The following is a 56,796-nucleotide window of genomic DNA, read 5'->3' on the forward strand; positions in this document are numbered from 1 at the left end:
ATGTGGCTTAACCTTCTTTGATGTGGTGTCTTCACCGGTTATCTCGCTTTAAACACCTTTTTAGTGCGAAAATGATATGAAAGTTTGTTTCAAGAAAGAAGAGAAGTTCATGCTTATCCTCGTTGTGAACGCGGGTTCCTCATCCCTCAAATACCAGGTGCGCGACACCTCTGCGCCTGAAGCCGAGCAAATGATTACCTCAGGGCTTATCGAAAATATCGGCACTGACGTTCCCGACCACGAAGTCGCTCTGCACATGATGGCTGAGAAACTCGAAGGCGTGCTGCACGGCCGTCAGCTGCAGGCTATCGGTCACCGCGTGGTGCAGGGGGCCGAGAAGTTTACCCACCCCGTGCTGCTCAACGAGCAGGTGATCGACGAGATCGATGCGCTCTCACCGCTTGCGCCTCTGCACAACCCCGCGCACGTGAAGGGTATGCGTGCTGCCTTCCACACTTGGCCAGATTTGCCGCAGGTTGCCGTGTTCGATACCGCGTTCCACTCGACCATGCCCGAGCACGCCTGGCGCTACGCTATTCCTTATGACCTGGCTGATAAGTACAGTATTCGTCGCTACGGCTTCCACGGCACCAGCCATGAATATGTCTCTCATGTTGCCGCAGATATGCTTGGTATTGCCCGCGAGGAATTTAACGGTGTGGTGGCGCACTTGGGCAATGGCGCATCCGTGACTGCCGTGAAGGGCGGCAAGTCCGTGGATACGTCGATGGGCTACACCCCGCTGGCTGGTCTGGTGATGGGTACCCGTTCGGGCGATATTGACCCCTCTGCGCTGACCACGATTCTCACCCGTGACCCCGAGATCGATGCGGAACGCCTGGATACCATTCTCAACAAGGAGTCCGGTCTGCTGGCACTGGCGGGTTCGAACGATATGCGTAAGGTGGTGGAGTCTGCACAGTCGGGCGATGAGCGTGCGCAGCTGGCTCTGGACATGACCGCATACCGTCTGATGAAGTACATCGGCGGCTACAACCTGGTGGTTGGCGGCGCGCAGGCGCTTATTTTCACCGCAGGTATTGGCGAGAATTCCGGTGACTTCCGCAAGCTGGTGCTGGACCGCCTGGCGCCGTTGGGCATTCGCTACAACGAGGAAGAGAACATGAAGCGTTCCCCCGAACCGCGTCTGATCTCAACCGAGGATTCGAGCATTGCCGTGTTCGTCATCCCCACCAACGAGGAGAAGGCGATCGCCGAGGCTACCGAGGAGCTCGTCGCGTAGCACCGTAGTTTCCGTTTCTTCCCTTCGGGGATGCTAAAGGCTCTTGACTGTGAATAAGCGAGATTTTCCGTGCTTTATTCACGCTCAAGAGCCTTTTAGCATGGGCGGGAGGGCGCCGGGCACAAGGCTGGCACGAAGGCACAGACGCGGCTTTGGGCGACAAAAACTCTAGGGGCAGGGCATCAAGAGTAAGCGTAAGGCGAGGAAATGTTGAACTTTATATCTAAATAATATTTGACGCATTATTTTATTTATTATTTAAATTACTTAAAATCATAAAATTTGCTATAGTTGTTTTAGTTCAGAATGCTTTGTGCGGATGAACTAATAGATACAAAGAATAGTGTGCATTCTCTATTCGTGGTTGTGTGGGGAAATGCTGGCATTCTTTGTATCAAAGCTGGCACAGGTATATCACATCTATCACTCACTTAGATGACATATACAACGAGGTGCAGAAAATTGGGGTCGCAGGACTTTGGGCATGTATGTTCGCGGCCTCCGGTGTGAAAAACCCTCGCGGTATGTTCCTCCCATGAAACCTTGTACGTTTCATGAGTATAATTCCGCGGAATAACAGGGGTTTGAGCTTTCTGTAAGCCTTCAGGTTCTTGAAGGGACTCGTTGCACACGAAGGTATCTTATAGGGATTGGTGCCTTCTAAATCCGTGCTAGAACTGTACACATGTGTATAGGGTGTTTTATGTGTATAGTTTGGATGCCGTCATGATTTTTCATGGCGGCATCCTTTTTTCTTTATGATAAAAATAGTGGACTGGTAAATACTTGCTAGGTGCAGTAATATTTATATTTTCTTTGCCTGCGGTGTGTAAATTATTTATAGCGAAAACATTATCAGGATTTTGTGTAAGGAATACGAGGTGTAAATTCTAGGGGAGAGACATACATGGAGCCTTCGTCGGAAATCCAGGACTTCCGTTCACCTGCCCAATCGGTGTTAAGGGTAGTGATCAAAAGATTCCAGTCGACCCCCAGACCAAACGAGCTAACGGATTCAAAAAGTGGTGGGTTGCTGGGCATGCTAGTTCATATCCACTACGGGGAGACCTGCCCACTACAGCAAACGTGGTTGAGTGGCAAAACGCAATTCAGCCCCTAGTTGAAGAGGTTATCTCTGAGATAGGAATGGTCAGCTCCTCCGTTCGGATGTAGACGTTCCTACAAACGGACAATATACAAATGTTTTCCTTACCCCTATATTTAAGGAATGAAAGCTTTTTCATAAGGAAGGTAGGCATCATGAAAACCGAAAAATCGAAAGAAATTTTCTGGAGCATCATCTCAATTCTCGTAGGCGGAGGAGCCTGGCTAACCATGCAGAATATTTCATGGGGTGTAGTAGACCCCGCGAAAGTCGGTCTCGTATTCGCAGTAATCGGCCTCATTTCGCTTATCTGGGCTCTCTTCAGTAAAAACTCCGATAGCTCACGAGCGCACGAGACTATACGTAACGCCAATAGGTCAAAGGAGGATTAAGGAGGGTTATTCATTAGGGGTGTAACACCCCAACCGCCTAACCTCTTGTCCACGTATGATGGTGAAATACCAAAACCGACCCCGTACCCGGGGCACACCACGACACGTTTGCGTACCGGTGGCACGGATTGGACAGATTCTTAGACCCGCACGATACTCTGGCCGATAAGGGCTACCAAGGACTAGACCTGATCACCCCGGTGAAGACACTACCCGGCGGAGAACTCACCGACGACGAGAAACACCTGAACCGGCACATCAATCACCACCGGGTCGTCATCGAACGCGTGATCGCACACTTCAAGTGTTGGCGGGTACTCTCTAGTATCTTCCGCTGACCCCTCACCTCGTACCGGAGAGTGTTCTCGGTGGTGCGGGCACTGTTTTTCTGGATACAAAACCACCCAAATGAATAACCCTCACGAAATAGTTGCTTGGATTCCCCTTGATAAACACCACAGAGGATTCCGGGAGCGATAACTTGCAGCGGGAGCGGGGAACACGCTCCCGCTGCAACTTACCACTCCCGGATTTAGTATGCGTGTATTCACCGCATCAAAGGGCATACGCGGTAGAGTTGAACTAGTACGTACTTAGAGAGATTTGGAGACCGCATGAGTCAGCATACGCCCGGTGCTGAACCTCCACTGCCGAATGACGTGAGCCAGGGGTGGCTGCCCGAGGATAAGCGGCAGACCCCGCAGAGCCCGCTTCCCCAACCGAAATTTTGGGGATACCAATCGTTAATACCCCATAAGATGCTCAACGCCCTGCGCCACCCCGGCGAGATTCCCTGGCTGGTGGCGGCCTATGCGGTAACCCTTGCCGTGTACTTGGGGCTGCTCATCTTCTTTATTGAGACGATCGTAAGCCGTGACCGATATAACGACCTGGAATGGACGTCATCGTCTCGATACTCGACGATGAGCTACGCGGAGCGCGTCTTTAACGACTATGCGGAACAAGCGATTACGCTACTGATTCTGGCACCCCTGGTTATCCTGATCGCCCGTGCCCTCTTCTACGCACAGCAGCGCGTGCGCGGCATTCGTATTTCGCCGACGCAGTTTCCTGAGGCTTACGCCATGGTTGCCGAGGCCGCCTATGCGGCGGGTTTGCGCCGTGTTCCCGATGCCTATGTGGTGAGCGGTAATGGTGTGCTGAACGCCTTTGCCTCCGGGCATGGTTTCCGCCGGTTTATTGCCATCAACTCTGACCTCTTCGAGGTCGGCGGTCAGAGCCGTGACCCTCAGGCGCTTCGCTTTATTATTGGGCATGAGGTCGGGCATATCGCTGCCGGTCACGTGGGGTACTTCCGCCTTCTCTTCACACAAACCTTCATGCGGATTCCCGTGGTGGGGCAGGCCCTTTCACGCGCACAGGAATACACCGCCGATAACTTTGGGTACCGATACTGCCCCGAAGGCGGACCCGGCGCGATCAAGGTGCTCACAGCCGGTAAATACCTGAATCAGCAGGTGAATTTCGACGAATTTGCCGACCGCGCCGTGAACGACCAGGGCTTCGCGATTTGGCTTATCAACCTTATCTCAACCCACCCGGTACTGACCTGGCGCGCCCATGCGCTGCGCAACCGACACGAGCCGGGGCGTCTGTTCTGGCGGCCGCGGTTTAACCCGCCGAGTGCGCCTCCTTCCCTGATACCTTCGCAAGAACCGCCAGCCCAGTGGCCTGACCCGATTCAGGCAACCGGGTTCATGGACGAGCAGAAGCCGGCGTGGGAGGACTACAACCTTAACACCGTTAAGACATATCCGGCCCCGCAGGATGCCCCCAAGATTCAGGGAACGCTCTTTGCCGGTTGGGAGGATGCGCAGGCTCGCGCGGCCCGTGCCGCCTACGCCGCCCGTTGGGAACAGTATGCCGCCAGCCAGGGTGTGCCAGGATATGCGCCAGGGTACGGTTATCCGATGCAGCCAGCGCCCGGTCAGCCGGGATACGGGCAGCCGATGCCGAACCAGCAGGCGCCATGGCAGTCCGGTTCGGGGCAATTTGATGCTGACCAGCCCGCACCTGATCAAGCGAATCAGGGGCAACCTCAACCCCCGCAGCCTGAGCAGCCGCATTCCGGGCCTCCCGAGGACGCCACGAAGCCTGGCGTGGCGCTGAATCATCCGATAAAGCCCGCTGATGACCAGAAGCCCGAGCAAAAATGGTCTAAACAGCAGGATCAGCAGGGGAATAACACCTCTGACTAGCTCCTGACCTTCACCTGCGAGAAGCGGATTTTTCACCGAAAAGGCTGGATTTTCTCACCTTATCGGCAAAAATCCGCTTCTCGCGTTTTAATTAAGAACGTGCTCTCCAAAATCACGAAAAAACGACCCGACGCGCTGATCGTCATGCTCATCTGCGCGGTCATTCTTGCGATTCTCATCCCGGCCCGCGGTACCTTCGCAGATTGGTTCAGTACCGGTACCAAGTTCGCGGTTGCGCTTCTGTTTTACCTCTACGGTGCGCGCCTTTCCACATCCGAAGCGATCGCAGGGCTTAAACACTGGCGGCTGCACGCCCTCATCCTGACCTGTACTTTCGTGATTTTTCCGCTCTTTGGGATGGCGCTTTTCCCCCTAAGGTTTGTGCTCGGCGACGGGCTGTACCTGGGGATTCTTTTCCTCACGCTCGTACCCTCTACCGTGCAGGCGTCCATTGCGTTTACCTCTATCGCGGGCGGCAACGTGGCGGGCGCTATTGTGAGCGCATCGCTGTCAAGCATTGTGGGGGTAGTGGCTACCCCGCTGTTAGCGATGCTCCTAATGCACAGCGACCACATCGAAATTTCGGGCAGCGTCTTTCTCGACATTGCGATTCAGCTGTTTTTACCGTTCGTGCTGGGGCAGCTCACGCGCCGTTGGGTGGGCGAGTTTGCGAAGAAACCCACCACAAAATGGCTCGATAAGTTCTCGGTCATGATGATTGTGTACTCGGCGTTTTCGGCATCCGTGGTGCAGGGGATTTGGACTCGCGTTGCCTGGTGGCAGATCGTGCTGCTGATTGTAGTGACAATTCTGATGGTGGCCCTGATGCTGTGGCTGACCGACTGGCTGGCGGCGCGGCTGAAGTTCAACAGGGCGGACCGCATCACAATTCAGTTCTGCGGGTCGAAAAAATCGCTGGCGGCGGGTCTTCCCATGGCGATCATTATTTTCGGGTCGGGCTCGCTCGGGCTGCTGATGCTGCCGCTCATGGTATTCCACCAGGTGCAGCTCATGATGTGCACGTGGCTCTCCGCCCGCTACGCCGCCTTGGATGTGGTGGGTCGGGCGAGCGTAGAACAGCCATAAGAAACTGCCCCCGGTTACTCGCTCGGGGAAAGAGTCGATGCTTTAAGAAGCTGCGTTCCTTAGGTCATGCGTATTTGAGGTAAATGGAAAAAATAGCGGATTTTTCCATTTACAGGCCTTTGCACAGGGGCATATTGGAAGAAATGGCCGTTTTTTCCAATATGCTGTGTAAAGAGTGCTCTCCGCTCCCGCTTCGGAAGGGCGGTGCGCGGCTCGTCAGATCCGAGTCATTTACCGGCGACACTTTCACCGTTGCCTGGCAGGGCGCACACGGTAAGCTGGTGTACATGAAGATTGCTACCTGGAACGTGAACTCCATTCGCGCCCGTGCCGACCGCATCGAGGACTGGCTCGATAAAACCGAAGTCGATGTACTCGCCCTACAGGAAACCAAAACCAAGGACGAAACCTTCCCCTTCGAGCTCTTTGAATTCCTGGGGTACGAGGTGGCGCATTACGGGCTGAACCAGTGGAATGGGGTAGCAATCGCATCCCGCGTGGGGCTCGACAACGTCGAACGAACCTTCCCGAACCAACCCGCCTTCGGAAAACCCGGAGACCCCGCCGAAATTGAGGCACGGGCCATCGGCGCCACCTGCAACGGCGTGCGTATCTGGAGTCTATACGTGCCGAACGGGCGCGGGCTCACCGACCCGCACATGGAGTACAAAATGGAGTGGATGCGCCAGCTGCGCACCAACGTCAACGGCTGGCTGCGCGCCGACCCCGCCGCACAGTTCGCGCTCGTCGGCGACTGGAATGTGGCGCCCGAAGATAACGACGTGTGGGATATCGACTTTTTCCGTGAGAACGACCTCACCCACGTTTCCGCCCCCGAACGCGAGGCTTTCTATGCCCTGCTCAATGATGAAGGGCTCATCGATCCGGTACGCCCCTACACCCAGGGCGAGTACACCTACTGGGACTACAAAGCCGGGCGGTTCTCGAAGAATGAGGGGATGCGCATCGACTTTCAGCTGTGCTCTCCGGCGCTCGCCGCCCGTGTGGAAAACGCCTGGATCGATAGGGAAGAGCGCGAGGGGGACGGCGCGAGCGACCACACCCCCGTGGTGATTGAGCTTGCTGACTAGAGGCTAAACATGTGATGTGAGGAGACAGTATGAGCCGGAACCTTACCCCTGAACCGGTGGTGACGGGCATCGTAGAAACCCGAATCGGTCAGCTTCGCTGGCGTGAATACGGTGGTTCCCGTGAAGCCGCAGGCGAGAGGACCCTGCTGTTTGTGCACGGGCTGCTGACAAATTCGGATGTCTGGGGCGAAGTGGTGCAGAACCTCTCACAAGATTTTCGGTGTATAACCCTCGATATTCCCTTGGGGAGTCACACTATTCCCGCCCGAGAAGATGCTTCCCTTACCGTTGCCGAGCTGGCGCAGGCCGTGAATGAAGCGGCAGAACAGCTATGCCCGCACGGGTTTACCCTCATTGGCAGCGATACCGGCGGGGTGGTTTCTCAGCTGGCGGCGGTGCGGGAACCCGCAGGGCTCAAGCGCTTGGTGCTGCTCTCGTGCGATACCGAGAAGAATTTCTTGCCCCTGCCGTTACGCTACCTGCAGTATGTGGCGTACATTCCGGGAACCATGCAGGCGCTCCGAGCAGCCCTGCATCTGGGGTGGGTGCGCCGCCTGCCGATTGCCTTTGGGTGGCTAGTGAAACGCGAGCTTGACGCCGCCGAGTGGAATAGCATTATTGCGCCGCTGAAAGATGCCGGAGTTCGCCGTGATTTGGCGAAAGTGCTGAAGGGTATTTCTACGAAATATACGGTGCAGTCCGCGCGGGATTTGGAGCGGTTTGAGCACCCGACCCTGTTTTTGTGGGCCGATACCACGAAGCTGTTCCCGATCGAGAATGCGCGCCGTTTAGCCACCCGCATGCCGGATGCGCACGTGGTTCCCGTGCCGGAAAGCTACGCATTCAGCCAGCTGGATAAGCCCGAATTTGTGGCGAACGCCCTGCGGGAAGAACTGGCTGGGTAACCCGTCTCCCCCCCCCCCGGATTCTGCACCGAAACTTTTTGACGGGCGAACCGTATGCTCCTGTGAGGCCGTGACGAAGAGGCCGACATGCATCGACTGCTCCTTGCTATGGTGAAGTTACTGTTAGTGAGGGAGTGGTACATGAATCAGCTCGATAGGAACCAAGCATTCAGGTATAGAACTATTTTTGTGGTACTTGGGGTACTACTCAGTATTTTTCTCGTGATCGTCTTGTTGGTTGCCCTGGCTTCAGATGATCCTTGGTGGAAAAGCTTTCGAGAAACTATTCGTGACAGTGCTGGTTTTCTGACTCTTATAGGCGCATTGGTAACTGCTGGCATTTTAATCTGGACTAACCGTGCCCGAATGCGTGAAGCAGCGAGTGCGGATTTTCGAGACCAGATGCAGTGGGCGGCAGAACATGTTGGTAATGCAGAAAGACCGTATGAGCAACTTTTTGCGATGTTGCTTATTAACCGATATGGAGAGCAGCCGCCTAAATGGCTTCCTTCAGTCGATCGGGGTATAGCCACTGACCTGCAAGAGGCGGTTCAGAAGACCCTAGAGGTTCCGGAAGACAGCATTGTAATCCCAGCACGTGCATACAACGATACTTCACCAAATACACCTGCATCAGATGAAGTGCATGAATCAGATCAAGAGTATAATAGCTAGAACACCCTTATGCTAGGTAGCATATTACTGGGCAGTGGATGTAAGGAGTTACTTATGACAGTCATAAGTATTCGTAAAGCGGCTGACGGCGGGAACGTCATACGTCCTGTCGAAAACCAAGACGAGATTCTTCGTGGTTATATCGCACAAAATTATCGAGACATTGAACGTCAGGTGAAGGAACGTGAACGCCTTAAAGCTGAACCTAAGAAGGGTTTCTGGAATAGTTTGCTCGGGCGTTTAGGCTCGCGTTCTTCTTCATAAGCTGAAAGTGCTGAGGGAGAAAATTGACGACCGTTTTTTATCGTGGTGAGCGCCGCGACGTTAAGTCGTTTACTCCCGAGGAGCGCAAAGATTTTTTGCAGCGTAACCAACGTGAGATTAATGAAGCCAAAGAAGCCATTGCAGGTATGAAGGCTCGTATTGCCGAGTTAGAGCGCATTCAGGCGATGAACCCAATACGCCGCTGGTTCTATCAGAAGTTCCATATTTAGCGGAATCCCGAATACGTAGACCCGCACGATTGCCCGCTCAAGGACGCATCGTGCGGGTATTTTTATGCGCATAGATTCAGTCAGCAAACTCGCATCTTGGCTCGCTAAACCATAGCCTGAACACCCACACATCGGATAAGGTTCGCCAGGGCGTGTGATTAAACACGTGTAACCTCAGTTGAAAAGTTCGGCAAGGCGAACTATTGTTAAATTACCCTGTTTCGCACCGGTTTATCGAGGAAGATCGACACCTAGGTACGAAGCCTCAATGAGTCGGAGGCGATCCCTACAGGTCAGCAGGGTAATGCATCCGCAGCATAAGAAAGCGAAATCATGACAACCGTATTCACTGCGCACCGTCACGGTGCGAACGCTAACACTGTAAGTACCGCACATCCGCGCCGTTTTCTCATGCTGGGGATAGCCCTGGCCAGTATCCTTGTGCTTCTGCTCAGCGCCTGCACTTCGGCGGGGAAGCAAGAAGAAAAGAAGACTGTGCTCACCACCTTCACCGTGCTGGCGGACATCGCTAAAAACGTTGCGGGTGATCACCTGAATGTCGAATCGCTGACCAAACCCGGCACCGAGATTCACGAGTATGAACCTACTCCCAGCGATATTAAGAAGGCGCATGATGCTGATTTGGTGCTCGACAACGGGCTGAACCTGGAAAGCTGGTTTACCAAGTTTGTGCAGGATTCTAACGCCCCGCACGCCACCGTGAGCGAGGGGGTACAGCCGATCAATATTGCCGAGGACGCTTATGCCGGCAAACCCAATCCACATTCGTGGATGAGCCCCAAGAACGTGCAGATTTACGTGGACAATATGGTGCGCGAATTCAGTAAGCTTGACCCCGCCCATGCCGATGATTACCGCACCAATGGGGAAAACTATAAGAAACAGCTGCAGCAGGTTCAGGATGAGCTGGTGCGCGATGTTAGCGTTCTGCCTGAGAATCAGCGGGCGCTCGTAACCTGCGAAGGTGCTTTCTCATACTTGGCGGCGGATGCCGGTCTCAAGGAAAAATACATTTGGGCGGTGAACTCTGAACAGCAGGCAACCCCCTCGCAGCTAAGCTCGACCATTGATTTTGTGCGCGAGAACCAGGTGCCCGCCGTATTCTGTGAGTCTACCGTTTCGGATGATCCCATGCGTCAGGTCGTGGATGCAACCGGCGCCAAATTCGGCGGCGTGCTTTATGTCGATTCCCTCTCTGAGGCGAATGGTCCAGTCCCTACCTATCTTGATATGATTCGTCACGATGCGCGCACCATTGTCGCGGGGCTGACGGGCAAGCAATCTTAGCCGGTCGGCGGCGGGAGAGTAGGCCGCCGCATACTGCGCCCCCCCGCCGGTTCGTGGTGAGGGGCGCATCCCACCGTCACGGATGACGAGCGGGGCTCAGAAGAAGTACGCGAACGAAATTTTGTCGGATACAAAACCTATGGAAACACTGCTGAAAGTCGAAAATTTGGGCGTCCATTATGGAACCGTGCGCGCCCTGTACGAGACTACTTTCGAGCTTGGTACCGGGAGTATATGCGGACTGATCGGCATGAACGGTTCGGGAAAATCGACCCTCTTCAAAGCCATCATGGGCGTTATCCCCGCGCATACCGGAACCGTGGAGATCGCGGGCAAAGAACCATACCTTGCGCGTAAAAACGGCATTGTCAGCTATGTGCCGCAGAGCGAAGAAATAGACTGGAGCTTTCCCGTCTCGGTGCGTGAGGTTGTGGCGATGGGGCGGTACCGCGGGCTGGGCATCACCCGTCGGCTGCGTGCCACCGATAAGCAGGCGGTCGAGCACGCCCTAGAGCGCGTAGAGCTGACCGAGCTTGCGCATCGTCAAATCGGGGCACTCTCGGGCGGGCAGCGCAAGCGGGCATTCGTGGCGCGGGCGATAGCGCAGGGTGCACGGCTTCTATTACTTGATGAGCCCTTCGCCGGAGTGGATAAAAGGTCAGAATCCATGCTCATTCAGGTGTTGAAACAAATGCGCAGCGAGGGTGCCACCGTGCTGGTTTCAACCCATGATTTGGCGTCCTTACGCGCTTTTGCCGATGATGCTCTGCTGCTGCGTCAAACGATTTTGATGCACGACACCCCGCAGGCGGTGTTAGCCCCCGAAAATTTGGTGCAGGCGTTTGGTATGCAGGTTCAGGCGGGCGCCGATAGCGGCGCATCCGACGAGCAGACCCGGCATGAGAAGGGAGAATAGCATGAGCATTCTGGATTACCTGGTGGAACCGTTCACCCTTCCCTTCATGACGCGCGCCATGGTCGTTACCGTGATTGCCGCCGTGGTCTGCGCGCTGCTTTCCTGCTGGCTCGTGATGCTCGGCTGGTCACTCATGGGCGATGCGATCTCGCACGCGGTACTGCCCGGCGTGGTGCTCGCCTATATTGCGGGAGTCCCCTTTGCCGTAGGGGCTGTGATCGCCGCACTCGTGGCCGTCACCCTAATCGGCGCGGTACAGCGCAGCGGGCGCGTGCGTGAGGACGCCGCTATCGGCATTGTCTTCACAACTCTTTTTGCGCTCGGGCTCGTACTGGTTTCAGTGACACCCTCAAGCACCGACCTGAACCATATTCTTTTCGGGAACGTGCTGGGCGTATCCTGGCCGGATGTCTGGCAGGTAGCTATTCTCGCCGTCATCGTGGCGGGTGTCCTGCTTATTAAACGCCGCGATTTTATTCTGTACGCCTTCGACCGCGGGTTCGCGCACGCTATCGGGCTGCGCCCCAGGGCTCTTGGCGCGCTGCTTCTGGTGATGCTGGCGCTCACGAGCGTGGTGGCGCTGCAGATCGTGGGAGTTGTGCTCGTAGTCGCCATGCTTGTGATTCCTGGATCGACCGCGCGTCTGCTCACCGACCGTTTCACGCCAATGCTCGCGGTATCGGTCGGAGTGTCGATGCTGGGCACACTCGTGGGGCTTTATAGCAGCTACCACCTGGATATTTCCCCCGGCGGTGCCGTGGTCGTTACCCAGGGCATTATTTTCTTGACCGTGTATATATTCGCCCCGCGCTACGGAATTCTGGGACGGATGCGCGCGGCACGCCGCCCGGCAGAACAGGCAGAAGCCTAGGTTTGCGGCAGATTCGCGCGGGATCATGAGTTCACCCGGCGGTCAAGGCTCTCCCGGGCGCAAGCCGCCACCCACTGACCCTTATAAGGCATCCGACACCCGAGCCCCAAGGCAAAATTACCGAGGCAAAGCTATGACGAGCGAGAGACGAAAAGCCCAGCCGCTGCGGCGGTTCCTAAGGGTATAGCGCTCGAATTCGGGTTTTGAGCGGCAGGAGCATCAGAATGATTGGCGTGCGCGAGAACCCGCACATTAACCGCCTCCGAAAAGGGGGCGCCCTCTTCAAGAAGTAAACGCGCGCCGGGAACAAAACCGTGATCCTGCAGATAGCGCAGCAGCTTCGGGTCGGAATCGGTGATCCGCTCCAAAATTACGCGCTCGCCGGGCTCGCACTGGGTAAGCGGAACGGTCTGCGGGAATGAGATACGCCCGGACGCATCCGGAATAGGGTCGCCGTGCGGATCGCGCGTAGGATGGTCCAGAATCGCATCGATACGCTCAATCATGAAATCAGATACCGCATGTTCGAGCACCTCGGCTTCGTCATGCACACGGTCCCAGGTGTAACCCAGAGTTTCCACTAGGAAAGTTTCGATCAGGCGGTGGCGGCGGATCATGGCGACCGCATAGGTGCGCCCCAGCGGGGTGAGTTCGATGGCGCCGTAGCGCTGATGATCGATCAGATCGGCCGCCGCAAGTCGTTTGAGCCCGTCTGAGACCGAGGAAACCCGCAGCCCCATACGTTCGGCTAGAGCGGATGCGGTCGCGGGAGCTTCCGTCCACTCTTCAAGTGACCAGATGGCTTTGAGGTAGTTCTGGGTGCTCACAGATAGTTCTGACAGGGGCATAAGGATAAGTTTACCGAAGTTCGGGTTCGGGTGTGCCTTTTCTGACTGCGAGCAGATAGTATTTCGACGAAAAGATAACGAATTGCTATCTGCTCGCGCGTGGGTAGTCTCGGTTAGGATGGGGTCATGAGCGTTCTTCTGTACGACCCCGATTGCGGTTTCTGCACCGCGAGCGCGAATCTGCTGCGTCGCCTCGAACCGAGGGCGCGTATTTTGCCTGGAACGCCTAAAAATCTTGTGCAGTACCGCGTGGATGCGCGCCGTTTCGCCCACGCCTTGCCGTTCATTAACGATGCTGGGCAGATCATCTACGGTTCGGATGCGATCGCTCTGACCCTGCGCACGTTCTCGGATGCGACGCTGCGTGGCAAGTTCCTGCGTGCCGCCGGGGTTCTCCTGTTGAACCCGCCGATGCGGCCCGTCGCGCACCGAGCGTACCGTTTGGTGGCGGGGCATCGGGCACAGATTTCTCGCCTTACCTCTCGCTTGGGGTATACTTCTTCGTGCGTATGGAAACCTGCCTTTGACCTGTAGCCATATGATTTCTTGATTTTTTATATGCAACTGCTAGATTTTTTGCAATTTCCTGATATTCATTTAGTAGATACTTGGGTGGGTTATTTGCATAGTTATCAATTATTAAAGTAGCGTATCTATATTGTAGTTCATTTTCTCCATTGCTCATGTGGTCTAACGCCCATTGCATCTGGTTGCAAAACTCGGTGTTTGCAGCTTCCTTGGAGCGATTTTTGTTTGTATTCCAAGCAATTGCACTAGCAACTGATCCTACTAGAATTGCAGATAAAGCGTTTATAATAGGGCCATTCCAGTCAATCCCTGTAATTTTATCTGTAAGGGGCGGAGCTAGGACAGAGATAAATTTAATAATGAATGATGTAATGACTGTAAATCCAATAAATACCATGGATATTGGCACGCCTAATATAACTATGGCAAATATAAAAGTGATAAAGTTTGTAAACCACCCTTTTATATTTTCTCCTGTTATCTCACGGCGATTCTTTGTAGATTGTGTTTTCAAGATTGCTCCTATCTATAATTGAAATCATAACTAATTTAGAGGTTATCATACATTGGTCTGGGCGTGAAGGTTTTACTAAATCTATACTAAATAAAGATACTTCCAACAGTGAGCCGAACACGGTAAACTGAGATAACTAATGATGAGGGAAGGGAACGTGCTATGAGTACTCACACTGCTGAAGGACTATATAACTCCGTCATGCGCAATGGAAAACCTGCACGTTTACGTTCTGATTATAAGAAGGTCGTAGATACCGAAGTTGGTGAGCTACGGCGAAGCATTTCTCAGCAGGTCAAAGAACGTCAGCAAAGCAAGTTTCAAGATTCTCCACAGCCTTGGTGGACAACGGTGGTGAATCCGATTCGTAATATTTTTAATCGGTAGATTATCAATATTGAGGTTTATACCTGCATAACGTAGTGAGGTCATCCAGATAATCTGGATGACCTCATCGTTTTATTTTGTCGGGCTGGCAGAATCCAACCGGTTGAGCAGGTCGAGTACCGCCGGGCGTGCCGCCTGCTCTTCGTGCCAGAGCGAGCGCATGAGCGTGCGGCTGACCGCCTGGGTGGTAATGCCGAGCGCCTGTGCAACTGCCCGCTGTTGCCCGCGGACCCCGGGAACCAGCAGATCGACGACCCGCCATTCGGCCTCGGTACGGTCGGAACATACCCGATACAGCAGGCGTGTGAGCCCCGAAGCCATGTCTGCGACTGCGCGATTGTGTGCCGATACCGCAATACCGCGGGCGGGGGCGCCGGTGCGTGCCGCCTCCACGGCGAGCCGTGAGAATTCGAGGGCGTCGCCGGTGCAGTCGTTCGTGCTGACCGTTCCCAGTGCCCCGGCGAATCGGGGAATGCGCAGCTCGCCAACTCCGATGCCAACCCAGAATCCCTGCTCGCGCGAAGCATATAGGGCCGCCTGCAGGGCGTCTGCGGAACTCTCGAAAGCACCCTGAATTTCGTCCGGATAGGTTTGTGCGAATTCAACTCGGGGGTTGAGCTTGGAGAGCTTGTCGAGAAGCGCAGGCAATGAAACCTGGGGGGAACGTTGGATGAAGGTTAACACGAACACCCCTCCATTATGCCTGAGCGCCTCAGGTTTTGATAGGGTTTCGCAGCACGGGTTGCCATGGGCAAGCACGCCCGGGCGATGCTGTTTCTCACAATCGCGCCGGATTTGGCACCGATGACCGGGCGCGCCGCATAAAACTGTCTAATATGCCTTGTCAGCACTCGAATGCGGGTGATCCCCAGGCGGCGGCGGAGCGTACCAAACCCAGGTATCCGCCCAACGCCAAGAGTTCGGGGATGCTCTGCGGCACGAACCGGTGCAGGCTGTCGGATGCGACCAGCACGGAACACCACTGCCCGCGTGAGAGCGCCACGTTCAGGCGGTTAGGGGAGAGCAGAAATTCTGCGCCTCGCCCCGATATTCCGGCATTTGAGGAGGCCATTGACACGATCGTCACCGGCGCCTGCTGACCCTGAAACTTATCAACGGTCCCTACGCGCACGCCGTGACCGTCCGCATCCAGAAGCCCGGCGTGGCGCAGATGCTCCGCAATCGTATCGACCTGTGCGTTATAGGCGGCGACCACCACAATATCTTCGCCGGTGAGCTCGCGTGCAGGCTGATTCGCCCCGGGAGTCCATAAAGCACCCACGAACTCGCCCGCTAGGCGCGCGACGGCTGCCGCCTCTACTTCGGAACGTACGGTGCAGTGCTCGTGGTGAACGCCGTACATGTAAAGCCCGGGTTCGGCGGGCAGAACGGATTCTTCCCGTGCAGGAACCTTGAGGATGCGCTCGCTCGCCGCCGCTGCCGAGTGCAGCTTCCCGCCATAGGATAGTGTGGAAACCGGTGCGCACAGCTGCGGGTGCATACGCCAGGTGACTTGCAGAAAATAACCGAATGCAGCGGGCAGTACCGATTGCCCGCCGGACAGCCAACCCAGCGCCGAGGTATCCAGCGGGTACGGATGCTCACCCACCGCCACCTGCGGCAGCTGCTGCGGATCGCCCAGCAGAAGCAGATTCCGCGCGGCTCTTCCAACTGCTAGGGTGTTGGCGAGCGAGAACTGCCCGGCTTCGTCAATAACGAGCAGGTCGAGCGAGCCCTCAGGAATCCGGTTCGGGTTCGCAAAATCCCAGGCGGTCCCGCCAAAAAGAACGCCGGGCGAAGTTCCGGTGCCGGATTTTTCGCCGCCAGACCCGCCGGATTTGTCTAATAAAGCGGTCAGATCTTTATCACTGACCTCAACCCAGGGGTAATTGGGGAGCTGAGATTTGCCCTTGGCGCGCATCACCCACTCGGCGGGAAACAGGTTACGTTCCAGGCACGCGGTCAGCATATTTTCCACGACGGCGTGAGACTGCGCCACCACGCCCACTTTTGCGCCCGCCGCAACCAACCTGGCGATCACCTGCGATCCCAAGAAAGTCTTACCTGACCCGGGCGGACCTTGAACCGCCACATAGGAACGGTCAAGGTCACGAACCGCCGCGAGTACCGCCTCAACAGTGGGCAGCTCGGCGTGAGAAAACTCCGTCTCTTGGGGCAGGCTCTCGCGGGTTTTGAGCCGCGGCGGGCGGCGTTCGATAAGGTCAAGCGTCCCGGTCGCGGCAATGTTGGGGATCGAGTCTTCAGCCTCGACCGCTACGTGCATAAGCGCCGCCTCTAGCTGCTTCGTTGTCACGGGTGCGCCCGGGGTGAGCCCCAGCGGGAAAGCCGCATGTTCTTCATCGTTCACGCGGATGCGCTCGGCAACTACCATCACAACACGCTGCCCGCCACCTGTCGCCAAAGTAGCGCCCTCTGCGGGTTCGCCCGGTTCCTTATACGGTTCGAGAGACATAATTTTTGCCCCGAAAAACCCGAGTCTATGCAGTGTGTCTGGTACGCGAGCCTGCGGGTTAGTCGCGCGAAACGCCTCCACCTGGGAATCGATGCTTTCGTATGCCTTCGCAGGCGCATCGTCGGCACTATAAAGCAGATAATGCCCGGTATCGTCGGCCTTGAGAGTGTGCGAATCCGCCAGGGTGGCGACCGCACGCAGAGTACGCATTTTCGCCCCGCGCACGCGCTCCCAATCGGTTGCGGTCTCAACATTCTCGAAAATCACGCAATTGCGCGTATTCGCCCAATTCTCGTAGGGCTCGTGCAGGCGGCGCAGATGATCCCGCCAAAATGGTGCCTTTTCGCGGCGATAGAAATCGACTCCGGAGAGGAGCATCGCCAACCGGGTATTTTCGGCAGATAGCCCCCGATTTTTATGGTTTTGCTTTTCGAGCTCGGCAAGGCGTTCCCGCAGGCGCTCAAGCTGAGCATACTCTTCATCGTCGTCGGCAGGGGCGGCAGGACGCACCCGGTACGGATGCTGTGCCTTCGCGGGAATGCCCTCAAACGTCGATTCCGCCGCGGAGTCACCGGAATCCGCCCAGGATTCTTCGTCTGAATCATCGCTGCTATGAGGGACGAGCTCGGGTTCGTCAAGCGTTTCGGATGCGCCAGCTTCGGCCTCCGCACGTGCCGCACACGCTGGGCAGTCACCGCAGCTCAGCAGATCGGGAATATCGGCGAGTGCCATACCCGCTCGCCATGATGCGCGCAAAAATTCGTAGCGTTCCGTGAGGGTTTCCAGCACCGGGATCAGCCGCGCGAGCGGGTAGCGTTCCGTGCCCTGCGCGGTGCGTATTTCCACCTCGTCAGCCGCCGAATTCCCCGTACCCGCGCCGCATGAAGCCTGTGCCGCCTCCAGGAGTGCCACGACTTCTGGGTTTAACTGGGGCGCGCCGCTATCACTACGCACGACATGAGAGAGCTCGCTCGCGGTGGTGTCGTGTTCGTTCTCCCGGGTGCCTGCCGTATGCCGCGAAAAATCGGCGTAGAGCGCCGTCTCGCAGTGGTGAACACGCAAAAGCTCCGTAACGGCGACTCTCGGCAGATCGTCGGGCACGGATGCGGCAGAGGGTGAAGACACGAAACTATCCTTCGGAACGGGGTGAGTGAATATGCGCGGATAACCGCAAAAGTGCTTGTGATGCGTGGCTGCTGTATGCCCTCGGATATACTCGGCAGTCAGATAAATATACAATACTTTGCATATTCGTGCTCTACTGCGAGCTGGGAACCTCGGCTGGATTTTGACCCACTGCCTGGGAGGGCGCATCCTCCTGCGGCGCGCTGCCACCGGCGGGCGAAGCGGAAGACGAACCATCCGGGGCCTGCGAGGCATTCGGGGCGGAACCCGAACCTGTAGCATCGGGAGCCGAGGATGAGCCCGGTACCTGTGAGCCCGAAGGTGCGGGCGTTCCCGTGGGGTTCGCGGGCGGTTCGGTACGTGCCGCCACGATCGCCGCGGCGCTATCGACCGTATCCTTCGCGCCGGGCAGAGCCTCCGCACCGCCGACGTCGTTGAGCAGACTCACGAAAATCAGGCGTGTGCCGTCTGGGCGGGTCGCATACCCCGATAACGAAATGGCCGTGAACAGCGTGCCGGTCTTTGCCGCCACATGCCCGCGCGCATACTTATTCGCTTCTCCGCTAAAACGATCCTTGAGCGTACCCGAAACACCCGCAACCGGGAATCTGCGCTCAAGCTCGTCATGCTTCGGATGCGCCGCTAACGCCCCCAAGGTTTGCGCCAGGGTGCGTGCCGTCACCCGGTTCTGCAGGGACATACCGCTCACATCCGCCTGCACCAACCCGGTAACCGAAATCTTCGCCTCCTGCAGTTTTTCGCGCACAAGTTTCTGTGCCTCGGATGCGCTGCCTTCACGCCCCGCAGCGATCGCCATATTGCGCCCCAGCACCTCGGCGAGCACATTATCGGACTCTAGCATCATCACAAAGGCCTGATCGAGCGCGGATGCCGACTGAATCTGGGCGATCTGCTCGGCATCGGCCTCACGGGGGCGGCGGTCGGCAACCGTAAATACGTACCCTGCTTTGACCTCTGCATGCTCTTCACTCGCCTTATTGAGCACCTTCACGAACGCTTCTAGGGCGGCGATTCCGGCGTCTTGCGGGCGTGCCGGTTTGTCGGGGGTGGACTGCCCGGGTACGGTGTGCGAGGCCAGTGCGATCGGGTTAATCGGGGTGATCTGCCCGGATTCGAGGTCGCCGGGCTCCCAGCCGGGGTTAGTCGCGGAACCCGTGTAGATCGTGGTGTCGAGGTAGACGGGGAAGGTGCCGTGCGCGACCTTGCGTTCGTTCATCTGCTGCACGGTATCCGCAGCGAGCGTGCTCAGCCCGGCGCGCATCGTCGGTGAATCCGCGGTGGCCGGTTCCGTGGCTCCTTCCACGAGCAGAGTATCGCCGCCTGCCACCAGAAACAGCCCATTTTTACCCTGCGCCACCGAGGTTGTGAAAGTGCGTTCCGGGGCGGTCTGCACGAGCGCAAAATAGGTCAGAATCTTCATGTTCGAGGCGGGCAGGCGCGGGGTATCCGGGGCATCCGCGTAGAGCTCGCGCGTGCCGTCGAGGGCGGTCACGAGCATGGAATGGGCGGGGTAGGTGCGCTCCTGAAAGAGCTTATCAATCCGGGCTTTCAGGTCTTGAAGCTGCTGGGCATCCAGTACCGGAGTGGGGGTCGGCGTGGGTGTGACCGACGGGGTTATGGATGCGGTACCGCTCTGCGACTGCCCGCCGCTTGGGTTTGAGCATGCGGCAAGGAATAGCGTGGGTGCTGCACCGAGCAGGGCGCGGCGAGTGAACGGGGTGTTTATCGGTTGGGGTGAACGCATCTTAAGAGCATAACGAATTCCGCCGCGAAATACCGAGCCGGTTACACGCATCGCGAGGACTGCACGCTACCAGCCCGCCTGGAATAGCGCGGTGATGTTCACGGCAACGTATCGAAAGCACGATTTTTGTGGCATTGAATGGGTGTTGTGCACGCGTTCAGGGGGTACAATGGGGGAGTTGTTCGCCGCCTTGATGCGCGGTGCAGAGGCTTACATTCATAGAAAGAGGTTCCCATGGAACTCGACGTCACGATTGAAATCCCCCGCGGCTCCCGTGTGAAGTACGAGATAGACCACGAAACCGGTCGTCTGTATCTAGATCGCGTGCTGTTCACCTCAATGCAGTACCCCACCGCATACGGCTACTTTGAGAACACACTCGGCGAGGATGGCGATCCGCTGGACGCCATGTTGGTTCTAGACGTTGATATTGTTCCCGGGGTGATCGTAGAGGCTCGCCCGGTTGCCGTCTTTAACATGACCGACGAGGCTGGGGGCGATGCGAAGGTGCTGTGCGTGCCCACCGATAAGCGCTACGATCACATCAAGTCGCTGGCGGATGTGCCCGAGCAGCTCAAGGCCGAGATTCAGCACTTCTTCGAGCGCTACAAGGATCTGGAACCCGGCAAATGGGTGAAGGGCGAAGGCTGGGACGACATCGCCGCGGCAGAGAAGATGGTTCAGGAGGCGATCGACCGCTTCGCCGCTGAAGGTCACTAGGCCTTACTCGCGTTCCTGTTAACATCGGGAGCGGTTTCTTCATTCGGGAGCACTTTATTTGCTCCCGCATGAAGAAACCGCTCCCGTTTGTATTAGGGGGGGCAAGAGCGGTTCTTGTGGTTGCTATTATGGAGCCGCAGTTTTCCCGAGGAGCTTTATTAAAAATTAATTTTATTGTCGTTGCACTGCGCTACGTGAACGTATAGTGTGGGAAATAATACGCTGTTCATTAAATCTTTTATATGCATGCAGAGACGGATAATTAGCCCATAATCTGGGTATCCGCACGCGATATAGCATTATGTATTTCTTAATTAAGAGTTTGTTGTGCACCAGGAAATTTGCAGCATATGACGTCCTTGAAATGGATATGTCGTGGTGAGGAGTATAAATGAAAGGCTTGGTATGTGATTGTCGAAATGCCATTCGTTTAACTGCCACAGCAGGGGTTTCTGCGATTTTCGCGGGTGCTGATGTTGCTGCGTGGTCTACTGCTCCGAACGTAATGCGCAAGGTTCTTGATATCAAAAATGTAAGCAATACGTCGTATGGCACTATCGGCAAAACTAGGCCCGTTGTCGCCCTGCGAACGCGCGCTTCAGCCCTAGTCGGGACAATAACGGAATATATTAAAGCCATTGGGTTGAGCCGAAAAACGAATTGGCTTGGGAATAGTGTGTCTGGTACAGGGAACACTATCCGTCAGAGGACCTTGTCAATGAGGGCGGTGAATGCGCCGCAAATCCTTGGGAAGCAATACTCACCCTTGAGGGAGTTACCTCAGCCTGTCTTCCAGAGGCTATCTTCGCAACTTTATATGGCATCGCTCGTCTGGGGCAGCGTGTCTATGTTGCGTGGAGGGCGCACGAAGGAGCGTCAGTATACGCCGGATCATCCAGAGTATGTAGCGCTGACGAGTGCACTGAAGGGTGGTTACTTCAGTGGTTTTTTCGAATCGTTCTGTGTCTTTTTCGTGATTCTCGGTGCTCGGGCTGTTGCGCCAGCTTCAAAGCTTTCTGCGCTGTCTCTTCCGCGGCTGCAGATCGCTGGTATCGTATGGATTTCCTACCTCATCTTCCCGCTAGTACTCACGTTAGCTCAGCGTCCGTTGGTTGTGCGTGCGCAGCATCCCTCTCCGGGAGGACTGCTATTTGCTGCATGCGATATCTTAGCGCCGCCCCTGGTGTATCTGGCGGTAACACTAGGGATGTTTCAGGAGGTAGGCAAGGCGGCAACAGTAGGTTCCTGTGCCTTAGTTTTCTATCTGATTTACGCGGCGTGGCTTAAGCCCTGGAAGCCTGGTTTAACGCGTACCCAAGTGCGTCACAAAATTCAAGAGACTAAACGGATGACCCGCGAACTGGTGGGCGATATCGCGCAGGAGTACGCCGGGATGATGCAGGAGCGTGCTGAGGTTATGCAGAAGTACGCTGATGTTGATGACCCAGCTATTAAGAACCTATTTCTGCCGACTAATCGCTACCGTATACCCCTCGATTATGAAAAACGAGGAGCGCTTCCGTATACGCGGTGAAAATACTCCAAAACGTTGAGAATGCGGGAAGGGATACGTATATGAAGAGTAGTCAGTATACGCCGGATCACCCAGAGTATGTACCGCTGAGCGCTGCGTTGATGGGTAGTTTTATATGGCGTCTGCTCGAAGTATTTTGCGTATTTCTGCTGATTCTTGGTGCTGGGGCTGTTGTCTCCGCCTTAGGGTTCTCTGCTTTGTCTCTCTCAGGGGATCAGGCGACTAAGATCGTGCTGATTTCTTACCTCATCTTCCCGCTAATACTCACATTGGTGCAGCGTCCGTTAGTGGTGCGTGCACAGCACCCCTCTCCAGGAGGGAGGCTGTTTGCTGCATACGAAATCTTAGTGCCTCCACCGGTGTACTTGGTTGTGGCACTGGTAGTAACTCAAGATATAGGTAAGGCAGTAATGGTGGGGGTCTGTGCTTTAGTTTTCTATCTGGCCTACGCGGCACGGTTTAAGCCCTGGAAGCCTGGTTTCACTCGGACAGAGGTGCGCAGCAAGATTGAGCAGACCAAGCAGATGACTCGTGAGATGTTTGGTGAGGCTGCGCAGGAGCGTGCTGAGACGATGCAGAAGAGCGCTGAGGTTGATGACCCTGCGGTCAAGGATCTGTTCCTGCCAAGTAATCGTTATCGTATGCCTCTTGATCATGACGAGAGGCGTTCCTAGCTCGCTTCTTTCTTACGCTGCACCTGCTAGTGCATCTGCATGTTTCGGGAGCGGTTTCTTTATTTGGGAGCACCTTAAGTGTTCCCAAATAAAGAAACCACTCCCACTTGTGTATGAGTGTCTTCTCATCTAGAGAACCTCAAAATTTTTCCGAAAAATAGTTCGTATTTACTGTATTTTTAGTCTCCCTGCGGTGTAAAATTCTTAAAAACCGAACTATTATTCGTATTTTTGAGGGGGATGCGGCCATCATGCCGCACACACGATGGCTTTTCATGCAGAAGAGTTTGCTCAGAACTTCGGGCAGCGAGTGCGGCGCATCCGTAAGGAAGAACGGCTCACCCAGCTGGAACTTTCCTATATGGTGGGTGTAAGCGATAAAACGATTCGTGATATTGAACGTGGTAAGCCGGGACCATCTTTTGGGTCTGTGCTCAAAACCGCTGAAGTGCTGGGTATATACCTCGTTGTAGAAGGTGCAGATCATGCCTAATCCAGGACTCCTCAGAGCAGACATCTATAAAGCGGGACATCTAGCCGCGCGGCTCACACAGCACAGTTCGATACACTGTGCATATGAGCGAGAACAACACACAGAACCTGCTAAATGTTGAGCGCATCGCCAAAATCGTGGGCAGCCTGGCGCCCGCCGGGCCGCGCATGAAGCCCCAGGAGATGGCGGGCGTGGTCGCATCCTTGCGCAAAGCGGCGGAAGAATCCGTGGACCATGTGCACCGCATCACCGGGCTTGATGCGGCACAAGACCTGCGCGACTCCGAGGTTTTGGTGATCGATCGAAGTACCTGGGCGAAGGCGAACGCGCAGGCGTTCTCTATCATGCTCGTACCCTTCGTCAAGCCTGCATTCGAGAAGATCCAGCAGAAAAAACCGCATGCTGACCTGAATAAACTCCAAGAAGGGCTGGCCTTCGAGGTCGGTGCCGTGCTCTCGTTCCTCTCCACCAAAGTGCTTGGGCAATATGAACCCTATGCGGCGCTGGCAGGGTACGGGCAGCCGGGCGGTCGTCTGATGCTGATCGCACCGAATGTGGTCGCCGTTGAGCGTGAACTCAACGTTGAACCCGAAGATTTTCGCTTGTGGGTGTGCCTGCACGAGCAGACGCATCGGGTGCAGTTTGCCGCCGCGCCGTGGCTGCGCGACTATTTTCTCGCCAAGATTACGGAGCTGGGCGATAGCGCCGCCAGCACCTTCGACATCAAAGATGCGTTCCGTGCCGCAGCCCAGGCCCGCGCCGAAGAACCCGGGGAGGGGCGCGCGCATCCTGTGAAAGAAGCCACCGCGAAGGCACGCAAAATCGCGAGCGAGCTGACAGCCATTATGAGCCTGCTTGAGGGGCACGCAAACGTGGTGATGGATGCCGTGGACGCCCAGATTGTGCCGACCGTCAAGACGATTCGCCGCAGGTTCAACCGCCGCAGCTCAACCCAAAAGTTCCTCACAAAGCTCATTTACCGGCTGCTGGGCATGAACAAAAAGATGGCGCAGTACCGCGACGGGCAGAAGTTCGTTCAGCATATTGTGGATGCGGTTGGCATGGAACGCTTCAATGTCGTGTGGGAGCGGCCCGAGAACTTGCCGACCGAGCGGGAGATTCACAACCCGGACGCCTGGATCAAGCGTGTGCTGGACGAGGATGCTAAGGCGGCTGTGGCTGGTGGTAGGGATGAAGAGAATACCGCGTAATCCCAGAACGGGTTATATGACAAAACCGCGTGTTTCGTGACAATTTTTGTCACATAAAATGTCACGAAACACGGGGGTGTTTATATGGTATATATACCCGTAAATCCCCGGTATAAAGCGGGACTAATCGCTGTGAGTCTTATGTTTATGTGACAAAATTACGTGACAAAACTCTAGATTTACATGACATTTTGTCATGTAAAACCCTTTTACGTGACACTTTATGTGACAAAATGCCCTGTTATATGACAAAATTTGTCGTATAACATGTCACGTAACAAAATCCTGTCAACACTAGGGGAACACCAGAACTATGGAGTGGACTGCAGAACATATTACGACGGCCCTTAATGCTCTTCGCTCTCACGGTGGTGACAGCCCCTACCTCGAACTCAAAAAAGCCAGCGGCGGCATGCCTCAAAACTTAGGTCCAACTCTGTGCGCTTTCGCAAATATGCCTGACGGCGGAACCCTCATTCTCGGAGTCGATGAAAAAGACAATTTCGCCATTACGGAAATTGAAAAACCGGCACAACTTCAGGCAAGTATCGTATCGCTGGCTCGCAATAATATCTCCCCATCACCGTACATAGAGTTTTCTACCCCGGTTCTTAACGGCAAAACTGTTCTCGTCGCCGAGGTACAAGGATTACCCATCGGCGATAAACCAGCCCGCTACAAAGGCAAAGCATATTTGCGGCAGGCTGATGGAGATTACCCTATGAACGATGCCGAACTGCGGATGCTAGAAGTCGCCAAATTTCACGCTGACGAGCAGGTTTCTTATGATGAAGCCCCCGTACCCGGCACCAGCGCGCAGAATCTCGACCAATCGCTCACCCAGGAATATGTGGGAGCCATCCGCCAAACAAGCCGCCGTCTGCGTGAGAAAAGCGATACTGACATACTGCGCCAGACAAGCGTGACAACTGCATCCGGTGAACTTACCCTTGCTGGACTTTATGCGCTCGCGAGTTACCCGCAGGGTCCACGCCCGGCACTCGAGGCAACCGCAGCCGTCATCCTTCCGGCAGATGCTCCCGGGCGGCACCAAAACCTGCAAACATTTGATGGCCCCCTCCCCGAAATGCTCAGCGATATGCTCCGCTGGACGGAAGGGAACCTACCCACCACCGCCTACTACGGGGACGACGGCAACCTCAGGAACGTTCCCATCATTCCACTTGCTATCGCCCGAGAGATTATCGCTAATGCGCTTGTACACCGGAACTTGGGACCCTACACCTTGGGACTGGGCAAAAGCGTTCATGTGCGAATCCTGCCGGATCGCCTCGTGGTCGAAAGCCCTGGAGGCGTTATTGGATTGTCTGTCCGTCAACTGGAAAGCTCGGAGCATGCGCAGGTTGCAGTGAATCAGCGTCTCTACAACATTGTGCGTCATCTGCGCACACCCGACGGAGCTCAAGTTATCGAGGGCGAAGGCGGTGGAATCCGTGAGGTTCTTGAACTCGCGCACCCCTACCAGCTTCCCAAGCCGCAATTCATCAATACGGGTGTCAAATTCAAGGTTATTATTTTCTTTCCTAAAACATCGGTCAGCCATGTGATACCTGAAGTATCTCGGCGCTCGTATAGTGCCCCTCAAACGGTAACAGACCTTCCCCGACCCCACGAACCAGAACCTAGCGCTGTTTATCCAACACTAAAATCGCTGAAGAACGCCCAGGTGGTCATGGATGCTTTTGAAGGGCAAGACCGATCCGTCACCGAAATTTCGCGGTTCACCGGGTTAACGGCGCGACAGGTACGCTACGTCCTTCACGCACTTATGCGTGAAGGATACGTGGAAATGGACGCATCGGCGGGACCGCGGAATACGGTGTATCGTCTCATCACACCATAACTACCGTGAATCGCCCCAGGAGGGGGGGGATTCTTGCGGAATTGTCTGTAGACGGCATATACAACAGAGAAGGACAACACATGCAACATGGACGGCAGGGGCGGCTGCATCCGGCAGTGGGGACGGCTCGTCGGGAACTGGCGCGCGCGCTGACGAACCTGCTGGGTGAAGGCACCATCAAGGGGACCGGGCGTGCGCGGCGAGACTCGACCGTATCGCAGCAGGGCGCAGAAACCGAGAAACCCCTCGTGCTGGTTGCATGCAGTGGCGGGCCAGATTCGCTTGCGCTCGCCTGCATTGCTGCGCATTTTGCGCGTCGTTCCGATGTGCGTGTGGGCGCCGTCGTGGTCGATCACGGACTGCAAGCCGACTCCGCTGAGGTTGCCGCAGCCACCGTAGAAACCCTCACGAACCTGGGGCTATATCCCGTGCTCACGGAGCGCGTGCAGGTTCCGCAGGGCAGCATGGGTCCCGAAATGGCGGCGCGAACCGCCCGCTACGGCGCCTTTGAACGCATAGTGCAACATACCGGTGCACGGGCTGTTCTGCTGGGGCATACCCTTGACGATCAGGCGGAAACCGTGCTCCTGGGGCTTGGGCGCGGTTCGGGCACACGCTCCCTCGCAGGAATGCCGCCCGCGCGCATCGAAAATGGAGTCACCTACCTGCGACCCTTCCTCACGTTGCGCCGCGCCGATATGCTGAATATTTGCGAAGCCGAAGGTGCCACCCCCTGGAACGACCCCACCAACACCGACCAGACGCTCATGCGCGCTCGCATTCGGCACACCATCCTGCCGTTCCTGCAAAAGCATCTTGGTGGGGATGTGGCACTCTCTCTGGCGCGAACCGCCGCAGTCGCCGGGCCTGACGCCGAATATTTGGATGCGCTCGCTGCCACCGAGTACACCCGCCTGAAGCTGCCCGCTGGAGTTCATCTGCCGGACATTCCCGGGGCTGATACGGTGTCCGGCGACCACTCCACGGAGGCCGCCTCTGAGAAACCTACTCCCACAGTTATTACCCTGAACCGCGCGGAAACGGCGGCACTGCATCCTGCCCTCCGGATGCGCGTGCTCGCCCTGGCGACCCGCGCCGTGCAGGGGGAGAACCCCGGGTTTGAGCGGCTGCAGGCGCTTGACGAGTTCGTCGCCGAGCACGCCACTGCCGGGCCGGTGCAGCTGCCCGGGCATGTGAGCGTCTACCGCCGCCGCAGGGTGCACGATCCCCGCACCGATACACGCGTGGATGCACTGGTACTTATTTCCCAGCGGTAAGAGAAAACCTTCGACTTCATAATTCAGTTATTGTGTTGCAGCTCTCAAAGCGACTACAGTGCAGTGTTAAAATAGCAGGGTACTGAAAACCCTTGACTCTCGATATATCACAAGGATTTAGCGGCACGCGGAAGGAAAAACATGGGGCTTTTTTGGCAGCGATAAGAACCCGAGGGCAGAACTTGCCGTTCTCTTCGTGAAGGCAGACGAACCGATGGAAGCCGCCATCGATTGGGCTCGTTCCGTAGCGGACAAGGCGGGTCTTGACCCCGCGAAGGATGAGGTTCAGCTGATTCGCGAGTTGCGCCGCACAGAGCTGAATCTTGATCTGAAAACCGCAACCTACCTGGCCGAGCAGACGGCGAAGGCGGCGCGGTAGCGGTTTATTCGTGTTTACGGGAGCATTCTTCCAAAGCACCCCAGCAGACACCCGTGAAACGTAAGCCGCGCATCAGAATTTAAGTCATACTTAAAGCGGACCAAGAAAATATACCCGACCCGGCGAAACATTCGGGCGGGTTCGGCGTGAAGACGCCCCGGCAAGAAAGAAGAATCCGTGCAGGCTCAAGACGTGCAGGACGATCTGAAGAACGTACTCTTTACCAAGGAAGAGATTAATGCGAAAGTTGCCGAGCTGGCGGCGCGCATCGACGAAGATTACGAAGGCAAAGACGTGCTCCTCGTGGGGGTTCTCAAGGGCGCCATTATGGTGATGGCGGACCTGTCCCGCGCGCTCAAGGGGCATTACACGATGGACTGGATGGCGGTTTCTTCGTACGGATCCGGCACGAAATCCTCGGGTGTGGTTCGTATTCTCAAAGACCTTGATACCGACCTGACCGGTCGTAATGTGCTGATTGTTGAAGACATTATCGATTCCGGGCTGACTCTTGCGTGGCTGCAGCAGAACCTCAAATCGCGCGGCGCGGAATCTGTGGAAATCTGCACCCTGCTGCGTAAGCCGAAGGTCGTCAAGACCGACGTTCAGGTCAAATACGTGGGCTGGGATATCGAACCTGAGTTCGTGGTTGGTTACGGGCTCGATTTCGCTGAGAAGTACCGCAACCTCGACTGCGTGGCGACTCTGCACCCGTACGTATACTCCTAAAACCCGGTCGTGCGCAGCGTGCGCACAAGATTTTTTGGTGCCCGCGCATCCAGAATTTTTATCAGGATGCGCGGGCCCGCTTATGTCTGCACGCAGAGCTTCTCGAAACCGTGCGCTATCCCTAGCCAATCCGCAGCCAGGGGTAAAGGTTTCCCTTGACGAGCTGTAGAGCGAAATCTATGAATAATGTGATGATTATTGATGGTCATAAGGCTGTTATTCAATACGATCCAGAGACAGAGATGCTGCGCGGTGAATTTATTGGTTTGAATGGTGGAGCAGATTTTTATGCAGATAACGTTGCTGACCTGCACCGGGAAGGCACGGCAAGCCTGCAAACCTTTTTGGAAGTATGCAGGGAACAGAGTTGGGGATCGACCGCTTAGACATGCTTCTGTACGCCCGCACTGACTCCTTTTAGCCTTGAGGTGAAATGCCGCCGATGTGGGCGTAATCTGGCGGGGTTAGGGTACATTTAAAGTTGCATCTTTCTATCGTCACGGAGTGCTACGGCACGCTGCGGCGCGTACCCGGCGTGTAGCCGTCGTAAACGTAAGGAATTAAGCATTGGCGCAAAAACCCAATAACTCGCCGAACGGCCCCGATAACTTTTTAGGCAGGCTGATCAATGGTCGCTGGCTGTGGGCTATCGTTATTGCAATTGTTGTCGTGGCGTTCTCGCTGAGCTCGCTTTTTGCGCAGGGCGCACGCCAGGTAGATACCAACGTTGGTTTGCAGCTGCTCAACGACCATCAGGTGAAGAGCGCGAAAATCTATGATGGTGACCAGCGTGTTGAGCTGCAGCTGAAGGAAGACTATAAGCAGGGCAGCAACAACTACGGTTCCTCCGTGAAGTTCTACTATGTGCAGCCGCGTGCCGAAGAAGTCGTGCGGGCCATGAACGGCGCCCAGCTGGAGAGCTACACCGATCAGCCGGTGGAAAACAGCTTCTTGGGATCCCTGATCTCTCTGTTGCTGCCGGTGCTTCTTTTTGGTGCAATTTTCTGGCTGCTCATGGGTCGCATGGGCGGTAACTCCTCGGTCATGAGCTTCGCGAAGTCGCGCGCGAAGAAGTTCAACAAAGATAACCCGACCGTGCGTTTCTCCGATGTCGCCGGTGTTGATGAGGCGCTGGCTGAGCTTGAAGAGGTGCGCGAGTTCCTTGCGGAGCCCGAAAAGTTTACCCGACTAGGCGCTAAGATTCCTAAGGGCGTGCTGCTGTACGGCCCTCCTGGTACTGGTAAGACCCTGCTCGCGAAAGCTGTTGCGGGCGAGGCTGGCGCGCCTTTCTACTCGATTTCCGGTTCTGACTTTGTTGAGATGTTCGTGGGTGTGGGCGCATCCCGCGTGCGTGATCTGTTCAAGGAAGCGAAGTCTAACCCCGCTGCGATCGTCTTCGTGGACGAGATCGATGCGGTCGGTCGCCGCCGCGGCGTCGGCATGGGCGGCGGTAACGACGAGCGCGAGCAGACCCTTAACCAGCTGCTTGTCGAAATGGACGGTTTCGACGGCAACTCCAACGTGATCGTGATTGCCGCAACCAACCGCCCGGATGTGCTCGACCCCGCCCTGCTGCGCCCGGGTCGTTTCGACCGCCAGATCGGTGTGGATGCGCCCGATATGAAGGGCCGCCAGCGCATCCTGGAGGTGCATGCCGCCGGTAAGCCGATCGACCGTCGCGTCGATTTGGGGCAGGTCGCTAAGCGTACCCCCGGTTTCACGGGTGCAGACCTGGCGAACGTGATGAACGAGGCAGCCCTGCTGACCGCCCGCGATAACGGCAACGTGATTGATGACCGTGCTATCGATGAGGCTATCGACCGTGTAATGGCAGGCCCGCAGCGTACTTCGCGCATCATGAGTGAGCACGAGCGTAAGGTAACCGCGTACCATGAGGGCGGTCACGCGCTCGTGGCTGCCGCCCTGCGCAACTCCGCACCGGTTACCAAGATTACGATTCTGCCGCGTGGTCGTGCACTGGGTTACACGATGGTAATGCCGCAGGACGATAAGTACTCGACCACGCGCCACGAGCTGCTGGACCAGATGGCCTATGCGATGGGTGGCCGCGCGGCTGAGGAAATCGTATTCCACGATCCCTCTACGGGTGCTGCGAACGATATTCAGAAGGCGAGCGATACCGCGCGCAAAATGGTAGCCGACTACGGTATGAGCGCCCTGCTGGGTTCGGTAAAGCTTGGCAGCGACGACACCGAACCGTTCATGGGCGGCGATCCTTCGGCGGCGCGTAACTACTCTGACAAGACCGCCTACAAGATCGATATCGAGGTGCGTAAACTTCTGGAAGAAGCTCATGATGAGGCTTTCCAGATTCTCGTGGAGAACCGCGATGTGCTTGACCGCTTGGCGTTCGCCCTGCTGGAGAAAGAGACTCTGCTGGAGAACGAGATCGCGGAGATCTTCAAGGATGTGCGTAAGCGCCCCGAACGCGAGCACTGGTACTCCAAGGAAGGCCGCGAACGCACCGACATTCCGCCGGTGAAGGCCCCGAGCGAACTTGCCGCAGAGAAGAACGGTCTGGAGGGCGATTCCGATCCGACCGTGGCGATGAAGGCTCCTACGACTGCATCTATGCCGACTGCGCCCGAGCACACGGTGCCGGGCCAGAACCTGCCTGGTCAGGGTGGTCAGCCTCAGCAGATGCCGCATCCGGGCACGCAGGATATTGAGGATACCGACCCGACCGTGGCGATGCCTCCACAGCAATACCCTGAGCAGCGGCAGTTCCCCGGTCAGTATCCTGAGCAGCAGTATCCGGGTCAGCAGAATGAGCAGCAGCAGAACCCGTACCCGTATAACAACCCGAACCAGAACCCCTATGGAGGGTCGGATGAGCGAGGATAACGGCTCGGGGGTAGATAAGCCGCGCATTGAGGCGGCGGTTCGGGAAATCCTGCTGGCAATCGGTGAAGACCCTGACCGTGACGGTTTACAGAACACCCCGGCGAGAGTGGCCCGCGCCTACGAGGAGTTTTTCTCAGGCTTGCACGCTGACCCGGCCGATGTGCTGGGCACGACCTTCGATATTGCCCATTCCGAGATGGTGCTGGTGAAGGATATCCCGTTCTATTCCACATGCGAGCATCACCTGGTGCCTTTCCACGGGGTGGCGCATGTTGGATACATTCCCGGGGCTGACGGCAAGGTGACGGGGCTGAGCAAGCTGGCGCGGGTGCTTGAGGTGTATGCTCGTCGCCCCCAAGTGCAGGAGCGGCTGACCACGCAGGTGGTGGAGGCGCTGGAGGAGCATCTAAACCCGCGCGGTGCGATCGTTGTGATTGAGGCCGAGCATATGTGCATGTCGATGCGCGGCGTGCGCAAACCCGGCGCGAAAACCGTCACAAGTGCGGTGCGCGGGCAGCTCAAGAATGCGGCAACTCGCGCCGAGGCGATGAGCCTGATTTTCTCGAAGCACTAATTTCTTATTCCGCGAGCAGGTGGTTTTGACCCGAGCAGGTAGGAAAATCCTATCTTTTCGGTCAAAAACCACCTGCTCGCATTAAACTCCGGCGCTACTAACCTAGAAATATTTGTTTTTACAAGGATGTATATGAGACCCCCTAGAATCCTGCCCGAATTCCTAGCGTGGGCAGATGAGATTGATGATGCGGGCAGAATTTCCGATCAAAACCATCTAGAGGCCGCACTAGGCTCGCCGTGGTTACCCAGGAGGAGCGGGTACCGGAAGATCGAAGAGTTTTGTGCCGCGATGGGTGCGGGGGAGAAGCCGTGCGCAGCCGAGGAAGGTTTTGCGTGGGTGAGGCCTGAACGGCTGATGCGACTTGTGCAGTCGCTAGCCTACGCTATTCCGCAGCATGTGCATGGTTGTTGGGTGAACGCCCGGCTGATGCACTGCCTGTTCAACCCAAGCATCGACAGCTCTTTAGACCTAGCACAGAATGTTCGCGATTTTCACGAACGGAACAACAGACACCCGGATCGCACCCTCAACTTTTCTGCTTTTTATGGCACCAAGACGCAGAGTTACGACCTGACGCCAGATGACGTACTAAATCACGTGATGTGCCCTGAAAATATTCTGTACCGCGAACTCAAAAACATTATTGGACCTGATATAACCGATCAAGAATCTTTTACCCGCACAGAGCGTTATTATCTGCGTAATTATGATTCAGCGCTTCTGGTCAATGACGTTGATGGCCAGTATTATGAGGCTTTTCGCAAGCTGCTCCTCAGACACTACCGTGCGGGAACTTTGGGCGATTATGTGCATCAGGCTGTTAAGAATCTGCGTACCTGCAACGTGGAGTTGTATCCGTTTCGTTCATCGTGGGTGAGCGGGGTTGAAGATTTACAGAATGTTTATTCGGATTTTAGCGCCCGATTGGTGTTATACCGCCTGGCGCGTTATCTGCGCGATGAACAGGAAAGCGAACCCGGATTCTGGCTTGTGATGCGTAGCCGCGATGCTTGGTATCGGCAAATTCAATCCGTGCTCACGAACCCTGAACCGCGTTATGGGCTGGGGTTTAACTCCCAGGATGCGCGCGAGCTCGCAGACTGGATCTTCACGACCTATGCTTATGAGCATTCTAGTCGTTCGGCGATCATGACCCCGCAGAATCTCAGAAGCCTCACTCCCAAAGCTAACGGGTCCCTTCAGAAAGGCGAGCGCATGAGCGCTGACGAGTATACCCGCCTGAAACGAGGCATCCTGCCGGGGTGAAGCTATGCGCTGCCCCGCGTGTGCATGGGTGGTTTCTGCTGCAGATGCTGTTTTATGCGGCTGCTTCTAATGCTTGCGAGACATATTGGTTAAGGCTCTGATGCGCGAATGCTGCCTGCTGGCTGAGTTTACGATGCAGTTGTGGGGATACCCGCAGGTTAAAGCGTCCCGAGAATCGTCGTAAATGATAGGGTTCTGGCACCGGTTTTCCTTCTTCCTCCAAGATATCGATAGCCTGGAGCACCACCTGCTGAATTCCGGATAAAGCCTCCAAAGAGCTATCAGCTAGGCAAGAGAGACTAGGAAACTCTGCAACGGTTCCCACAAATTCTTGGTCTTCTTCAGACCATTCGACGCGGTATGTGTATAGTTCTTCCCGAGGAATAGACATTTTATTCTGCCTCCAATTTTTCAATGGCCGCTAGTACCTGACGCACTTGATATGGCTTAGCAGATCCATTTCGGCCTTCTTGTAAGTTAACCAGCGGATCGCCAATCCAAGGTGTCTTGAAAAAGTGATGAGATCCGTGAATACGTGGTTCTCCAAAATATGCTTTACTCACTTTGATGAGATCACGAAAAGCGATATTCTTCGGATTATTTCGCATTTTCTGTAGGATCGTAACAACACTAGGCATAACAAGTATAGTACCAAATATAGTACTGAAATACTAGAAGATACATTAGGATACAGGCAGTATTATTCGTATGCACACAGCTGCATAGACGGCTTTAGAGGGTGGAGCATGCGTGCGATATAGGGTAAGGTAGTAGCAATCGGGTGAGCACCCAGGTCCGCTAAAACTCTGAGTGCCCGCCCTGTGAGGACGTTATACTAGCCAGCGGCTAATAGCGTCGACTAACTTAGCGACCGCCTCGATGAATCGTGAACCTGCCTCAACAAGTCGCACGATCGTCCGGGCGGTTTCGCGTTAAATCTGAACCGCCATTTCGTGCTCAACCAGACACGGCCCAAAGGACTGGTCCACCTTTGTAGCGCCCGTACACCGCCAGCCCTGCCGTTCGTAGAAGCTGATGGCGCGGGAATTTCCCTCCAAAACCCAGAGAGTCGCGTGCTCACATCCCCATGCGGCAAAGGTGCTGAGTGCATGGCTCATAAGGGCGTGGCCGACACCCTGGCCGAGGGCATCCGGGTCTATGTAGAGTGAGTGGAGTCTCCCGACCATTGTCCCGCCCGGAGTAGCCCTTTCGGCGCGGTCAGCATTGTTCGGTGCCGCGCTGAAACTGCAGAACCCCAGCACCGCATCGCCGCGTGCAGCGAGCATAAACGACTGTTTTTCACCGTCGCCCGAACCCTGCACGGACTCTGACCTGCTGGGCGGCGAATTCTGGGGAAACTGGCTGAGGTACCCGCGCATCCGCTCGGTGTCTTCGGCGACGCTGAGCGAATCAAGGTAATCCTGAGATATTAAGCCCTGATATGCAAACCGCCACCCCTGAACACGGATGCGCGCTATTGACTGCGCATCGTAGGGGGTGGCGGGTCGAATCATGAGGGCATCCGGCATGGCTTAATCCTAGCGGAACGCCTCTGCACGAGATAAAACTAGTGGGAGTCGGTTTTCGTTCCCGTGGGGTCATCCCAGCCGAGGACTAGGGTTACGACCATACCCAGGGAGAGGAACCCTGCGCAGGTTGCGACACCGAACGCGACCCAGCGCACGGCGGTAAGTCCATTCGCCAGAACAACCGTGATAAACGCCGCAAGAGCGATAAAGCCAAGAATCCAGGCGCCAACTTTCAGATTCATCTGAACCTCCAAAACCGTCAGTCTCTACGATGCGTCGTTACGTTCCGTCCGGCACCGTAGCCGTACAGAACTCTATAGTCATAAATCCAGCATACCCCCGCTACGCCCTGCATGAAAAAATGCGCATAGATTATGCAATATTAAATCCGGTCGCGAGAAGGTTGTTTTTCGCCGACAAGGTAGGATTTTCCGACCTGCTCGTACCAGAAACCACCTGCTCGCGGCACGAATGGGGACAGGTGCGCATCCGTTAGGATTAAATCATGCACGCAATGATGAGCCCGCAGCCCCCCGCACACCTGCCCTGTGACGCCGCAGCCGCAGAGCGAACCCTGGTGATGGGAATCCTGAACGTCACCCCCGATTCCTTCAGTGACGGCGGCGAACACTACACCGCGAACGACGCTCTCACCCACGCACGGCACATGATCGCGCAGGGCGCAGACATTATTGATGTAGGCGGCGAATCCACCCGGCCCGGTGCGGTGCGCATCAGTGTTGAGGAGGAACTTCGGCGTATTCTGCCCGTGATCGAGGGGCTTGCCGAAACCGGTATCACCATCAGCGTAGACACCATGAACGCAGCGACCGCCCGCGCCGCCGTAGCCGCCGGGGCGCACATCATCAACGACGTTTCAGGCATGAGCGTGAGCGATGAGATGATACAGACCGTCGCCGAGCTGGGCGTACCCTATATTCTGATGCACGCGCGCGGCACCTCAACCACAATGGATGCGCTCGCCGCCTACCCGCGCGGCACCGTCGCCGAGGTGCTGGACGAGCTCGCCACCCTGCGTGATCGCCTGGTTACCGCAGGTGTTCATGCCGAGAACATTATTCTTGACCCCGGGCTGGGATTTGCGAAGGGTGGCATGCAGGATTGGGAACTGCTCGCCGCCCTTGGGCAGCTGCACACGCTGGGGCACCGAGTACTAATAGCCGGTTCACGTAAACGTTTTCTGGCGAATGCGCTGAACGCTGCGGATGCGGCGCGCACTAAAACACAGAATCTGGCCGCGAGTGCGAACACCGTGCCCGACCAAATGCCGCCATCACGCGCCCCCGAAGACCGTGATGCCGCATCCGCCGCTCTCTCTGCGCTCGTGGCGGCCCAGGGAGTGTGGGGGGTTCGCGTGCACAATGTGCCCCCCACGGTGGATGCCGTGACCGTGGCGAATACTTTACGCACTATTACCCGCACCAAACAGACCTAAAATTATGTACCAGTATTCACATCAGCTAAGGAACACCATGCCGAACCCAGCGCACGCCTATGCCTCCTGCGACCGCATTACCTTGACCGGTGTTGCCGCCGTGGGTTTTCACGGAGCGCTTGATTTTGAGAAACGTGAAGGTCAGCCCTTCATCGTAGATACGGTTTTATACACCGACTTCACGCAGGCTGCCGCAACCGACGACCTCGCCCAAACCACGAACTATGCGGAAGTTGCCGAGATTATCCGCACGCATATTGTGGGGGAGTCCCTCGATCTGATTGAGACTCTTGCCGTGCGTATCGCCCAGAACATTCTGGACGAATGCGCATATGTGCATGCCCTTGAGGTGACCGTCAATAAACCGAAGGCCCCAATTGAGGTGACCTTCGGGAACGTGGCAGTGACCGTATTCCGGGAGCGTGAAGGCACGCAGATTCAGGGCGGAAAGGGTGCATGCGCGCGTGGGTAATGTGCCGAACGCGAACCAACCGCATCCTGCACCCGGTATGGACGCGTTAGCGCATACGGCGGTGCTGGCCCTGGGGTCAAACCTGGGCGAGAGCGAAACCACCCTAGAGCAGGCCGCCGCCGACCTCGTGCATCTTAGCGCGGGTGCAGTGCGGCTAGTAGGCGCCTCCGGGCTGTATGTGACGGAACCGGTAGGCGGCCCCGCCGACCAGCCGGACTATATCAACGCCGTCCTTGAAGTGCGCACGAGCCTTGACCCTTACGCGCTGTTAGCGTTGTGCCAGCAGGTGGAGGCGCATCATCACCGGGTGCGGCTTGTGCGATGGGGCCCGCGCACTCTCGACATTGACGTTATTACCTATGACGACCTTGTCAGCGACGATCCGGTTCTGACGCTGCCGCATCCGCGTGCGCATGAACGCGCTTTCGTACTGGTTCCATGGGAACAGGCAAACCCACAGGCGGTAATACCGTCTTGTGATGCCGCTACGGGCGAACAGACGCGGCATCTCGTTGCCGATTTAGCTCGCAGGGTACGCGCAGCCGATGAACGGGCGGGGGTTAACGCGGTACGATTTATGCGAGACATGAATTTGCCCAAGAACCTATTTGATAGTGGTGCTGAAAGCGAGGGCGTATGAAGCCCATCCGAATATCCGTTATTGCGTGTGCCGTGGCGCTGGGGCTTGTTGCTGCAACGATCCTGAATAATCTGGTGGTGAACGCAGGCGGCGGTGAGCTTGCAATGTCGCCTGTGGTGGCACTGATTTGCGTGGTAATAGCGGGTATTACGCTCTGGTTTGCGTTTCAGGTGGCGCGTTTTCGCAATGTTGAGACCCGGCGCAAAGCGAAATCCATGAACTCTCTCATGGCTGCGCGTACTTTGGCGTGTGCGCAGGGCGCAATTTTGACCGGAGCGCTGCTGGCGGGCTGGATGCTCGGGCTTATCGTCTACGATGTAGCGCTGGCGAGCGCTCGCGGTATTCCCGGGTTTTTCTGGTCTACTGTGGTGAATCTGGTTGGTGCTGTGCTGCTGCTGGCGGGCGGGGTGTGGGCGCAGTATCTGTGCCGTATTCCGCCGGATGATCCGGACGGTAATTCGTCGTCGGGCGGTTCGAATTCGGGTAAGCTTGCCGCCGATGGATACTCCCGCACGAGCGATCGACGATAGAGGGTATGTATGTCACAACTTTCACATGCTGAGGATGCTTCTTTCTCACACGAGGGTGAGGACTCGGTGACCGCGACCGAGGGTGAGTGGGTGCGCGCGCATCCTTCATATACCAAGATTCAGCTAATACGCGTCGTAGGGTTTTTTATCACGCTGGTAGGCGTTTTTGCGGCGCTGACCGTGATGTTTGAGTTGATGCGTTCCTCCGGCGTCCTGCCCAAAACCACGTGGCTGCCCGCTCTTACCGGGGCGATCGCCGCTGTCCTGGTGGTGTGGGGCATCTGGTGGGCGGCGGTGCTGCCGCGCCGCACCCGAGCGCTGGGTTATAGTCTGCGCCCCAACCATCTGATGGCGCGTCAGGGGTTGCTGTTTCGGCATGTGACGTCCATTCCGTATGGGCGCATCCAGTATGTAGATGTAGATTCCGGTCCTTTGGAACGTGCTCATCACCTGGTGCGTCTGACGATCCGCACCGCCGGGGTGACCGCTTCTAAGGTGACGCTGTACGGTATTCCCGCAGAACGTGGGCAGCAGTTGCGCGAGCTTTTGATACGCCGCGCCGATGAACGCATGGCGGCGCTGTAATGACACAGGAACCCCGAAACTCGAATAACCAGGACGTGCGTTCTGTCGAGCCTTCTACCACTTCTGAACATCAGATAACCCCGGATGAAGCTGCGGAAACCCTCACATGGTGGCGTACCGATGCGCGCACGTTCATCATGAACATATGGGTTTTCTTTGCTTTTATTATCTATCTCGCGTGGGATTATATTAAGAATTCCTTCAAAAATAATGCCGAGAATGATTACTGGAATATTCTGCGGCAGCTGCCCGAATATCTGCTAAACCACGTTGGACATAACCCGGTAATGCTGTATGGCTACGGTGCTGCGGCGGTCCTTATTTTTGGCGGAAGTATTCTTTCGTGGGCGTTTACCCGCTACAGCGTGAGCGCGCATTCGGTATACCGCCACAGCGGAATATTTTTCAAGAAACAGCGGCAGATTCGCCTGGAAAGCGTGCAAAGCGTCGATATTTCACGCTCACTCGTCGCCCGTATTTTGGGGCTGTCCGAGCTTCGGCTTGAGGCTGCGGACGGTGCTGAAGAAGCCCTGCATATCAAATACCTCCCGCATGCGAAGGCGCAGGATTTGCAGGAACGCCTGCTGCAGCGGGTGAGTACCCTGCGTGCCGCCAATACGCCAGAATCCGCCGATGCTGTGAATGCTCCGGCTGGGAAGGATCACGAGGTAAACCTCGCAGGGGAGCAGCAGGCAGAAGCAGGCTACAAGCCAGAACGGTTACTCCTCAAAGTCCCCAATTTGCGGGTTCTTGCCGCTATCGTGCTCAGTGCATTGTTGTGGGCACTCCCGGTAGCGATTATCTGGGTGGGCGGTACGATCGTGGGGTGGCTGATGAACCCGCAAAAGGAGTTGGGACAGATATCGCAGTTTATTTTTCCGTCCCTGATTCCAATTCTCGGTTTTCTTTGGCAGCTGTGGAGCAGCTTCGATCAGGGCGCAAATTTCACGGTGGAGCGCATCCGCCAGAATACTTCGGATGCGCGCGGCGACAGCCTGCGCATCACCTACGGATTCACGGGAACGCATACGCAAACCCTGTTCCCGCAGCGTATTCAAGCCCTCAAGATTGAGCAGCCTCTATTGTGGAAGCCCTTCGGGTGGTACCGAGTGGTGGTCAATATTGCGGGCGTGGCGGTAAATACGGAGGGTTCATCCGACGACTTATTTACCCGCAACACCGCCCTGCCCGTGGGTACCACCCGCGAAATGCAGCGGCTTCTTCACCTGCTGCTGCCGAATGTTTCACCGCACAGCCTCGAAACCGTGCAGGCGGTTATGGAATCATCAAGGTACAACCCCGCCGACAGCCGCGAGTTAGGCGTGGTGACGGCACCGCGCCGAACACGCTGGCTTAACCCGCTCACCTTCCGGCGTGACGGCTTCGCGCGGGTGAATACCGAACGGGTGGAAGCTGAGGCCGACCCGCACCATTCGGAGCACGCCCCCAATCGGAACCTTCTCTTGCTGCGTGGTGGCTGCCTGCTGCGGTTCCTCTCGATAGTCCCCGAACGGCAGGTGCTCGCGGTGCAGTGGTCGCAGGGTCCGCTCAATCGCATCCTCAAAACCGCGTGCGTAAGTTTGGGCAGCGTTCCGGGGCCGGTCAAACCAGCCGTCCAGAACCTAGAGGCGCACGATGCCGAACGCATTGCCGTCGAGATCATCACCCGCACTGACGGCACTCGGGCCTATTACACATCGCCTTCGACATAATTCCCTGTAGCGATCCGCCATGATCGTCGACGCACCTGGTGAACGCTGAAAAACACGCGGATTTTGCGGTACCTAATATACTTAAGAGTGTGACCACGAATCATCTGAAACCCGCACGCCTCGGCATCGGCGTTATCAGCGCCGGTAAAGTTGGCGCTGTGCTCGGTGCCGCCCTGCGCGCTGCCGGGCATTCCCTGGTGGGTGTGCATGCGGTTTCTGAAGCTTCTCAAGAACGGGCGGATGTGCTCTTACCCGGCGTACCGCTCCTTGAGGTGGAACAGATTGCCGAACGCAGCGAGCTGCTGCTGTTGGCTGTCCCCGACGATGAATTGGCTGGTCTGATCGAGTATTTGGCATCTTCCGGGTCTCTAACCAGTGGGCAGTTGCTTGTGCACACCTCCGGGCGGCACGGCACCGATATTTTCGCTCCCGCAACCACACTGGGCGCTATCGGCTTGGCGATTCACCCCGCCATGACTTTCACCGGTTTATCCCTGGATTTACAACGACTCACCGGTACGAGCTTTGCCGTGACCGGGCCCGCGCCTTTTATCCCTATAGCTCAGGCGCTCGTCGTTGAAATGGGCGGTGAGCCCGTCCACGTTGCCGAAGCCGATCGTGCGCTTTATCACGCCGCACTGGCGCACGCCTCAAACCATCTCGTCACACTTTTGGGACAGTCCCAGCAGATGCTTGCTAGTATCGGTATTGAAGACCCGGCGCGTTACCTCGGTCCGCTGGTTCGTGCGACCGTCGATAACGCGCTTGCGAGTGGCGAAGGCGCGCTGACCGGTCCCGTGGCACGCGGCGATGCAGGTACCCTGGATGCGCATCTTAATGCGCTGATAGAGTACACCGACCACGAAAATACACAGGATATCGCTGACTCATATGCCGCCATGGTGCGCGCAACCGCATCTAGGGCGCATAATAGAAACTTATTAAACGACGACCAGAAGGCTCGGATTGAATCTACCCTGCGAACCCACACCACGGGCACGCGTCAATCCGGTGCGATGCCTGACGATAAGGAGTTCTCGTCATGACTGAGACCTCGATGCCCCGCATCGTCACGACTATTACCGAGCTTCGCTCCGCTATTGCGGAGGCGCTTGCTGCCGCCCAGGAACGGCTGGATGAGCGCGCCCGTGCCGAAGCCGCCGAACAGGAAGGCGAGGTGCAGTACCGCAGCGCTACGCTCGGGTATGTGCCTACGATGGGTGCTCTGCATGCAGGGCACGCCACGCTTTTGCGCCGCGCGAGTGAACAGAACGATGTTGTGGTGGCGTCGATCTTTGTTAACCCGCTTCAATTCGGCCCCAACGAAGACTATGACAAGTACCCGCGCGCCCTGGAAACGGATGCGCAGGTCGCCGCCGATGCGGGCGTTGATATTATCTTCGCGCCCTCCGTGGATGAAATGTATCCCGAAGGCGAGCCGCTTATTCGCATTTCCAGCGGTGAGCTGGGCAATAAATTTGAGGGAATCACCCGCCCCGGCCACTTCGACGGCGTGCTCACCGTCGTGAACAAGCTCTTCAATATTGTGCGCCCCGCCGCGGGCTCGCACGAGGTGAACGCTTACTTCGGGCAGAAGGATGCCCAGCAGGTTTTGCTCGTGCAGCGCATGATTCACGACTTCAACCACGACATTACCCTGCGTCCCGTCGCTATTGTGCGTGACGACGACGGCTTGGCTCTTTCCTCACGGAACGAATTCCTCAGCGAGCAGGAACGCGAGGCTGCGCTGGTGATTTCCCGAACCCTTGCACTGATGCGCGAAAACTCGCTGAACCGCGGGTTTGAGAGCATCGATCTAGAGAGTGCACGGGACCGTATTAACTCAACCGAGGGTGTGCGCCTGGACTACCTGGAGCTTGTGGATCCGAGCAATTTCCAGCCGCCGACCGCCGATTCCGAGCGGGTGCTTGCACTAGTTGCGGCATATGTGGGTTCCACACGCCTGATCGACAACATGGATTTGCTGTAGCAAACCGTCACATTTGACCTCCTAAAACACGAGATAGGTACCTTTTGAGCAACGAGCAGAGCGCCACACCGGCCATTGCAGATATGTCCGAGCAGATGAAGATTCGCTTGGAGAAGCGCGCTAAGTTCTTGGAGACCGCGGGTGAAGCGTATCCCGTTGGGCTTCTGGATGTCGAAGGCAAGCGCATCGAACCGGATCATATCGCCGATATTCGCGCTCAATACGACCCGAAATTAGAGTCCGGCGAGCTCACCGCCGGGGACGAAACCGACCATGTGGTGCATGTGCCGGGTCGTGTTGTATTCGTGCGCAATACCGGTAAACTCTGCTTTGCATCCCTGCAGGCGGGTACGAATGGCGACCGCATTCAGGCGATGCTCTCGCTCAATGAGGTTGGTGAACAGTCGCTTGCCGACTGGAAATCCCTGGTGGATTTGGGCGATCACGTGTATGTGACCGGCCGCGTGGTGGTCTCTCGCCGCGGCGAACTGTCGATTATGGTGCGTGAGTGGAGGATGGCCGCGAAGTCGATTCGCCCCATGCCCGTGCTGCACAAGGATTTGAACGAGGAAACCCGGGTGCGCCGCCGCTACCTGGACTTGATGGTTCGCCCCGAGGCCCGTGACCTGGTGAAAAAGCGCGCTCTGATTACCCGCACTGTGCGCCGCGTGCTGGAAGATCACGGCTATATTGAGCTGGAAACCCCGGTGCTGCAGCTGGTGCACGGCGGCGCGACGGCTCGCCCGTTCCGCACCCACCTGAATGCCTTCGACCAGCCTATGACGATGCGCATCGCCACCGAACTTCCGCTCAAGCGTGCCGTGGTAGGCGGTATTGAGCGCGTCTACGAAATTGGTCGCGTATTCCGCAACGAGGGCGTGGATTCGACTCACAGCCCCGAATTTACAACCCTGGAATGCTACGAAGCCTACGCCGATCAGTATGTGATGGCCGAGCGCATGCAGGAGATTATTGTTGCGTGCGCACAGGAGCTCGGGGTTACCGCGATTGAGACTGAGGACGGCACAATCGACCTGGGCGGTGAGTGGGCGTGGCTGAGCGTCTACCCCGGACTGTCTGAGGCTGTGGGCGTTGAAATAACCCCGGATACCCCCGCTGAGACGCTGCGCGAGATCGCCGCCAAGCATGAGGTTGAGATGGATCCCGCCTGGGATGCTGAGAAACTTGTGATTGAGCTTTTCGGCGAAATCGTGGAGCCAACACTGCTGAACCCGACCTTTGTATATAACTACCCGCCAAGCGCCCAGCCTCTGGCGCGGCCAAACCGTGATGGTTCCCGCACGATTGAGGCGTGGGATCTGATTATTGGCGGTATGGAGCGCGGTACCGCGTTCTCTGAGCTGATCGACCCTGTGATTCAGCGCGAGCGTTTGACTGAGCAGTCCCATAAGGCTGCTGCGGGCGATGACGAGGCGATGGAACTTGATGAGGACTTCTTGCGCGCCCTAGAGCACGGTGCACCGCCGATGGGCGGTCTCGGGCTGGGCGTTGACCGTCTGATTATGCTTTTGGCGGGTGAGCAGGACCCTGAACGTCCTGGAACCGTGGTGCGTCAGCCGGGTATTCGTGAAACTATTTTGTTCCCGCTGATGAAACCGGAGTCGTAATTTCGGGCTTGATCAAGGCTTTTCTTTCGTAAAGGTCTGTAAACCGTGTTAAACCGTAGATGCCGTTCGTAACGTGTATGCGTTATCGGGCGGCATTTTGTGCTATCGGGTATGCTGTCATCAGCACGAAAGGTTGTGAGGGATTTTCATGGAGATTTTGATTGCGCTGCTGCCTCCTATTTTTGCCGGGATTGCGTTATATTTCATTTTGCGTTGGATTAACCGGGCGGATCGCGCCGAACGTTCAGCACAGCGTGATGTCGAAAAAGACGCTCAACAGTGGTACGAGAAGGTAAAGGGTTCACAAGGAACGGTAAATCCTTTTGGTACTGATAAAACGGGTAATAAAACGGAGCGTCAATAAATATAACCGTTAAATGACAACACTATTCTGTGTCATTCCTTAGAATTCTCTATGTTGGTAGTCATTAGTCATTTATTTCTGTTATTATGAAGGAGATAAATTAGAGAGTGTGACAACGTGCAGTGTAAAAACTCATAGTTGGAGCAATAAACCAAACTAAGGAGAAAACCCCTATGGCACAGAAGGTGCGCATTATTCTTGAGGACGACCTTGATGGTGGTCCCGCAGAAGAGACTGTACGATTCGGCCTCGACGGAGCTCATTACGAGATTGACCTATCCAGTGCTAATGCCGCTCGTCTTCGTGATGCAATTCGTCCGTTCGCATCTAAGGGTCGTCGCGTTCAGGTAGGCGCCTCCCAGCGCGGTTCCCGCGGTGGTCGTGGCTCTTCCGCTCCGGTGAAGCGTAACCCTGAAACCGCCGCAATTCGTAAGTGGGCACGCGAAAACGGTTACGAAGTTTCTGACCGCGGCCGCATCCATCAGGAAATTCAGGATGCTTACTACGCAGCTATGAAGGCAGAAGGTAAGTAAATAGTATTGATACCATCGCTAATTCTGTGATGGTATTTCATCTGCCGACGGCGGGATGACACATCGAGTGTTATCCCGCCTTCTGTATAACGAGGTTTTAGAAAAAGCCCTTCATGAGAAGAGCTATCATCTTCAGGCTTTTTTATTAGCCCCGTGATATGTATTTAGGTAATCACGTGGCGGGTATCGCCCCGGGCCTTTTCTTGGTGTTTATGGAATCCCCGTTATCTTATGAGAGCAATCCTCAAGAATGTCTCCTAAGAATCTAAATACCGAAGCAGAATTATAACGTTTTAGTAAAGGGCGCGGAGGTACATTAGTATTGCTATAAGCTAAAGCGATATTAGGTCTTCTGATAGAGCCCGATAAAAGTTTCATGAAAATGTTTATGACCGTCGAGAAACGCCCGATGCGCATCCCGGTTTTGGCTCGGTAAAAGGCTCCCCGAAAAATAGCGACACAGACGTTCTCTTGATGGCGAACAGTGCACCGTAGCCGCGCTTTTCCACGTAATCTAGTATCAAGCAAAATTTCCAAGGAGTGCGCAATGTTTGAACGCTTTACCGACCGAGCTCGGCGCGTTGTGGTGCTTGCCCAAGAAGAAGCACGCATGCTCAACCACAATTACATCGGCACCGAGCATCTGCTGCTCGGGCTGATTCACGAGGGCGAGGGCATCGGTGCCCGTGCCCTTGAGTCCCTCGGGGTTACCCTGAATGCCGTGCGCGAACAGGTGCAAAGCATTGTGGGCCCCAGCCCCCAGGCGCCAAGCGGTCACATTCCCTTCACCCCGCGCGCCAAGAAGGTCCTCGAACTTTCCATGCGTGAGGCCATTCAGCTTAACCACGGTTATATCGGCACCGAACATATCCTGCTGGGCATGGTGCGCGCCTCCGAAGGCGTGGCAAACCAGGTTCTCTCCAAAGTAGGCGTGCAGGGTGCCGAGGTCCGCCAGGCCGTGATGGATCTTATTTCCGGATACCCCGGCAACAACGAGAATAAGGAAACCGCCGGTGTTGGCGCGGGCAACTCCCGCGAGGGCACCCCGGCGGGTTCGACGATTCTCGATCAGTTCGGGCGTAACCTCACCGCCGCCGCACGCGAAGGTCAGCTTGACCCGGTGATTGGTCGTCACCACGAGATGGAACGCGTAATGCAGGTTCTCTCACGCCGCACCAAGAACAACCCCGTGCTTATCGGTGAACCCGGTGTTGGTAAAACCGCCGTCGTTGAGGGCTTGGCGCAGGCCATCGTACACGGCGATGTTCCCGAAACTCTCAAAGATAAGCACCTGTACACCCTGGATTTGGGTTCCCTGGTTGCGGGCTCCCGGTACCGCGGTGACTTTGAGGAACGCCTCAAGAAGGTGCTCAAGGAGATTCGCACCCGCGGCGATATTATCCTGTTCATTGACGAGATTCACACTCTCGTCGGTGCCGGCGCCGCAGAGGGCGCTATCGACGCTGCCTCCATCCTGAAGCCGATGCTGGCTCGCGGTGAGCTGCAGACCATCGGTGCCACCACCTTGGACGAGTACCGCAAGCACATTGAGAAGGACGCCGCCTTGGAACGCCGCTTCCAGCCGATTCAGGTGGACGAGCCTTCCCAGGAGCTCGCCGTACAGATTCTCAAGGGTGTGCGCGATAAGTACGAGGCTCACCACCGCGTAACCATTACCGACGAGTCGATTGAGGCTGCCGTGAACTTGGCGGCACGCTATATTTCTGATCGCTTCTTGCCGGATAAGGCCGTTGACCTGATTGATGAGGCAGGTGCTCGCCTGCGCATCAAGCGAATGACCGCCCCGCCCGAGATTAAGATTCTTGACGAGAAGGCGTCGAAGCTGCGCACGCAGAAGGAAGATGCTATCAAGGGCCAGGATTATGAGAAGGCCGCCGCGCTGCGCGATCAGGAGCAAAAGGTACTCGCCGAGAAGGCTGAGGCTGAGAAGGCTTGGCGCGAAAACGGCGATGCTTTCGGCGAGGTGACCCCCGAGGTTATCTCTGAGGTGCTCGCATCCTCAACCGGTGTTCCGGTGTACAAGATCACCGAGGAAGAGTCCTCGCGTCTGATCAAGATGGAGGACGAGCTGCACAAGCGCGTGATCGGTCAGGATAACGCTATCAAGGCTCTTTCCCGTGCGATTCGCCGCACCCGTGCCGGTCTGAAGGATCCGCGCCGCCCCGGTGGCTCGTTTATCTTCGCTGGTCCAACCGGTGTTGGTAAGACCGAGCTTGCGAAGGCTCTGGCAGAATTCCTCTTCGGCGATGAAGACGCCCTGATTACCCTGGATATGTCCGAATACCAGGAGAAACACACCGTGTCTCGACTCTTCGGTGCGCCTCCCGGGTACGTGGGCTACGACGAGGGCGGACAGCTGACCGAGAAGGTGCGCCGCAAGCCGTTCTCGGTGGTGCTCTTCGATGAGGTCGAGAAGGCTCACACCGATCTCTTCAACTCGCTGCTGCAGATTCTTGAAGACGGTCGCCTGACCGACTCGCAGGGTCGTGTGGTGGACTTCAAGAACACCGTGATCATTATGACCACGAACCTCGGCTCACGCGATGTGAACCGTCGCGTTCCCGTGGGCTTCCAGGCGATGGATCACGGCGACGCCGATTACGAGCGCATGCAGGCCCGCGTGATGGAGAACCTCAAGGAACACTTCCGCCCCGAGTTCCTGAACCGTGTGGACGATATTATCGTGTTCCCGCAGCTCTCCGAGAACGAGATTCTGCAGATTGTGGATCTCTTCGTGGGTCGCTTGGCAAAGCGCCTGGCAGATCAGGAAATGTCGATCGAGCTTACGGATGCCGCGAAGGTTCTCATGGCCTCAAAGGGTTACGATCCGGCGATGGGTGCCCGTCCGCTGCGCCGCGAAATGCAGCGTAATATTGAGGATGCTCTCTCCGAGAAGATCCTCTTCGGCGAAATCAAGCCCGGCGAGAAGATTACCGTGGGTGTCGAGGGTGAAGGCGACGATGCGAAGTTCGTCTTCTCTTCGCAGCAGATGCGGGATTTACCCCTGGAGACCGTCAATAAGATGGCGGAATCTGCCGTGGAAGAAGCCGAGCAGATTACCGGAGGGGCCTCTGACTAGCGGCTTTCCCCTGTAGGCAATCCTGCGGGAGTTACTAACTAAGGCTTGTCCCCGAATCCTTCGCGTGAGGGTTCGGGGACAAGCCTTAGTTGTGCAGGGTGTTTTTGCCGTGCTTCTGATAATTATTGCTGTACCCCTCCCAATATCGCTGCGCTTCTGATAAGTGTGTATGTCGGTGAATAATAAAGCGAGACGGAGTCGGGGGATAGTATGCTTAGTACATGCCCGCATCATCGGAAAAATCACAGCAGTCTGTAAAATACCCTCCGCAGCCGGGACAGGGGCAAGAAGCCTATCTCGCCGAAACCCGGTCGCGCATAGGGTCGTCGATTAAACGCGCCGAGCAGGCGATGATGGCGGTCAAATCTAAGGTTCTGCGCGAGTACGATCTGAGCGTCGCACAGTATGCCGCCATGACTTCGCTCTACTATGTGCCCGGGCAGTCGGCGGCGCAGTTGGCGCGTGCCGCAGCGGTAACCCCGCAGACGATGGCCACCATTCTTGCCCGTCTGGATGCGAAAAGCCTGATTACCCGTGTGCCCTCCGAAATTCACAGCCGCGTGAATATCGTGACCCTCACCGATGCGGGCGAAGAGCTGGTTGTTCAGGCCGACGAGAAGGTTCGCGCCGTCGAGCGTGCCATGAGCGCCGAATTCACCTCACAGGAGCGTGAACAGCTGCAAGACCTGCTCGACAGGCTTATCGCGTTTCTCGAACATAAGGGCGCATAAGCCTGCGAGCGCTTAACACGCTTAACACGATGATGCGGTCTTCGTACATACGAAGACCGCATCGGTTCGCGCAGTATCGAAACCGCTACAGGCTTGCCAGCCACTCCTCAAGCGTGGTGGAGACGGTGTGATCTGCGGGATCGGGAATCAGCCCGCCCTTGGCAATAGCGGAACCGAAATACGGCAGCTGCCGCACCACCTTCGGCGTTTTGCCGCCGACCTCGCCGCGTGCCGTGAGAAGACGCTTCACGAACTCCGTCGTTGTTCCTTCTTCTTCACCGCGGATCGAGACGATGCCCGTACCCGGTACCTTCTCGGAACCGTCGGCAACATCGCATACCAGATGTGCTGCCGCCTCTGCGGGAATAGGTGCTATTTTCATGGTCGGCAGCACCGAGACGGGCCCCACCGTAACCTGCTGAACAATGGGGTCAAGAAGCTCAAACCACTGCGTCGAACGAATAATAACGGTGTCTACAGCGGAATCCTGATAGGTTTTCTCCTGCGCCGCCTTGCCCGCATAGTAGCCGTATCCGCGGCTAACCGCCGGGTTTTCTACTCCGGCGATCGAGACGCAGACGATGTGCTTCACATCGTTATCAGCCGCCGCCTGCGCGATATTGCTGGAGGTGCTGATAAAGGCTGTCTGCGCCTTTTTGCTGCTCATGATCATGTTGTTAATCGCGTCGATCACAACATCCACTCCGGTCAGCGCCGCGCTTAAATCTGCGAGCGATGAAACATCTACCCCGTGTGAGCGGCTGATCGGCACTACCTCGTGACCGCGTTTTTCCAGTTCGGCGGCAATTTTCGAGCCGATGGTGCCGCTCGCCCCTATGACCGCTATTTTCATGGAGTCCTCCTTCACGAAGAAATGAGCTTTCCAGAATGTTTTCTCCATTTTTCCAAAGATTTCAGGTGAAAACAATATTTTTTTCGGGGTTTATCGTGAGTTGGGGAATAGTGCATAAAAGGCCAAAATCTAAAGCGAAACTCTGTCCTTACGCTCTTTCGCAAGTTTATCTTTCAGAAGCCCGCTGTAGCATCGATCGATTTGTTCTTGGGACGAGTCGAGTTTGCGTAAATCCTGCACCGGAACCTTCAGGGCATCGGGAACAGTAATATCGGTGGAGAAGTCCGTTAGAAGTTCCCGCGGCACCGGTGCGTGCGCGGCGCGCAGAACCGCCATCATGGCACCGCGCAGCTGCCGGTCGGTGCCGTGCCAGCTCTGCCCCGTAGGCGTATACTCGGCCTGTGGTTTTCCCGCCTTCACCCACGCGCAGATATCCTCAAGAGGGCACTGTTCGCAGCGGGGATTCTTGGCGACGCATACGAGTGCGCCCAGCTCCATAACAGAGGCGTTCCACACGCAGGAGACGGCAGTATTCTGCGGCATCAGCTCTTCGGCAAGGGTCGTTTCGGCGACGTTCAAATGCTTATGGGGCAGCGCCTTGCCCATGACGGCGCGGGCGTGCACCCGGCGGATATTAGTGTCGATAACGGTGGCGCGTCTGCCGAAGGCGAAGACCGTAATCGCTGCCGCGGTGTATGCCCCCACGCCGGGAAGCTCAAGAAGTTCGTCATAATCCGCCGGAACCTCGCCGTCATGATGCTTCGTAATAGCGACCGCCGCGCCGTGCAGTCGTTGGGCGCGGCGCGGGTAGCCCAGACGACCCCAGGCGCGCACCGCCTCCGCACTGTCTTCGGCGGCGAGTGATGCGGGCGTGGGCCAGCGGCGCATCCACTCTTCCCAAACGGGAAGCACGCGGTTCACAGGGGTCTGCTGCAGCATGAATTCGCTCACCATCACACCCCAGGCCGTGCAGTCGGCACGGCGCCACGGCAGATCGCGGGCATGATGCTGGTACCAAGTATTTATGCGGTGGTGTAGTTCGTGTGAGTTTTGTAAATTGAACATGGCAATAATTGCTTGCGTTGTAATGTATTACTGTTTCTAGGGTAGGTGATATTGGGTGTCGGGTGCCAATTGACCCACAATATACAGGCAATGTATTTTTATCTATTCTATGTAGCTTATATATATGGTTTTGCATGCACGACACCCAAAAAACCGTTATTCTTAACGGTATGTCTGAACTTGGTCCCGAATTACCCCCCGAAGTATACCGCCGCCGTCGTATCGTTGCCGTGGTAGTGCTTATTCTTGTTTTGCTGGTTGGCATTGTTGGTATTACCACCCTAGTGAACCAGATTAATAAGGGGCCTCAAGACGATGTCGCCGCAGAGGCGACAGCCACCGGCGAACCTTTCCAGAATTTTAGCGCGCGCCCCACACCTTCTACGGTTGCGCCTTCGGGGTCGGTGAGCGGTTCAGCATCCGGCAGCCCGAACGCATCGGCAACCCCGTCTGTTTCTGGGACTCCCGCGGTATCCGGCAGTGCAACTCCGTCTGGGTTGGCGAGCGCATCCGCAACGCCAGCCGTGGCTCTGTGCAATGCCAAGGATCTAAAGGTGACGGTCGAGCCTTCGAAGAAGCAGTATGCGCCCGGTGAAATGCCGTCATTCCATGTGGTGTACACGAATTCTGCGGGTAATCCCTGCTTTATTGGCGGCGAGAAGGTTGCTGAGGGTGTGGAGATCAACATTACATCGGGCGATACCCAGGTGTATTCGTCTGCGAAGTGCACGCCCACTCCCACGAAGAAGACCGAGATTCCTGCGGGCAAGGAAGCCGCCAGCGATATTGCGTGGGATCGTAAGCTCAATACCTCCGGGTGTAATGCGCTGAAGAATACGGCGAAGGGCACATATTGGGTGACGGCTACCGTGAACGGGGTGACCTCGCAGCGAGTGAACTTCCTGTTGAAATAGCGCCCACGGTATTTCCCTGCGGGAATATATAAAAGACGTATAGAAAGAGCCTTTATTTCAATAAAGAGGGTTTTAATGCTTTATTGAAATAAAGGCTCTTTCTATCGGGCGGCTGGTGTTCTTCGGACCGTACCCGGCTAATGTTAGAGGTATTTTTCGAGGCTGCTTTCCGCCATACGGGAGAGCGATTCGCGCACGGTGCGGGCACGATGCTCGCCTATGCCATCAACATCACGCAGATCTTCCAAGGATGCGGCCATGAGCGCCTGCAAAGTGCCGAATCGTTCAACGAGGCGTTCGGCAATTGTGTTCGGAATAGTGGCGATGCCGTCAAGCAAGCGGTAGCCGCGCGGCTGCAGGGGAGTGTCGAGTTCGTAATCGCCGAACCCTGCGGCCTGGGCGATCATAGTGAGGTCCACAATATCCATGTCGGTAAGGTCGCGTAGAGCCCGAGTTGCGATGGAGATGCTTTGCGCGGTGGGTCGCGGCAGGTAGTCGTGCAGAATAACGTCGATACCCGCCATATCGGGGCTGCGGAGCTCTTCAAGCTGAAGTGCCACCAGGCGACCGTTCACACCGAGTTCAAGCACATAGTGACTGACTTCAGAGATAATACGCCGCACCATCTCCATGCGCTGCAGGGTGATAGCGACATCACTGAGCGTAACGTGTGATTCGATTTCGAGTGCGGACAGCGTGGAAAGCACCTTGTTGAGGCGTTTCTTATAGCTCTCAAGGGTCTGGATTGCCTGGTTGGCGCGTGCCATCAGGTATTGGGTGTCTTCGACCGTGTACCGGGTGCCGTCCACATACACCGAAATGACGGACATAGAGGCGCTAACCGAGATCACCGGGAAGCCCGTCTGGATTGCCATGCGTTCGGCGGTGCGGTGGCGTGTTCCGGATTCGTTGGTGTCGATGGTTGCATCCGGCATGAGCTGTACCGCCGCCATGAGCAGGCGGGTGGCGTCGCGGTCACAGATGATCGCGCCATCCATCTTGGCGAGCTCACGCAGGCGGGTGGCAGAAAATTCGGTGTCGATGGTGAACCCGCCGGAGGAGAGCCCCGTGACGGTGCGGTCTGAACCGAGCACGATGAGTGCGCCTGTGCGCCCCCGGAGGATGCGTTCTAACCCTTCACGCAGCTCGGTGCCGGGGGCGATCTGCGCAATGGTCTTCAGGAGGAGTTCACTGTAATCTGTCTGCACGGAATATATTGTATCGTTTTAGCCTGTGTCACCGCCTTTGTGCGCGCCCCACCCCGATATTCTCTTCTTCGGCTTTTGACGATCTAGGTGTTTAAAACGTCAGGGTCGCCCGTACAATAAAAACCATGGCTGCACGCACAAAAACCACTAAAGGAACCCCCGCCTACCGCTGTACCGAATGCGGCTGGACCACCGCCAAATGGGTGGGTCGATGCGGTGAATGCCAAACCTGGGGCTCCGTTGAGGAAGCCGCCGGGGGTACCGTGGCGCGCACCCGTACCGCATCCAGCGTGCAGAAACCGGCTCAGGTGATCGGCGAGGTAGACTCGACCGTCGCCGCCTATATGAGCACCGGCAACCCTGAATTCGACCGGGTGCTCGGCGGGGGACTGGTGCCCGGTGCCGTGATTCTGATGGCTGGCGAACCCGGCGTGGGCAAATCTACTCTGCTGCTGGATGTTGCCGCCACCTTCGCGCGCGGATACACCCCGCGAACCCCCGCCGCTGAGCGTGCCCGCGCGAAAACCCGCGACGTGCTGTATGTGACCGGTGAGGAATCCGCCGCGCAGGTTAAGCTGCGTGCGGACCGCATCCACGCCGTTGCCGACACCCTGTACTTAACGAGCGAAACCGACCTGGGGACCGCGCTGGCGCATATTGAGCAGGTAGACCCGGCGATGCTGGTGATCGACTCGGTGCAGACCCTTGCCTCCGCGGATGTTGAGGGCAGCGCCGGGGGTGTTACGCAGGTGCGCGAGGTTGCCGCATCACTGATTGCCGCCGCGAAAGCACGCAATATGTGCACCCTGCTGGTGGGGCATGTGACCAAGGAAGGCACGATCGCCGGGCCGCGCCTGCTGGAACACCTGGTCGATGTGGTGTGCCAGTTCGAGGGCGATAAACACTCCAATATTCGCATGCTGCGCGCCATCAAAAACCGGTACGGACCCACCGACGAGGTCGGTTGTTTCGATATGCACGAGGACGGGATCGCGCCCGTGCTCGACCCGTCCGGCATGTTCGTTTCGCGCACGCCGCATCCGGTGGCGGGAACCTGCGTGACCGTGACGATGGAGGGGCGCCGCCCGCTTTTGGCCGAAGTCCAGGCGCTCCTAGACCAGGCGGTAGCACCCGCACCGAGGCGCACGGTGGCGGGGTTGGAATCGGCGCGCATCCAGATGCTTTTGGCGGTTTTGCAGCGCCGCGCAGGGCTGAACGTGGGCAAACTCGACTGCTATGTTTCCACGGTGGGAGGCGCCAAAATCTCTGAGCCTGCTGCCGATTTGGCGTGCGTGATGGCTCTGGCATCGGCCGCGCAGAATAAGCCTCTGCCGCGTAAACTCGCGGTGTTTGGCGAGGTCGGCCTGGCGGGGGAGGTGCGTGCCGTGCCGGGTATTCGCCAGCGCATCGCCGAGGTCGGCAGGCTGGGGTTCACGCATGTGCTGGTGCCCGCATCCCCAACGGGCGTGGGGCAGGTGCCCGATGGTGTGACCGTGCGCGAGGTCGCCACCTTAGGCGAGGCGCTGAACCTGCTCTTCCCGCAGGATAAATAACTGCCGCACATCGTAACGTGACCGCGAGCAGATAGTATTTCGGCGAGCAGATAACGGATTGCTATCTGCTCGCCAAAATACTATCTGCTCGCGGGTCTCATGGTCGGGTTTTATAGACGGATCTCATGGGGATTAGACGCACACCATCAGCCACACGATACGAGCAGGAAAGACCTACCCCAGCCCCTCTTCGAGGTCTTCATCGCGCAGCATGATATTAACGGTGCGGGTGCGCAAATCCTCCTCCTGAGCGCCCGCAACATCAGCCTCCACAATCGGAATCTCGGAGGTACGCGGCGCATGCTCCGTCACGGCCTCGCCCAGCGGTACTAGTGTGGCGACCGCATCCTCATGATCCATACCGGTAGCCTCTAACATATCCACGGTTATAAGCCTCAGCATAAGCACCAACGACTCGCCCTCGAAGGTCTCTACCCCCAGATGCTTCGGTTCCAGAGTCTCGGCGAGAGAAATCAGGCGCTCGCGGGCAACCTCCATATAGTGTTCACGCTCATGTTCGGTACTGGAATACATGCCCAGTCCCGTACTCTGGGCGGCAAGCGCCAGTTCTTCGAGCGCCGCCGAAAGCGTTTCAAGGGCCTTCGGGCGCAGCTGCACATGCGCAATCGTGGATGCCATGCGCCTGTTAAACACGCGGGTGTTGCGAATCGCCAAATCGATAGCCCCGAGGGTCTGCGCCAGCCGATCAAGTTCGATTCGAGTCTTCTTTCCCGCCCACGAAAGCTGCGCCATACCGCGCGCCGTCACCAAATCATTCTTACTCGCCTCATACAGCGGCTGAAGTTTACGCGAATCCTGCAGGCTCTGATACGCCTGATCGTAGTTGTACCGGCGAATCGCCTTTGCCGCCAGAAAGAAGACATCCGAGAAAGCGCTCATAAGAGCCTCGGCACGCTGACGTGACCCACTTCGCGGGTCTTTGGGCATCAAAAACATCATGAGGAACGCCGCAACACCACCGATCACGCCGTCAAGACTGCGGGTAAACGGCAGATCTGAGGTCGGCGGCAACAGAATCACCAGGCAGGCCTGAAAACTGAGCTGAATCGTAAAAATAATGCCGTTATCTAAGAACCTAGCCAGAAGCACCGAAATAAACAGGGCAAGAGTGGCCTGCCAGATGCCGCGCCCGAGCATCTGCAAAAACAGATCGCCAATCAGAATACCCAGGCTCACCCCGAACGAGACCTCCAGAATGCGCCGCGAATGGGTAGAGCCGCTCACGTACCCGAGCGAGACCAGTGCCGCGACCGCCGCAAAAATAGGTTCCTCATGCCCCAGCACACGCTCCGCAAAAAGATACGCCCCCATCGAAGCGATCGTGATCTGAATAGACTGAAAAAATCCCGCCCGAACGCGGTGAGCCCCGGCGCGGACATAGTTTAAGAATTGTTCCTTCATGGATGCGTGTGCCATAGTGTCTAGTCTACCCGCCCTGAAATTGTGCCGCCGCAGGTCTTTTGCACCCTTGGATGATATGCATCAAAGGCTCCTCATTCGAAACAAAGCGGGATCTCTGATGTTTGGCAAGGCTCTTTTTTAAAAGAGGTTAGGGGCGGTAAGGCTACCGGAACCGGCTCCCAATATGCCGCATCGCCTGCACCTGTCGACTGGTACGATGCGCCGCCCGCACCATCCGCGAACGCTTCAACGCCTGCAGCTCATCCTCGGCACGCTCAAACTCACCCCGCATATGCGCTTCCCATGAGTGCATGCGATCCGAAAGTGCCCACTCGGTGCCCTCGGCTAACGAAGTCTTCAGCAAAAGCTCACGCACCGCATTGTTAATCGCCTCTAGGGACGGTTTCAGGGCGGGAATCGCCGCAGCCACAGAAATATCCTCCGGCATATGCGCCTGCTTCTCCCCGCGCACAGAGGCCGCAATATACTCACGCCACGCGTGAAGCAGCGCGGTCACTGCCTCATGCTGCACCCGCAGCTCTTGGCGTTGCCCCCTGCTGAGCGAGAGCGCAGACGCAATAAGCTTCTCGGGAATGTCGGTGCCGAGCATATGAAGCGGAGTCATAAAATTCTGCATCCCGTAATGCCCCATGACCCCGCAAATCCGCATCTCAGTAAACGCATCGGGCACCAGCGCAACCGCAGGAATACCGGCGCTAAGGCTAAAAACCGCGGGATGGTACCGGTCGGTAATATTCAACGCGGCACCCTGATGGATGCGCACCGTCGCATCCGTGTGCAGAATCGGTATCACCGTCGCCGGGGATTTCATGGATGCGGCAACCAGTTCATGCGCCTTATAGTCACCGGTGCGCCCGCCCTCCGACGCCGGGTCGCCCATATGCCCCAGGAAGACCGCCGCCAGCCCATATTCGGCGTAAATCTTGTCTAATAAAGAGGCTAGTTCATGTGCTTTG

56 protein-coding genes and 1 pseudogene (1 of these 57 only partly in view) are annotated in these 56,796 nt (G+C 56.6%); 43 read left to right on the forward strand and 14 right to left on the reverse strand.

Annotation, left to right across the window (positions count from 1 at the left end; all coding sequences use genetic code 11):
* Window positions 1-109: 109 nt before the first annotated feature.
* The 13 genes and pseudogenes from HMPREF2609_RS01870 (at window position 110) to HMPREF2609_RS01925 (ending at window position 12,305) form a co-directional block, all read left to right on the forward strand.
* The gene (locus tag HMPREF2609_RS01870) at window positions 110-1,243 is read left to right on the forward strand and encodes an acetate/propionate family kinase (protein WP_070534804.1); all 1,134 of its coding nucleotides are present in this window, start codon (window positions 110-112) and stop codon (window positions 1,241-1,243) included.
* A 1,260-nt stretch (window positions 1,244-2,503) separates the two neighbouring features.
* Window positions 2,504-2,740, forward strand: a complete 237-nt coding sequence (locus HMPREF2609_RS01875; protein WP_037236103.1) for a hypothetical protein — start codon at window positions 2,504-2,506, stop codon at window positions 2,738-2,740.
* Between the two features lie 92 nt (window positions 2,741-2,832).
* A pseudogene (locus HMPREF2609_RS10485) lies at window positions 2,833-3,078 on the forward strand (transposase family protein); the annotation flags it as partial.
* A 276-nt stretch (window positions 3,079-3,354) separates the two neighbouring features.
* Window positions 3,355-4,959, forward strand: a complete 1,605-nt coding sequence (locus tag HMPREF2609_RS01880) for a M48 family metallopeptidase (protein ID WP_141745252.1) — start codon at window positions 3,355-3,357, stop codon at window positions 4,957-4,959.
* A gap of 99 nt (window positions 4,960-5,058) precedes the next feature.
* Window positions 5,059-6,045 (forward strand): bile acid:sodium symporter family protein, encoded by a 987-nt coding sequence (locus HMPREF2609_RS01885; RefSeq protein ID WP_070534715.1) that lies wholly within the window; start codon window positions 5,059-5,061, stop codon window positions 6,043-6,045.
* Between the two features lie 287 nt (window positions 6,046-6,332).
* On the forward strand, window positions 6,333-7,136 hold the full coding sequence (locus HMPREF2609_RS01890; RefSeq protein WP_070534808.1) for an exodeoxyribonuclease III: 804 nt from the start codon (window positions 6,333-6,335) through the stop codon (window positions 7,134-7,136).
* 29 nt (window positions 7,137-7,165) lie between these two features.
* Window positions 7,166-8,041 carry an alpha/beta fold hydrolase gene (locus HMPREF2609_RS01895; protein ID WP_070534717.1) on the forward strand — a complete coding sequence of 292 codons (876 nt, stop codon included), beginning with the start codon at window positions 7,166-7,168 and terminating at the stop codon, window positions 8,039-8,041.
* Between the two features lie 141 nt (window positions 8,042-8,182).
* On the forward strand, window positions 8,183-8,716 hold the full coding sequence (locus HMPREF2609_RS01900) for a TrbC/VirB2 family protein (protein WP_141745253.1): 534 nt from the start codon (window positions 8,183-8,185) through the stop codon (window positions 8,714-8,716).
* A gap of 54 nt (window positions 8,717-8,770) precedes the next feature.
* On the forward strand, window positions 8,771-8,980 hold the full coding sequence (locus HMPREF2609_RS01905; protein WP_070534721.1) for a hypothetical protein: 210 nt from the start codon (window positions 8,771-8,773) through the stop codon (window positions 8,978-8,980).
* Between the two features lie 23 nt (window positions 8,981-9,003).
* Entirely contained in the window at window positions 9,004-9,210 is a 207-nt protein-coding gene (locus HMPREF2609_RS01910; protein WP_048755328.1) for a hypothetical protein, read from the forward strand.
* A gap of 411 nt (window positions 9,211-9,621) precedes the next feature.
* A complete protein-coding gene (locus HMPREF2609_RS01915; RefSeq protein ID WP_168162145.1) occupies window positions 9,622-10,518 on the forward strand; it encodes a metal ABC transporter substrate-binding protein in 897 nt (298 codons plus the stop codon).
* Window positions 10,519-10,657: 139 nt separating this feature from the next.
* Window positions 10,658-11,434, forward strand: coding sequence for a metal ABC transporter ATP-binding protein (locus tag HMPREF2609_RS01920; RefSeq protein WP_048753283.1), 777 nt, complete (start codon window positions 10,658-10,660; stop codon window positions 11,432-11,434).
* A 1-nt stretch (window position 11,435) separates the two neighbouring features.
* Window positions 11,436-12,305 (forward strand): metal ABC transporter permease, encoded by an 870-nt coding sequence (locus tag HMPREF2609_RS01925; protein ID WP_070534725.1) that lies wholly within the window; start codon window positions 11,436-11,438, stop codon window positions 12,303-12,305.
* Window positions 12,306-12,436: 131 nt separating this feature from the next.
* Here HMPREF2609_RS01925 and HMPREF2609_RS01930 read toward each other — a convergent pair whose 3' ends face one another.
* The gene (locus tag HMPREF2609_RS01930) at window positions 12,437-13,153 is read right to left on the reverse strand and encodes a metal-dependent transcriptional regulator (protein ID WP_070534810.1); all 717 of its coding nucleotides are present in this window, start codon (window positions 13,151-13,153) and stop codon (window positions 12,437-12,439) included.
* A 126-nt stretch (window positions 13,154-13,279) separates the two neighbouring features.
* On the opposite strand from HMPREF2609_RS01930, the gene HMPREF2609_RS10490 reads away from it, so the two are divergent.
* Complete coding sequence (locus tag HMPREF2609_RS10490) at window positions 13,280-13,687, forward strand: thiol-disulfide oxidoreductase DCC family protein (protein WP_083296671.1); 408 nt, start codon at window positions 13,280-13,282, stop codon at window positions 13,685-13,687.
* On the opposite strand, the gene HMPREF2609_RS10750 is transcribed toward HMPREF2609_RS10490, so the two are convergent.
* The gene (locus HMPREF2609_RS10750) at window positions 13,629-14,195 is read right to left on the reverse strand and encodes a hypothetical protein (protein ID WP_070534726.1); all 567 of its coding nucleotides are present in this window, start codon (window positions 14,193-14,195) and stop codon (window positions 13,629-13,631) included. The two genes, HMPREF2609_RS10490 and HMPREF2609_RS10750, sit on opposite strands and share 59 nt — an antisense overlap.
* A 162-nt stretch (window positions 14,196-14,357) precedes the next feature.
* Here HMPREF2609_RS10750 and HMPREF2609_RS01940 point away from each other — a divergent pair, with 162 nt between their 5' ends.
* Complete coding sequence (locus HMPREF2609_RS01940; RefSeq protein ID WP_048753294.1) at window positions 14,358-14,582, forward strand: hypothetical protein; 225 nt, start codon at window positions 14,358-14,360, stop codon at window positions 14,580-14,582.
* A gap of 72 nt (window positions 14,583-14,654) precedes the next feature.
* On the opposite strand, the gene HMPREF2609_RS01945 is transcribed toward HMPREF2609_RS01940, so the two are convergent.
* The 3 genes from HMPREF2609_RS01945 to dacB form a co-directional block, all read right to left on the reverse strand.
* Window positions 14,655-15,272, reverse strand: a complete 618-nt coding sequence (locus tag HMPREF2609_RS01945) for a recombinase RecJ (protein WP_070450618.1) — start codon at window positions 15,270-15,272, stop codon at window positions 14,655-14,657.
* 154 nt (window positions 15,273-15,426) lie between these two features.
* Window positions 15,427-18,180: a DEAD/DEAH box helicase gene (locus HMPREF2609_RS01950; protein WP_070534729.1), complete on the reverse strand. Its 2,754-nt coding sequence runs from the start codon at window positions 18,178-18,180 to the stop codon at window positions 15,427-15,429.
* Between the two features lie 133 nt (window positions 18,181-18,313).
* Window positions 18,314-19,945: a D-alanyl-D-alanine carboxypeptidase/D-alanyl-D-alanine endopeptidase gene (gene dacB, locus HMPREF2609_RS01955; RefSeq protein ID WP_246825533.1), complete on the reverse strand. Its 1,632-nt coding sequence runs from the start codon at window positions 19,943-19,945 to the stop codon at window positions 18,314-18,316.
* A 234-nt stretch (window positions 19,946-20,179) separates the two neighbouring features.
* On the opposite strand from dacB, the gene ppa reads away from it, so the two are divergent.
* The 13 genes from ppa (at window position 20,180) to HMPREF2609_RS02020 (ending at window position 33,534) form a co-directional block, all read left to right on the forward strand.
* Entirely contained in the window at window positions 20,180-20,665 is a 486-nt protein-coding gene (gene ppa / locus HMPREF2609_RS01960; protein ID WP_004005776.1) for an inorganic diphosphatase, read from the forward strand.
* Between the two features lie 817 nt (window positions 20,666-21,482).
* Window positions 21,483-22,199, forward strand: coding sequence for a hypothetical protein (locus HMPREF2609_RS11070; protein ID WP_239664769.1), 717 nt, complete (start codon window positions 21,483-21,485; stop codon window positions 22,197-22,199).
* A 41-nt stretch (window positions 22,200-22,240) separates the two neighbouring features.
* Complete coding sequence (locus HMPREF2609_RS01970; RefSeq protein ID WP_141745254.1) at window positions 22,241-22,873, forward strand: hypothetical protein; 633 nt, start codon at window positions 22,241-22,243, stop codon at window positions 22,871-22,873.
* Window positions 22,874-23,138: 265 nt separating this feature from the next.
* A complete protein-coding gene (locus HMPREF2609_RS01975; protein WP_004005772.1) occupies window positions 23,139-23,366 on the forward strand; it encodes a helix-turn-helix transcriptional regulator in 228 nt (75 codons plus the stop codon).
* Window positions 23,367-23,449: 83 nt separating this feature from the next.
* A complete protein-coding gene (locus HMPREF2609_RS01980; protein ID WP_070534738.1) occupies window positions 23,450-24,577 on the forward strand; it encodes a zinc-dependent metalloprotease in 1,128 nt (375 codons plus the stop codon).
* A gap of 313 nt (window positions 24,578-24,890) precedes the next feature.
* On the forward strand, window positions 24,891-26,441 hold the full coding sequence (locus HMPREF2609_RS01985) for an ATP-binding protein (protein ID WP_070534739.1): 1,551 nt from the start codon (window positions 24,891-24,893) through the stop codon (window positions 26,439-26,441).
* A gap of 80 nt (window positions 26,442-26,521) precedes the next feature.
* Window positions 26,522-27,718, forward strand: coding sequence for a tRNA lysidine(34) synthetase TilS (tilS, locus tag HMPREF2609_RS01990; protein WP_070534741.1), 1,197 nt, complete (start codon window positions 26,522-26,524; stop codon window positions 27,716-27,718).
* A 196-nt stretch (window positions 27,719-27,914) separates the two neighbouring features.
* On the forward strand, window positions 27,915-28,097 hold the full coding sequence (locus HMPREF2609_RS01995; protein WP_070534742.1) for a hypothetical protein: 183 nt from the start codon (window positions 27,915-27,917) through the stop codon (window positions 28,095-28,097).
* 177 nt (window positions 28,098-28,274) lie between these two features.
* On the forward strand, window positions 28,275-28,826 hold the full coding sequence (hpt, locus tag HMPREF2609_RS02000; protein ID WP_070534744.1) for a hypoxanthine phosphoribosyltransferase: 552 nt from the start codon (window positions 28,275-28,277) through the stop codon (window positions 28,824-28,826).
* A gap of 179 nt (window positions 28,827-29,005) precedes the next feature.
* Entirely contained in the window at window positions 29,006-29,212 is a 207-nt protein-coding gene (locus HMPREF2609_RS02005) for a type II toxin-antitoxin system HicB family antitoxin (protein WP_053088948.1), read from the forward strand.
* A gap of 181 nt (window positions 29,213-29,393) precedes the next feature.
* Window positions 29,394-31,691, forward strand: coding sequence for an ATP-dependent zinc metalloprotease FtsH (gene ftsH, locus HMPREF2609_RS02010; protein ID WP_070534745.1), 2,298 nt, complete (start codon window positions 29,394-29,396; stop codon window positions 31,689-31,691).
* A complete protein-coding gene (folE, locus tag HMPREF2609_RS02015) occupies window positions 31,678-32,265 on the forward strand; it encodes a GTP cyclohydrolase I FolE (RefSeq protein WP_041321610.1) in 588 nt (195 codons plus the stop codon). The genes ftsH and folE overlap by 14 nt, the downstream gene beginning before the upstream one ends.
* A gap of 132 nt (window positions 32,266-32,397) precedes the next feature.
* The gene (locus HMPREF2609_RS02020) at window positions 32,398-33,534 is read left to right on the forward strand and encodes a hypothetical protein (protein WP_141745255.1); all 1,137 of its coding nucleotides are present in this window, start codon (window positions 32,398-32,400) and stop codon (window positions 33,532-33,534) included.
* 52 nt (window positions 33,535-33,586) lie between these two features.
* Here the strand turns inward: HMPREF2609_RS02020 and HMPREF2609_RS02025 are convergent, their stop codons facing one another.
* From HMPREF2609_RS02025 to HMPREF2609_RS02040, 4 genes are all read right to left on the reverse strand, one after another.
* Window positions 33,587-33,925, reverse strand: a complete 339-nt coding sequence (locus HMPREF2609_RS02025; protein ID WP_070534750.1) for a type II toxin-antitoxin system HicB family antitoxin — start codon at window positions 33,923-33,925, stop codon at window positions 33,587-33,589.
* Between the two features lies 1 nt (window position 33,926).
* On the reverse strand, window positions 33,927-34,172 hold the full coding sequence (locus HMPREF2609_RS02030; protein ID WP_070534752.1) for a toxin HicA: 246 nt from the start codon (window positions 34,170-34,172) through the stop codon (window positions 33,927-33,929).
* A gap of 294 nt (window positions 34,173-34,466) precedes the next feature.
* Window positions 34,467-35,063 carry a GNAT family N-acetyltransferase gene (locus tag HMPREF2609_RS02035; RefSeq protein ID WP_070534754.1) on the reverse strand — a complete coding sequence of 199 codons (597 nt, stop codon included), beginning with the start codon at window positions 35,061-35,063 and terminating at the stop codon, window positions 34,467-34,469.
* A gap of 38 nt (window positions 35,064-35,101) precedes the next feature.
* Window positions 35,102-35,305 (reverse strand): hypothetical protein, encoded by a 204-nt coding sequence (locus HMPREF2609_RS02040; RefSeq protein WP_048755025.1) that lies wholly within the window; start codon window positions 35,303-35,305, stop codon window positions 35,102-35,104.
* A 263-nt stretch (window positions 35,306-35,568) separates the two neighbouring features.
* Between HMPREF2609_RS02040 and folP the strand changes: the two genes are divergently transcribed.
* The 13 genes from folP to HMPREF2609_RS02105 all read left to right on the forward strand — a co-directional run bounded on the left by folP (window position 35,569) and on the right by HMPREF2609_RS02105 (window position 48,804).
* Entirely contained in the window at window positions 35,569-36,519 is a 951-nt protein-coding gene (gene folP, locus HMPREF2609_RS02045) for a dihydropteroate synthase (RefSeq protein WP_070534755.1), read from the forward strand.
* A gap of 37 nt (window positions 36,520-36,556) precedes the next feature.
* Window positions 36,557-36,991, forward strand: a complete 435-nt coding sequence (gene folB / locus HMPREF2609_RS02050) for a dihydroneopterin aldolase (protein ID WP_048755023.1) — start codon at window positions 36,557-36,559, stop codon at window positions 36,989-36,991.
* Between the two features lie 37 nt (window positions 36,992-37,028).
* Window positions 37,029-37,631 carry a 2-amino-4-hydroxy-6-hydroxymethyldihydropteridine diphosphokinase gene (gene folK / locus HMPREF2609_RS02055; RefSeq protein WP_070534812.1) on the forward strand — a complete coding sequence of 201 codons (603 nt, stop codon included), beginning with the start codon at window positions 37,029-37,031 and terminating at the stop codon, window positions 37,629-37,631.
* Window positions 37,628-38,161, forward strand: a complete 534-nt coding sequence (locus tag HMPREF2609_RS02060; protein WP_070534758.1) for a DUF3180 domain-containing protein — start codon at window positions 37,628-37,630, stop codon at window positions 38,159-38,161. Before folK ends, HMPREF2609_RS02060 begins: the two co-directional genes overlap by 4 nt.
* Before the next feature lie 9 nt (window positions 38,162-38,170).
* On the forward strand, window positions 38,171-38,746 hold the full coding sequence (locus HMPREF2609_RS02065) for a PH domain-containing protein (RefSeq protein WP_246825534.1): 576 nt from the start codon (window positions 38,171-38,173) through the stop codon (window positions 38,744-38,746).
* Window positions 38,746-40,458 carry a PH domain-containing protein gene (locus HMPREF2609_RS02070; protein WP_246825535.1) on the forward strand — a complete coding sequence of 571 codons (1,713 nt, stop codon included), beginning with the start codon at window positions 38,746-38,748 and terminating at the stop codon, window positions 40,456-40,458. The genes HMPREF2609_RS02065 and HMPREF2609_RS02070 overlap by 1 nt, the downstream gene beginning before the upstream one ends.
* A gap of 89 nt (window positions 40,459-40,547) precedes the next feature.
* The gene (locus HMPREF2609_RS02075) at window positions 40,548-41,504 is read left to right on the forward strand and encodes a Rossmann-like and DUF2520 domain-containing protein (RefSeq protein WP_041321877.1); all 957 of its coding nucleotides are present in this window, start codon (window positions 40,548-40,550) and stop codon (window positions 41,502-41,504) included.
* On the forward strand, window positions 41,501-42,448 hold the full coding sequence (panC, locus tag HMPREF2609_RS02080; RefSeq protein ID WP_070534761.1) for a pantoate--beta-alanine ligase: 948 nt from the start codon (window positions 41,501-41,503) through the stop codon (window positions 42,446-42,448). Before HMPREF2609_RS02075 ends, panC begins: the two co-directional genes overlap by 4 nt.
* Window positions 42,449-42,543: 95 nt before the next feature.
* Entirely contained in the window at window positions 42,544-44,076 is a 1,533-nt protein-coding gene (lysS, locus tag HMPREF2609_RS02085; RefSeq protein ID WP_246825539.1) for a lysine--tRNA ligase, read from the forward strand.
* 148 nt (window positions 44,077-44,224) lie between these two features.
* Entirely contained in the window at window positions 44,225-44,440 is a 216-nt protein-coding gene (locus HMPREF2609_RS02090) for a hypothetical protein (RefSeq protein WP_004005752.1), read from the forward strand.
* Window positions 44,441-44,613: 173 nt separating this feature from the next.
* Window positions 44,614-44,973, forward strand: coding sequence for a histone-like nucleoid-structuring protein Lsr2 (locus HMPREF2609_RS02095; RefSeq protein ID WP_070450582.1), 360 nt, complete (start codon window positions 44,614-44,616; stop codon window positions 44,971-44,973).
* A 547-nt stretch (window positions 44,974-45,520) separates the two neighbouring features.
* Window positions 45,521-48,073 (forward strand): ATP-dependent Clp protease ATP-binding subunit, encoded by a 2,553-nt coding sequence (locus tag HMPREF2609_RS02100; protein ID WP_013397971.1) that lies wholly within the window; start codon window positions 45,521-45,523, stop codon window positions 48,071-48,073.
* A 221-nt stretch (window positions 48,074-48,294) separates the two neighbouring features.
* Window positions 48,295-48,804, forward strand: a complete 510-nt coding sequence (locus HMPREF2609_RS02105) for a MarR family winged helix-turn-helix transcriptional regulator (RefSeq protein WP_070534762.1) — start codon at window positions 48,295-48,297, stop codon at window positions 48,802-48,804.
* A gap of 85 nt (window positions 48,805-48,889) precedes the next feature.
* On the opposite strand, the gene HMPREF2609_RS02110 is transcribed toward HMPREF2609_RS02105, so the two are convergent.
* Entirely contained in the window at window positions 48,890-49,657 is a 768-nt protein-coding gene (locus HMPREF2609_RS02110; protein WP_070534764.1) for an SDR family oxidoreductase, read from the reverse strand.
* 129 nt (window positions 49,658-49,786) lie between these two features.
* A complete protein-coding gene (locus HMPREF2609_RS02115; protein WP_048755018.1) occupies window positions 49,787-50,722 on the reverse strand; it encodes an HhH-GPD family protein in 936 nt (311 codons plus the stop codon).
* 134 nt (window positions 50,723-50,856) lie between these two features.
* On the opposite strand from HMPREF2609_RS02115, the gene HMPREF2609_RS02120 reads away from it, so the two are divergent.
* Window positions 50,857-51,636: a hypothetical protein gene (locus HMPREF2609_RS02120; protein ID WP_070534766.1), complete on the forward strand. Its 780-nt coding sequence runs from the start codon at window positions 50,857-50,859 to the stop codon at window positions 51,634-51,636.
* Window positions 51,637-51,779: 143 nt separating this feature from the next.
* Here the strand turns inward: HMPREF2609_RS02120 and disA are convergent, their stop codons facing one another.
* Window positions 51,780-52,844, reverse strand: coding sequence for a DNA integrity scanning diadenylate cyclase DisA (disA, locus tag HMPREF2609_RS02125; protein WP_004005745.1), 1,065 nt, complete (start codon window positions 52,842-52,844; stop codon window positions 51,780-51,782).
* A 125-nt stretch (window positions 52,845-52,969) separates the two neighbouring features.
* Here disA and radA point away from each other — a divergent pair, with 125 nt between their 5' ends.
* Entirely contained in the window at window positions 52,970-54,397 is a 1,428-nt protein-coding gene (radA, locus tag HMPREF2609_RS02130) for a DNA repair protein RadA (RefSeq protein WP_070534769.1), read from the forward strand.
* Between the two features lie 174 nt (window positions 54,398-54,571).
* Here radA and HMPREF2609_RS02135 read toward each other — a convergent pair whose 3' ends face one another.
* Entirely contained in the window at window positions 54,572-55,834 is a 1,263-nt protein-coding gene (locus HMPREF2609_RS02135; RefSeq protein WP_070534771.1) for an FUSC family protein, read from the reverse strand.
* 148 nt (window positions 55,835-55,982) lie between these two features.
* Window positions 55,983-56,796, reverse strand: the 3' portion of a protein-coding gene (locus tag HMPREF2609_RS02140) for a polysaccharide pyruvyl transferase family protein (protein ID WP_070534773.1). 725 nt of this gene lie beyond the right edge of the window; the window shows 814 of its 1,539 coding nt (coding positions 726-1,539); its start codon lies beyond the right edge, outside the window — the gene reads right to left on this strand; the stop codon is at window positions 55,983-55,985.

The organism is Rothia sp. HMSC058E10 (assembly GCF_001809415.1).
GTDB classification, from domain to species: domain Bacteria; phylum Actinomycetota; class Actinomycetes; order Actinomycetales; family Micrococcaceae; genus Rothia; species Rothia dentocariosa.

Excerpts from the sequence above, each read along its gene's own strand:
- folB (WP_048755023.1), top strand. The coding sequence starts at position 36,557 with ATGCCGAACCCAGCGCACGCCTATGCCTCCTGCGACCGCATTACCTTG.
- folK (WP_070534812.1), top strand. The coding sequence starts at position 37,029 with ATGGACGCGTTAGCGCATACGGCGGTGCTGGCCCTGGGGTCAAACCTG.
- HMPREF2609_RS02090 (WP_004005752.1), top strand. The coding sequence starts at position 44,225 with ATGGAGATTTTGATTGCGCTGCTGCCTCCTATTTTTGCCGGGATTGCG.
- HMPREF2609_RS01890 (WP_070534808.1), top strand. The coding sequence starts at position 6,333 with ATGAAGATTGCTACCTGGAACGTGAACTCCATTCGCGCCCGTGCCGAC.
- HMPREF2609_RS01985 (WP_070534739.1), top strand. The coding sequence starts at position 24,891 with ATGGAGTGGACTGCAGAACATATTACGACGGCCCTTAATGCTCTTCGC.
- HMPREF2609_RS01900 (WP_141745253.1), top strand. The coding sequence starts at position 8,183 with ATGAATCAGCTCGATAGGAACCAAGCATTCAGGTATAGAACTATTTTT.
- HMPREF2609_RS02035 (WP_070534754.1), bottom strand. The coding sequence starts at position 35,063 with ATGCCGGATGCCCTCATGATTCGACCCGCCACCCCCTACGATGCGCAG.
- radA (WP_070534769.1), top strand. The coding sequence starts at position 52,970 with ATGGCTGCACGCACAAAAACCACTAAAGGAACCCCCGCCTACCGCTGT.
- lysS (WP_246825539.1), top strand. The coding sequence starts at position 42,544 with ATGAAGATTCGCTTGGAGAAGCGCGCTAAGTTCTTGGAGACCGCGGGT.
- HMPREF2609_RS01920 (WP_048753283.1), top strand. The coding sequence starts at position 10,658 with ATGGAAACACTGCTGAAAGTCGAAAATTTGGGCGTCCATTATGGAACC.
- panC (WP_070534761.1), top strand. The coding sequence starts at position 41,501 with ATGACTGAGACCTCGATGCCCCGCATCGTCACGACTATTACCGAGCTT.
- folE (WP_041321610.1), top strand. The coding sequence starts at position 31,678 with ATGAGCGAGGATAACGGCTCGGGGGTAGATAAGCCGCGCATTGAGGCG.
- HMPREF2609_RS02040 (WP_048755025.1), bottom strand. The coding sequence starts at position 35,305 with ATGAATCTGAAAGTTGGCGCCTGGATTCTTGGCTTTATCGCTCTTGCG.
- HMPREF2609_RS02120 (WP_070534766.1), top strand. The coding sequence starts at position 50,857 with ATGCACGACACCCAAAAAACCGTTATTCTTAACGGTATGTCTGAACTT.
- HMPREF2609_RS01875 (WP_037236103.1), top strand. The coding sequence starts at position 2,504 with ATGAAAACCGAAAAATCGAAAGAAATTTTCTGGAGCATCATCTCAATT.
- HMPREF2609_RS01980 (WP_070534738.1), top strand. The coding sequence starts at position 23,450 with ATGAGCGAGAACAACACACAGAACCTGCTAAATGTTGAGCGCATCGCC.
- HMPREF2609_RS01905 (WP_070534721.1), top strand. The coding sequence starts at position 8,771 with ATGACAGTCATAAGTATTCGTAAAGCGGCTGACGGCGGGAACGTCATA.
- HMPREF2609_RS10490 (WP_083296671.1), top strand. The coding sequence starts at position 13,280 with ATGAGCGTTCTTCTGTACGACCCCGATTGCGGTTTCTGCACCGCGAGC.
- HMPREF2609_RS02095 (WP_070450582.1), top strand. The coding sequence starts at position 44,614 with ATGGCACAGAAGGTGCGCATTATTCTTGAGGACGACCTTGATGGTGGT.
- HMPREF2609_RS02020 (WP_141745255.1), top strand. The coding sequence starts at position 32,398 with ATGAGACCCCCTAGAATCCTGCCCGAATTCCTAGCGTGGGCAGATGAG.
- HMPREF2609_RS01915 (WP_168162145.1), top strand. The coding sequence starts at position 9,622 with ATGCTGGGGATAGCCCTGGCCAGTATCCTTGTGCTTCTGCTCAGCGCC.
- HMPREF2609_RS01930 (WP_070534810.1), bottom strand. The coding sequence starts at position 13,153 with ATGCCCCTGTCAGAACTATCTGTGAGCACCCAGAACTACCTCAAAGCC.
- HMPREF2609_RS02115 (WP_048755018.1), bottom strand. The coding sequence starts at position 50,722 with ATGTTCAATTTACAAAACTCACACGAACTACACCACCGCATAAATACT.
- folP (WP_070534755.1), top strand. The coding sequence starts at position 35,569 with ATGCACGCAATGATGAGCCCGCAGCCCCCCGCACACCTGCCCTGTGAC.
- HMPREF2609_RS01925 (WP_070534725.1), top strand. The coding sequence starts at position 11,436 with ATGAGCATTCTGGATTACCTGGTGGAACCGTTCACCCTTCCCTTCATG.
- HMPREF2609_RS02105 (WP_070534762.1), top strand. The coding sequence starts at position 48,295 with ATGCCCGCATCATCGGAAAAATCACAGCAGTCTGTAAAATACCCTCCG.
- HMPREF2609_RS01940 (WP_048753294.1), top strand. The coding sequence starts at position 14,358 with ATGAGTACTCACACTGCTGAAGGACTATATAACTCCGTCATGCGCAAT.
- HMPREF2609_RS02025 (WP_070534750.1), bottom strand. The coding sequence starts at position 33,925 with ATGTCTATTCCTCGGGAAGAACTATACACATACCGCGTCGAATGGTCT.
- ppa (WP_004005776.1), top strand. The coding sequence starts at position 20,180 with ATGGAACTCGACGTCACGATTGAAATCCCCCGCGGCTCCCGTGTGAAG.
- HMPREF2609_RS01895 (WP_070534717.1), top strand. The coding sequence starts at position 7,166 with ATGAGCCGGAACCTTACCCCTGAACCGGTGGTGACGGGCATCGTAGAA.
- dacB (WP_246825533.1), bottom strand. The coding sequence starts at position 19,945 with ATGCGTTCACCCCAACCGATAAACACCCCGTTCACTCGCCGCGCCCTG.
- HMPREF2609_RS02110 (WP_070534764.1), bottom strand. The coding sequence starts at position 49,657 with ATGAAAATAGCGGTCATAGGGGCGAGCGGCACCATCGGCTCGAAAATT.
- HMPREF2609_RS02005 (WP_053088948.1), top strand. The coding sequence starts at position 29,006 with ATGAATAATGTGATGATTATTGATGGTCATAAGGCTGTTATTCAATAC.
- HMPREF2609_RS02135 (WP_070534771.1), bottom strand. The coding sequence starts at position 55,834 with ATGGCACACGCATCCATGAAGGAACAATTCTTAAACTATGTCCGCGCC.
- HMPREF2609_RS02070 (WP_246825535.1), top strand. The coding sequence starts at position 38,746 with ATGACACAGGAACCCCGAAACTCGAATAACCAGGACGTGCGTTCTGTC.
- HMPREF2609_RS02030 (WP_070534752.1), bottom strand. The coding sequence starts at position 34,172 with ATGCCTAGTGTTGTTACGATCCTACAGAAAATGCGAAATAATCCGAAG.
- HMPREF2609_RS01975 (WP_004005772.1), top strand. The coding sequence starts at position 23,139 with ATGGCTTTTCATGCAGAAGAGTTTGCTCAGAACTTCGGGCAGCGAGTG.
- HMPREF2609_RS02060 (WP_070534758.1), top strand. The coding sequence starts at position 37,628 with ATGAAGCCCATCCGAATATCCGTTATTGCGTGTGCCGTGGCGCTGGGG.
- HMPREF2609_RS01970 (WP_141745254.1), top strand. The coding sequence starts at position 22,241 with ATGAAGAGTAGTCAGTATACGCCGGATCACCCAGAGTATGTACCGCTG.
- HMPREF2609_RS01870 (WP_070534804.1), top strand. The coding sequence starts at position 110 with ATGCTTATCCTCGTTGTGAACGCGGGTTCCTCATCCCTCAAATACCAG.
- HMPREF2609_RS11070 (WP_239664769.1), top strand. The coding sequence starts at position 21,483 with ATGGCATCGCTCGTCTGGGGCAGCGTGTCTATGTTGCGTGGAGGGCGC.
- HMPREF2609_RS02100 (WP_013397971.1), top strand. The coding sequence starts at position 45,521 with ATGTTTGAACGCTTTACCGACCGAGCTCGGCGCGTTGTGGTGCTTGCC.
- tilS (WP_070534741.1), top strand. The coding sequence starts at position 26,522 with ATGCAACATGGACGGCAGGGGCGGCTGCATCCGGCAGTGGGGACGGCT.
- HMPREF2609_RS01880 (WP_141745252.1), top strand. The coding sequence starts at position 3,355 with ATGAGTCAGCATACGCCCGGTGCTGAACCTCCACTGCCGAATGACGTG.
- HMPREF2609_RS02065 (WP_246825534.1), top strand. The coding sequence starts at position 38,171 with ATGTCACAACTTTCACATGCTGAGGATGCTTCTTTCTCACACGAGGGT.